The organism is Sphingopyxis selenitireducens, from assembly GCF_051550705.1.
Lineage (GTDB): Bacteria > Pseudomonadota > Alphaproteobacteria > Sphingomonadales > Sphingomonadaceae > Sphingopyxis.
This window is the reverse complement of the sequence record NZ_JBPULG010000004.1, coordinates 507,381-562,386: the sequence shown is the minus strand read 5'-3', so window position 1 is coordinate 562,386 and position 55,006 is coordinate 507,381. Positions and strand designations below refer to the sequence as shown.

The window sequence follows — 55,006 nt, the reverse complement described above, 5'->3', positions numbered from 1 at the left end:
TCCTATGTCGCCGCCTTTTCGGTGCTCGCCGCGATGGGCAAGGCCGAAGCCCGCGACCTCGGCATAGAGGGCGGCGCGCTGTATGATCCCGCTGCAAATTATAATCGTGTGAAGGGCGAGCTTTGGGATTGGGCCGACGATCCGGCGCCGCAGCAACAGGCGACCGACACGCGCGGCATCCCTTCCGCAGACGCCAGCGTAGCCGCCGGCGACCCGCTGCCCCGACAATAAGGCTTGGCAAGCGCCGTCTGCTGCCGGTAGGATATGGTTAATCGCCCTCCTTGCGGGCGAATCCTAAGGGGATCGTAATGGGCGACATGTCGCGAGAGCCGTCGATGGAAGATATTTTGTCGTCGATTCGGCGTGTTATCGCTCGCGATGACGCTCCCGGCGCCGCGCGGGAACTCCGTGCGGCCACCAGCGAAGACATTCTCGACCTCCACGACGCGGAAGCTGAAGCGGCCATGTCCGACGCGGCGGCACCGACTGCGGAAGAGCTGGTCTCGTCCGCCAGCGCCGACGCCGCGCGCCAGTCGCTCGAAGCGTTGACCGCCGCCATTGCGCCGGCCGCGACCGCCGCCGTCGCGCAGGCCGCGCCTGTGCCGGGGCGCTCAATGGAAGATGTGGTGCTGGAAGCACTGCGCCCGATGCTGAAAACATGGCTCGACACCCATTTGCCCAATATGGTCGAGGCGATGGTGGCGAAGGAAATCAGCCGCATTACCGGGCGCCGGATCTAGGAAACCGACACCCCCGTTGCCGGGCAACGGCGGTCTATTTCGCCCAGTCTTCCAGCAGATAGCGCGCGATCGCCATCGGCGGCGGCGCGACAAAAGGCGCGCCCATTTCCCCCGCCAGCGCGGCACGCACTTCGGCGCGGTCGACCCACATCGCGGCTTCGATCTCGGTCGTGTCGAGCGTCAAAGCCGGGTCGTGCGCGACGGCGCGGCAGCCGATCATCAGCGATGAGGGGAAGGGCCAGGGCTGGCTTGCGACATAGGCGACGTTCGAGACGCGAATGCCCGCTTCCTCGAACAATTCGCGCGCGACCGCTTCCTCGAGCGATTCGCCAGGTTCGACAAAGCCCGCGAGCGCCGAGAAGAAGCCCGGCGGGAAACCGCCCTGCCGCCCGACCAGCACCCGGTCATCGTATTCGGCAAGCATGATGACGACCGGATCGACGCGCGGGAAATGTTCGGCGTTACACGTATCGCAGCGCCGTCCCCAGCCGCCACGGAACAGCGCGGTCGGTGCCCCGCACACCGCGCAGAAACGATGCCGCGCATGCCAGTCGACAAGGCTGCGCGCGCCGCCATAAAGTGCCGCCTCTTCGCCCGACAGCAGCGGCAGCAACCGCATCACGGTGCGCGAGCGCGCATCGATGCGCGCGCCTGCGGGCGCCTCGCGCACGAAATGCGGAACGCCCGCATCGTCGAGGCCGAGCAGCATCAGCGCGCGATCGTCGGACCGGTCGAGCGGCTCCCAGCGAAGCCCGCCGCCCTCGCCCGGCACGAAATCGATCCCGTCGAGCGCAAGACAGCGCGCGCGCGGATCGGTTACCACCGCCGCGAACGCATCCGCATTGGTACGCAACTGGTCGGCGCGGTCGAGCCACGCACCGGTAAATCCAAGCGGCAAGGGCATCAGCCGTTCACATCCTTATAGAAAGTCTCGCCGAACTTGGACTGAAAGGGCAGCGAGTCGGGCGGCATATATTGCGCATAGGCGCCGACGCGATAGCCGCGCTTGCGATCGACGAAGCCGATCGTTCCTGCGGCGCCCGCCCAGCCGAAAACGCCTTCCCCCATCGGCGAAGTCGCGAGCGAGACGCGGCCACCGGCGCCAAAGCCTTCGCCGTCGATGAAAGTTCCTTTGCGGTCGACGCTGTCGGCGATCAGGTTCGACATGGCGAGCCGCGCGGTTTCAGGACGCATGATCCGCACCCCGCCAAGCGCGCCTTCGCCAAGCAGCATCGCAAGGAAGCGGTCATAGTCGCGCGCGCTCGACACCAGCCCGCCGCCGCCGAACGGATAGGGCGGCGGGTCGAGGTAGATGGAGCTCTTGGCGGGATCGATCGGGATCAGGGCACCGCCGAAAGGCGCGTAATTGCTGGTGAAGCGCGCGACATCCTTCGCCCCCACCATGAAACCCGTGCTCGTCATGCCGAGCGGGTCGAAGAGGCGCGCTTTCAGAAACGCGTCGAAGGGCTGGCCCGACACGACCTCGATCAACCGCCCGAGCAGGTCGAGGCTGATCGAATAGCTCCATTTGGTGCCGGGTTCATAGACCAGCGGCAGCGTCGCCAGCCGGTCGGCCATGATGGCGAGGCTGGGCGCCGGGGTGACCGGCGGGAAGCCCGGGATCGGCAAGCGGCTCGCCTGCCCGCCGACGATGCCCGCATCGTCATAGGCCTTTTTGATCGGGCCCTTCTGAATGATATTATAGCCAAGCCCCGCCGTGTGGGTCAGCAGGTGGCGCAGCGTAATTTGGGTCTTCGCGGGGCGAACGTCGGTGAGCGACCCGTCTGGGGTCGACTGGACATTCATTTTGGCGAAGGCGGGCAGGAAGTCGGCGATCGGCTGATCGAGCGTGATCTTGCCGTCGTCGACGAGCAGCATCGCGGCGATACCGGTCACGGGCTTGGTCATCGAATAGAGGCGCCAGAGCGTGTCGGGACCGACCGGGGTGGTCGAATCCATCGACACGGTGCCCGCGCCGAAATATTCGGCCGCCGCCTGCCCCTTGCCCACGGCGGCGAGCGTGCCCGCTAGTTCACGGCGATCGACAAAGCCTTTGAGGAACGCATTGGTCGCGGGATAAAGCGATGCACCGTCGGCTTTCCACGCGAGAGCGCCTTGCGGCAGCATCGTGGCGGTGCCGCCGAGCATCAGTCCGCCGAGCAGCGCGCGGCGCGAAACCATCATATTCATCCATCTCTCTCCCGCATCTTGTCGGTCAGCTTGCGATAGAGCGTCGGCAACCCCGCGGCGTCAAGGTCCGAAAGCGGCCACCATTCGCCTTCCGCTGCGGAAAGCGGGGCCTCGCGCCGTACCAATGTCAGCGTCAGGTCGAAATGGGTGAAGCTATGGTCGATGCGGGCGATGCCGGACTCGGCGGGCGGATGATCTTCCCACACTCCGCCGGGCAGCGCGCGCATCCCGCCGAGCATGCCTTTGTCGGGGCGACGAACGAGCCACAGCCGGTCGGCCTCCTCGATCCAGTAAGCGAGGCCGTGGCGATGCGGCTTCGCCTTTTTGGGCGGTTTGACCGGCAGGCTTTCGACGTCGCTCCGGCCGCGCGCCAGACAATCCGCCATCACCGGGCAGATCGCACAGGCCGGGCCGCGCGGGGTGCAGATGGTCGCGCCGAGATCCATCAGCGCCTGCGCGAAATCGCCGGGCCGATCATTCGGGACAAGCGGCGCGAGCGCGGCGCGAATCTCGCGCTTCGCCATCGGCAACGGCGTGGTGATCCATCTGTGACGCGAGATCACGCGCTCTATATTGGCGTCGACGACAACCGATGCGCGGCCAAAGGCGATCGCGGCGACCGATGCGGCGGTATAGTCGCCGATCCCCGGCAGCGTGCGAAGCTTAGTCTCCGTATCGGGAAAAAGCCCGCCATGGTCGCGTACAACGGCGCGCGCGCAGGCGAGCAGGTTGCGGGCGCGGGCATAATAGCCAAGCCCGGCCCACGCGGCCATGACGTCGGCATCGTCGGCGGCGGCGAGATCGGCGACGGTCGGCCAGCGCGTCGTGAAGCGATCGAAATAGCCCGCGACCGCCGCAACGGTCGTCTGCTGGAGCATGATTTCGGCCATCCAGACGCGATAGGGATCGGGCACATCACCGCTGTTCGGCGGGACTCGCCACGGCAGCTTGCGCGCGGCACGGTCGTACCAGCCGAGAATGAGGCCCGCGAAATCTTTGACGCTGTGGGAAGTCTGGACGCTCACCCCCCGCCTATGGCATGGCAGAGGATATGGCGAAAGACACCGGACAGGACGCGCCCGCGAAAAAGGCGAAGGCCAAAGGCGGGACAAAAAGCGGCGCGAAAACCGCCAAGCCCGCCGCGCGTCCCTATGAACGGCCACGCGGCGGCGAAGCGCGTGCGATTTCCGACCTGGTGCCCGAAATCGGCCGCACCGCGTTTCGCAAGTTCGGCTTCATCCAGAGCTCGGTGGTCAGCCGCTGGCGCGAGATCGTCGGCGACCGGCTGGCCGACGTCACCCAGCCCGCAATGATCCGCTTTCCTGCCGGGCAAAAGGCGGGCGGGACGCTGCACCTGACGATCAGCGGCGCGCACGCCCCGATGCTCCAGCACGTCGGCCCCGACATCATCGCCGCGGTCAACCGCTTCTTCGGCTATGCAGCGATCGCGCAGATCCGCATGACCCACGGGCATGTCACACCCGCCGCGCCCGTTCAGCCGCCAGCCATGCTGAAACCCGTACCCGCCGAACTGGGGGATAGTCTGCGCGACATCGGCGACCCGGAGCTGCGAACCGTGCTCGAACGCATGGCAGCAGGACTGGCGTCGGCACCCAAGCTCCCCCGGATCAATTGAAGGAAGCACCGCAGCGCATGTCGAAATTTCGGACCCCGGCCGTCTCGCGCCGGATGATGATCGGAACCCTGTCGGCTGCGGCTTTCACGCTGTTGACCGCCGCAGCGCCCGCCAAGCCCGCCCCGGCGCGTCTGTCGGCCACCGTCGCCGCCAACGAAATCGGCGCCTTTGTCATGGGCAAGCCGACGGCCAAGGTTCGGCTGGTCGAATATTTCAGCTACACCTGTTCGCACTGCGCCGAATTCGAGAAGATTTCGGCGATCCCGCTCAAATCGCTCTATGTCGACAAGGGGTTGGTCGTCGTCGAATATCGCAACCTGATCCGCGATCCGCTCGACATGACCGCCGCCTTGCTGGCGCGATGCGGCGGCCCCGGCGCCTTTGCCGCAAACCACCGCGCAATCATGCTCGCGCAGCCGAAGTGGCTCGGCAAGGTGATCAAGATGACCGACGCGCAGAGGGCGCCTTGGTATCAAGGCAGCCCTACCGAACGCGCTGAACGGATCGCCGCCGGTAGCGGCCTGACCGCGCTGATGCAAACCCGCGGCTATAGCGCAGCGGCAATCAAGGCGTGCCTCGACAGCGAGGTCGCCGCCGCCGAAATAACCGGAATGACCAACATCGGTCAGAATGCCGATCACGTCCGCGCCACGCCGACCTTTTTCGTCAATGGCCGCGTTGTCGAAGGAAGCGACTGGCCGACCGTCAAAAGCCGCCTCGACCTCGCGATCAAGGGCAACTAAGAGTCACGCCAACAACGCCATCTTCGGAGATGAGAATATCATGATCAAAGCCTCGCTGCGCATCGCCCTTCTGTCCTCGTTCGGCGCGCTGGCGCTCGCTGGTTGCGGCGACGCCAAGACCGACGCGACCAAGGAACAGGATGTCATCGCCAAGGTTGCGGCGCCCGCAGGCAAGAGCTGGTCGGCAACGGTCAGCAAGACCGCCGATGGTGGTTATGTGATGGGCAACCCCGATGCGCCGATCAAGGTGATCGAATTCGCTTCGCTCACCTGTTCGCATTGCGCCGACTTTTCCAAGGATGCTTCTGAAGAGCTGAAGCGCGATTTCGTCGACACCGGCCGCGTGAGTCTGGAGCTCCGCAATTTCATCCGCGATCCGCTCGACGCGTCGGCTGCCGCAATCATCCGCTGCGCCCCGACCGAGCGTTATTTCCCGCTGATGGAAAATGCCTTCGCCTCGCAGGCCGATCTGTTCGCGGCCGCACAGGCCAATCCGAAGGGCGGCGAGGCAGCGATGGCACTGCCGCCGGCGCAGCGATTCCCGGCGCTCGCCAAGGCGTGGAAACTTGACGAGTTCTTCCAGTCGCGCGGGGTCACCGCCGACCAGATAAACGCCTGCCTCGGCAATCTCGACAACATCTCGCAGCTTGAAAAGAGCACCAACGGCGCCATCGAGAAGTTTAAAGTCGCCGGCACCCCGACCTTCGTCATCAACGGCCAGGTCGCCGAAGGCATCGCCAGCTGGGCGCCGCTGCGCGACCGCCTGCGCACGATGGGCGTGCGCTGATCGCATTTTACGCAAGGGGGCGGGGGCAGCCCTGCCCTCTTGCGACTCCCCCCGCGGCGCGGCATGACAGTCCGTCAGGGGGAATTGTGACGGCACAATTGCGGCCATTGCGAATCGTCACGTTGCACGGAGCCTATTCGTGCAGATAAAGCGCCTGCGCCTGACCGGTTTCAAAAGCTTCGTCGAACCGACCGAACTTCGTATCGAACCCGGACTGACTGGCGTCGTCGGCCCCAATGGCTGCGGCAAGTCCAACCTGCTCGAAGCCATCCGCTGGGTGATGGGCGAATCCTCCGCCAAGTCGATGCGCGGCGGCGGGATGGAGGATGTGATCTTCGCCGGCACTTCGTCGCGGCCGTCGCGCGATTTTGCCGAGGTCGCACTCCACTGCGATACCGAAGGCGCGCTCGTCGCCGGCCTGTCCGATGGCAGCGACGGTGACGAACTCGAAGTCATCCGCCGCATCGAACGCGGTGCCGGATCGGCCTATCGCGCCAACGGCCGCGATGTGCGTGCCAAGGATGTCGCGCTGATCTTCGCCGACGCCGCCACCGGCGCGCACAGCCCGGCACTGGTCAGCCAGGGCAAGATCGCCAATGTCATAGCCGCCAAGCCGACCGACCGCCGCGCGATGCTGGAGGAGGCGGCGGGGATCGCCGGGCTGCACGTGCGCCGCAAGGATGCCGAGCAAAAGCTGCGCGCGACCGAAACCAACCTGACCCGCCTGTCCGAAATCGTCGCCGACATGGAAGTGCGCGCCAACGCGCTGCGGCGGCAAGCGCGCGCCGCCGAACGCTACAAGAAATTGAGCGAGGAGATTCGCGTTGCCGAAGGACGGCTGATCTACGCGCGCTGGCGCGATGCCGCCGCCGCCGCCGATCAGGCGCGCCGCGATGCCGATGCCGCCGAAGCCGCTGTGAAAGCCGCACAGGAAGGCCTTGAGGAGCTGTCGCGCGCGCAGACGGAGGTCGCAACCCGCGTCGCCGCCGCCCGCATGGATGCCCAGGTGCAGCGCGATGCATTGGCCGACGTGACCGCGACGCAGGTACGCCTGCACGGTGAGGAACGCGCGGCACGCCAGCGCCTCGACGATCTGGCGGCGCAGCAGGCGCGGCTTGCCGACGACCGCGCGCGCGAGGGTGAACTGGCGCGCGACGCCCATGCCGCGCTCACCGCGCTCGATACCGAAACCAAAACGCTGGGCCGCGACATCGCCGCGCACGACGCAGGCAAGGCCGTGCTCGCCGAGGCCCATCAGGCGGCGCAGGCTCGACTGCGCGATGCCGAAGTGGCGCTGGCGCAGGCACGGGCCAAGGCCGCAAGCGAGGCCGCCGACCGGCGCATCGCGGTGTCGGCGCGCGACAATGCCGAAGCGGCGGTGCGGCGCGTCGGACAGGACAAGGCGCGCGTCGATGCAGACATCGCCGCGCTGGGCGACAGCGCCGCGCTCGCCGCAAAGCAGCGCGAAAACGTGGCGGCGGCCGAAGCGGCCGAGGGCGCGATCGCGGGCGCCGAACAAGCGCTGCAAGCCGCGGAGGCCGACCGCGAAGCGACCGCCGCCGAACTCGCGACAATCGATGCAGGGCTCGCCGAAGCGCGCGCCGCTCTCGCCGCGCTGGACGGCGAAGCGGGGACGCTCGAACGCGCCCTTGCCGCCGCGCGCAGCGACGCGAACCGCATCCTCGATCAACTGCGCGTCGAACCGGGTTACGAAGCCGCGCTGGCCGCGGCATTGGGCGACGATCTGGACGCGGGAACCGACATAGCGGCGGCGCGCAGTTGGAGCGGCACCGATCTGGGGAGCGACGATCCCAAGCTGCCCACCGGCACCCGGTCACTCGCAGAATATGTGAAGGCGCCGGCAGCGCTCGCACGGCGGCTGGCGCAGGTGGCGGTGGCCGACCGCGACGACGACCAGCCGCTTGCCACCGGACAGCGGCTGGTGACCACCGACGGCGTGATGCGCCGCTGGGACGGCTTCGTCTCGCGCGGCGACGGCGCGACCGCCAGCGAACGGCTGGTGCGGCAAAACCGCCTCGATGCGCTTGCGGCGCAGCGTCCGCAGGTTGAGTTGGGGGTGATGGGCCTTCGCGACAAGCGCGAGGCCGCTGCAGCACGTGCGACCGCACTCGCCGACAGCGCCGCGACCGCGCGCAAGCAGGTCGCGCAGGCCGACGAAGCGCGCCGTACCGCGCTGCGCGCCGCCGACCAGGCGCAGGCCGCGCTCGATCGCCACCGCGATGCCGCGGCGTTGTTCGACCGGCGGCTCGGCGAAATCGCCGAGGCAGCGAAAGATGCGGCCGATCAGCTCGCGGCGCAGGAGGCCGCGCTCGCGGCGCTTCCCGACGACAGCATCGCCCGCGCCGCGCTGGAGGCCGAGGAGCAGGCCGCCGAGCGCGCCCGCGCCGACGCGAATAATGCGCGTGATGCCCTGACCGCGCACGATCGCACGCTCGCGGCCTTGAGCGAGCGGCAGGCGGTGGTGAGCGCCGAGATCAAGAGTTGGAAGGCGCGCGCGGGCGAGGCGGCCCGGCGCGTCACCGATATGGACAAGCGCGCCGACGCGCTGGCGGCCGAATCGGCAAAGCTCACCAATGTGCCGGAACGGCTAGCCGAACAGCGCATCGCGGCCGAGGCGCAGCAGGCGACGCTGCGCGAAAAAGCCGCCGCGGCCGAGGTGCAGGAACGCGAAGCCGAAGCCGCGCTGCGCGAGGCCGAGGCCGCACTCAATGCGATTCGCGAGCGCGTCGCCGCAGCGCGCGAAACCCGCGCCGGCGCGGTCGCGCGATCGGAAAATGCCGAACTTCGCCGGATCGAAATGGGGCGGCTGTCGGGCGAGCGGTTCGAATGCCCGCCGCCGCTGCTCCCGAAGAAGGCCGGGTTCGACAACGAAGAGGTCCGCGATGCAAACGCCGAATCGGCGCAGCACGACCGCTTGATTGCCGACCGCGAGCGGTTGGGGCCGGTCAATCTCGTCGCCGCCGACGAACTGGCCGAACTCGACATCGAGCGCGAGAAAAGCGCCGCCGAGATCGAGGAGTTGACGCAGGCGGTGCACCGCCTGCGCGGGTCGATCGGCAATTTGAACCGCGAAGGGCGCGTGCGACTGCTCGCGGCGTTCGAGACGGTCAACGGGCATTTCCAGCGGCTCTTCACCACCTTGTTCAACGGCGGTCAGGCGCATCTGGAACTGGTCGATTCGGACGATCCGCTCGAGGCGGGACTGGAGATTATGGCGCAGCCGCCGGGCAAGCGGCTCGGCACGTTGACCCTGCTCTCAGGCGGCGAGCAGGCGCTGACGGCCGTGGCGCTGATCTTTGGCCTGTTTCTGACCAACCCGGCGCCGATCTGCGTCCTCGACGAAGTCGATGCCCCGCTCGACGACGCCAATATCGAACGCTTCTGCGACCTGCTCGACCGGATGTCGCGCGAGACCAACACCCGCTATCTGATCGTCACCCACAATGCGGTAACGATGGCGCGCATGCACCGCCTGTTCGGGGTGACCATGATCGAGAAAGGCGTGTCGCGGCTGGTTTCGGTCGATCTCGGCGGCGCCGAGGAGCTGCTCGCGGCCGAATAAACGGCTAGGGCGCCGTTCCCACCACCAGCATTGCGGCGAAGATCAGCAGGCCCGCGAAGCGATTGCTGCGGAACTTCGCAAGCGCATCGGCGCCATGGACCGGATCGAGCGTCACCACCTGTCCCGTCAGATGCAGCGCCGCCGGGATGAGCGCGACGAGTACCAGCGGGTCGGGGCGCACTGCCCACAACGCGCCGGCCCAACAGGCAAGCGCAGCGGCATAGCAGATGGCAACGCCCCCACGAACATGGCGGCCCATCGCCCGCGCGCTCGACTTTACGCCGATCATCATGTCATCTTCGATATCCTGAAGAGCATAGATGGTGTCGTAACCGATCACCCACGCGATACAGCCGGTATAGAGCAACGGCAGCGCCAGCCCTTCGATGCCATCCACCGCGACCCAGGCGACAAGCGCGCCCCAACTGAACACCAGCCCCAGCCATGCCTGCGGCCACCAGGTGATGCGCTTCATGAACGGATAGGCGGCTACGGGCAGCAGGCTGCCGAGCGCGACGATCTGGGCAGGCCCCGGCAGTTGGATCAGTACCAACAGGCCGAGCAGCGACAGGAATATCATCCACAAGGCGGCGTTACGCACCGAAACCGTGCCGCTCGCTACCGGCCGCGACGCGGTACGCGCGACGCGGGCGTCGAGGTCGCGATCGACGATGTCGTTATAGACGCACCCTGCGCTGCGCATCGCCACAACGCCGAGCATCAGCCACAGGAACAGCGGCCAATGGCTGACCGCCCCGCCCGCCAGCGCAATGCCGAACGCGCAGGGCCAATATTGCAGCCAGATGCCGATCGGCCGATCGAAACGCGCGAGCAACGCATAGGGACGCACCCCGGCGGGGAGCAGGGCGATCAGCCCCTGATGCTGGCTGTCGGGAGGATGGATTGCGGTCATCGGCTGCTGCGCGATAGCAGCCGCCGCGTCCCTGATAAATGATTGATTGGGCAGGACGCCGACAGCGTCAGCAGGTCGACGGCGTCACCGATGGCGAAGGATTATAGACTTGCTGCAGGTCGCGCCCTTCGCGAATATTGAACGATGCCGTTGACCGGATCGTCTGCGGTCCCAGCCAATTGCCATAAGCTAGCGATTTATATCGATAGGTGATCTCGACAAACATCACCGCTGTGCCAGCCGGCGCCGTGACTTCGGCCCCCTCAGGCCCCATTCCGGGAAAATCGGTCCCCGTAATCCCGGTTCCCTCCGGACCATATTCCGAGTCGACATCCATGTCGCCATAGCAACGCTGCCAGTGAATCCATTGCCCGTCATCGGCGTTGCGTTCGAGGCTGGACAGAATGATCCGGCCGTTGGGCTTGAAATCGAGCTCCGCCGCCTGAGCCTCGACTCCCGTGAACACCTCATTGATGTCGATTTCGCGAATCGAGGGCTGCGACAGGCTGCTTCCGAACGCGATGCGCGAGGCATTGTCGGCGGCGCTGAGCCCGATCTGACTAATCTTTGTATAGGTCAGGGTCAGATTGGCGATTTCGACGCCGGCGAATCCGATCAGGACAAAAAGGGGGATCACGAAGGCCATTTCGATGACGAGCGCGGCCCGGCAGTCGCGCCAAAAGCGCGTCATGACCATGCGAATGCGGTTGCAGTAGCGGCGGACAGTCATTTGCATTTCGCCGGGTTTGCGTCGGTGCCGGCACGATAGGGCTGGTTGCGCAGAACCGTCGCCTGCGTCAGCGTCGTCGATTGCGACTGGCCCAGCATCTTCCACACGGGCAAAACGCGTTTGAACTCCATCGACGCCGTATAGAGGACGACATCGTCGGCGCCGCCGTTGCCAGCCTTGCCGCGGTCGGCGTCCCAGCTACCGTTTCCGTTAATATCCTCGAAACATTCGCCGCTGTCATAGCTGTTGTTGCCGTTCTTGTCCTTAAACGGCTCGGGTTTTCCGACCTGGTCAAAGCTGTCATAGACTTTGCGCGTGAAGGTCACTGTGGCTTTCGCGAACACCTTCTGCACCTCTGCCCGAACCTTCGCGTCAAGTGCGCTCTGGCTTCCGGCATTCGATTCCAGCGTCGAATCGCGCGCCGCCTTGGCCACGGCCCCCTGCAGCACCTGCTTGGCATAAAATTGCCAGCTGAAATCAAATGCGCCCATCAACAGAAGCAGGAAGAGCGGAGCGGTCAGCGCGAACTCGACGGCCGCGAGGCCGCGTTGATTCCGACCGAGATCGTGCGCGCGATGAACCGCGCGATGAACAGGGCGGCGGATCATTGCGACAGCCTCAGGCGTGAAATCTGATCGGCGATCGACTGAAATATAGTCTTGAGCTTTTCGGCGCTCCCGGTCTGATAGGCCTTGCCCGGCGTCGCACATTGAGTGAGTTGACTGTTCAGCGTCACGCCAAAGCCGATCACCCAGATGGTGACCTTTGCATCATTGTCGCCGACCTGCATATTCTTTGCCTTCTCGCAAAGCTGCACGAAGCGGTTGTTGTGGCGCGCGACCGCATTGCTGTCGCTTGTCGCGCCGATGCGACCGCTCGACCGCTCTTCACCCTGATGCGAATAATTGTCCATTGGCGCGGTCATTTCGCCGTCGGTCATGAAGATGATGTGGCGGCTGATCGGACGATTGTTCGACGCCACCGCATTTTCGCCCGCGAAAAGCCCCGTGGGTGAGAGGAGGCGCGCGCCCCACGCCATGCCGGTGTCATGATAGGTATAGCCCTGCGGCTTCAGAGAAGCGATCTTGCTGGTGAATTCCGCCTTCCCCGCGTCATTCATCTCGGTCAGCTTCATCGCTGGCACCGGGCATGCAGCAGTATCGTCGCCGTCGTCCGCATTCTCGCCGAAGCTGTTTTTGTCCGACCCGGTCGATGGAGACGAAGAGCTGCGTGTAAAAGCGAAGTCGGGCAGGAACATTTTCCATTTGGTCGCGTCGTCCGACGTCGGCACCATGTCGATGTTCATGTCATAAGCCGCAGCCGGTGCGGTCGTTGTCGCATTGAAAGGCGTCGTAGCCCGCTCTATGATGCAGCCGTCCCAAGTGGCGGATTTATCCACCCCCTTGTCGCCCGTGTTGAATTTCAGCGTTCCGCCGCCTTTGCCTCCAGCAACGGGACGCGAGTCGTTCCTATATGTATAATCCTTGAACTTGTTATTTTTGTCGAAGTTCGGAAAACGCGTAGGCATATCCACCGAATCAGACAGCCACGCCGGGTTCGCCTTGTACAAAATCGCGCCGACATTGACGGTATTGCTGTAGGGCACCACACCGAAGCGCAGCTTGCCGTCACCGATTTCCGCCTTGGTCAGCGTATCGAAGAATACCATCGCCGCGTTGCGCAGCCCCACGATTTTCGAAACCGAATCGCCCGAATTGGTGCGCGACATCGACCCCGTGACGTCGAGCACCAGCATCACGTCGGTGTTGGAAATTTCCAGCTTGGCGGCGCAGGTCGCGCTCAGGTCGAATTTCTCGTTCCCAAAGATGAACATGATCGCGGTCGGCAGACGTGCGCTCGCGACTCCGGTCACGTCGCTCGTGCCGCTCGGTCTCGACGTGAAGCTCGCCGCCTGGCTGCCATAAATGCCATTGGGGAAATTGATGTTGAACATCTTGGTCGCTTCAGCCTTTTGCGGCGTGCCATAATCGCCGCCGGCCATCGCGCGGCGTCCGGCCAGCACGCCGGCATCGCACGCCTGCTGCAGGCGCAACTGTGCCATATAGCCGCGGCCGATATCGACGCTCGATCCCACGATGCCGAGGATCGGAAGAAGCGCAGCCGCCGTAATGATCAAGGCGTTGCCACTCTGGTCGTGCAATAATGTGCTGGCACCCGGCCGCAAGCGGCTGAATATGGTCCCTCGCATGGTCTGAACCCCTCTTGGCCCGTCACGCGGCCCACCCAGATGCATGACGGCTCGTCTCGCACTAGAACGAAACTGCTTACCAAATTGATAATCGCCCCGGCCCTGCCCCTTCGTCCGGAGGCTGCAGCACGACAAGAGGTGCGCGGCGAATCGCCTTCTGCTATCGCGGCGTCATGCCCGCGACCCCAGCCTGGCCACCCGCCAGCACACCCCGCCTGTTCATCGACCAGCCGCTTGCGGAAGGTTCAGCGCCCGCGATCGACGGACCAGCTGCGCATTATCTGCTCAACGTCATGCGACTGAAGGTCGGCGACCCGATCCTGCTGTTCGACAACCGCAGCGGCGAATGGCTGGCCGTCATCGCCGATGCCGGCAAGCGATCGCTGACGGCAACCCTTGAACGACAGATGCGCCCGCTGGAGCAGGTTCCCGACCTGTGGCTCTGCTTCGCCCCGGTCAAAAAGGCGCGGCTCGACTGGATCATCGAGAAAGCGACCGAACTCGGCATCGCGCGGCTGCAACCGGTCATTACCGAACGCACGATCGTCGAGCGGGTGAAGCGCGAGCGGCTGGAGGCGCAGATCATCGAAGCGTGCGAACAATGCGGGCGCACAGCGGTTCCCGATCTCGCCGAGCCGGTCAAGCTGCCCCAATTGCTGCGTGACTGGCCCATGGAGCGCGCGCTGCTGTTTGCCGACGAGGCCGGTGGCACGCCGATGGCGGCCCTCGATGTCCCTGCCCCCGCCGCGATCCTGACCGGCCCCGAAGGCGGCTTTACCGACCGCGAGCGCGCCTTGCTGCTCGATTGCCCCGCAACGCGGCGCATGACGCTGGGTCCGCGCATATTGCGCGCCGAAACCGCCGCCATCGCCGCCACCGGCCTGTGGATGGCGCAGCATGGTGATTGGGCGAGCCAAAGCTAAGTCACCGGCTAATAGGTCACCGGCTAAACTGTCCCGGTGTCGGACAGAAGCACCCTGGCTTTAACCGCCTGTTAGCCATGCCCGGTCCATAAGGACGCCATGCAGCGGCAGGACCAGCGCCGATACTGCTGTGGTGTGGGGACCAGTTTATGCAGTGCATGCGCGCGTTGATGATGCTCGCCTCGCTGGCGATGGCGCTTGTCGCCGCGCCAGCCGGCGCACAGACGACCACGACTTACAGCAACACGACGACGGGCGCGATCAACGCATCGACGCCCTGCACTGCGCCGCTCGTGCGCAATTTCAACGTCGCGGCGGGCTACATCGTCGGCGATGTCGATCTGGCGATGCTGGCGACGCACAGCTGGCGCGGCGACCTTCGCATCACGCTGCAATCGCCCGCAGGCACGCGCGTCCAGCTCGTGAACGGCGATACCGGAAGCGTGTCGGGCGACAATTACAACGTCCGGCTCGACGATGACGCGGCGCAGACGGTCAATACCGACGGCAACACCGCCAATCATTCGACCAGTGCGCCGCCATATCAAAACAGCTTTCGCCCCGATTCGCCGCTGTCGGCGTTCGATGGAGAGAATAGCGCGGGAACCTGGCGGCTGGAGATTTGCGACCAGTTTCCGTCGTCGGACAATGGCAGTTTCACGCGCGCCGATCTCTATCTCACCAGCCGCCCGGCCGCCTATGCAGACCTGTCGCTGAGCAAGAACGTCAGCAATGCGGCGCCCGCGCCGGGCGCGAGCATCAGCTATAGCCTGAGCGTCACCAATGCCAGCGCCTCGCCAAGCACCGCGACGGGCGTGACCGTGCTCGACGCGCTGCCCGCAGGGTTCAGCTTCGCCAGCGCATCGGGGTTTGGCTCCTACAACAGCGGCACCGGCGTGTGGACGGTGGGAAGCATTCCGCCGGGAACGACGCGGACACTGACGATCAGCGGCACCGTCGCCGCCTCATCGGGAGTGACGATCGTCAATGTCGCCGAAATCACGGCATCGTCGGTCGTCGATCTCGATTCGACGCCGGGCAATGGCGCTACGGGCGAGGATGATTATGCATCGGCCAGCTTCACCGTATCGGGAACGCGCGCCGCGGGAACGCCGCCCACGCTCATCTGCCCGGTTGGCATGACAGTGCACGACTGGGACAGTGTAAGCTGGACGGCGGGGACGACGAACGCAAGCTATTCGCTGACCGCGATCGGAACGATGAATATCGGCATCGCGATCAGCGGCGGATCCTTCCTCAGCAACGCGACCTATGGCGGCCAGTCGCCGACGCGGCAGAATGCCGTCACCGGCGGCTTCTCCCCCGCGCAATATTCGATTTTCGAGCTGGTCGATTTCACCAGCCAGACGGGGACCGTCACCTCGACGATCACGCTGCCGACGGCGGTTCCGGGTGCCCAGTTTCGCCTGTTCGATCTCGACTATTCCGCGGGCCAGTTCGCCGATCGCGTGACGGTCACCGGCAGCTATAATGGGGCGATCGTCACGCCGGTGCTAACCAATGGCGTTTCCAACTATGTCATCGGCAACAGCGCCTTTGGCGACGCTCTATCGGCCGACGGCAGCGCCGACGGCACCGTCGTCGTGACCTTTGCCGTGCCGATCGACAGCATTACCATCACCTATGGTAGCCACAGCCTTGCGCCGGCCAATCCCGGCCAGCAGGGCATGGCGATACACGACATCAGCTTTTGCCGCCCCGTCGCCAATCTGGCGGTCGCCAAGACGAGCAGCATTGTCAGCGATCCGGTGAATGGCACGACTAACCCCAAGGCGATTCCCGGTGCGACGATGCTTTACTGCATCCTCGTCACCAACAATGGCAGCGCGACAGCAACCGCGATCAACATCACCGATGCGCTGCCCGGGACGACGAGCTTCCTCCCCGGATCGCTGCGCAGCGGCACGAGTTGCGCGGGGGCGACGACGGTCGAGGATGACAATGCGAGCGGCGCCGATGAAAGCGATCCGTTCGGCGCATCGATCACCGGCACCACCCTGTCGGCAACGACGGCGACGCTGGCCCCGACGGGAACGATGGCGATCAGCTTCAACGCAACGATCAACTAGATGTATGGATTTCGGCGCCACGAATTGCAGGTAACGACGGCCCCGATTGCATTCTGTACCGAACCGTATAATGGCGCAATATGAGCACGCGCACCGCCTCGGACAGCAACGATCCCATCGTAGAAAGCCGCGACCATCTCGCGGCCCCCATGATCAAGGGCGAAAAGCCCAAGGACCGATGGCGCATCGGCACCGAGCACGAGAAATTCGTGTATCGCACCGCCGACCATCGCGCGCCCAGCTATGACGACCCCGGCGGCATTCACGATCTGTTGATGGCGCTCACGCGCTTCGGCTGGGAACCGGTGATCGAGGGCGGCAAGGTGATCGCACTCGCGGGCAGCGACGGCACCGTCAGCCTCGAACCCGCGGGCCAGCTCGAACTGTCGGGCGCGCCGGTTGAAAATCTCCATCAGACCTGCGCCGAAACCGGTCGCCATCTGAAACAGGTCAAGGAAGTCGGCGCCGAACTCGGGCTCGGTTTCCTGGGGCTCGGCATGTGGCCCGACAAGACGCGCGCCGAGCTGCCGATCATGCCCAAGGGCCGTTACAAGATCATGCTCGATCATATGCCGCGCGTCGGCACGATGGGGCTCGACATGATGCTGCGCACCTGCACGATCCAGACCAACCTCGATTATTCGAGCGAGGCCGATATGGTGCAGAAATTCCGCGTTTCGCTGGCGCTGCAACCGCTCGCGACCGCGCTCTTCGCTTCATCGCCGTTCACCGAGGGCAAGCCCAACGGCTTCATGTCGTACCGCAGCCACATCTGGACCGACACCGACCCCGCGCGCACCGGCATGCTGCCCTTCGTGTTCGAGGACGGCTTCGGATATGATCGTTATGTCGACTATATGCTCGACGTCCCCATGTATTTCGTCTTCCGCGACGGAAAATATATCGATGCGGCGGGACAGAGCTTCCGCGATTTCCTGAAGGGCGAACTGCCTGCCCTGCCGGGCGAAAAGCCCTATTTGTCCGACTGGAACGACCATCTCTCGACCGCCTTTCCCGAGGTCCGGCTGAAAAGCTTCCTCGAGATGCGCGGCGCCGACGGGGGCCCGTGGAACCGCATCTGCGCGCTGCCCGCCTTGTGGGTCGGCCTGCTTTACGATCAGGGCTCGCTCGACGCGGCATGGGATCTGGTCAAGAACTGGAGCATCGAGGAACAGCAGGCGCTCCGCGACGCGGTCCCCAGCGAAGGGCTTGACGCCCCCGCCCCCGGCGGCGGCACCGTCGGCGAACTCGCGCATCGCGTGCTCGATATCGCAGCAGCAGGCCTTGCCGCGCGCGCCGAGGTCAATTCGATGGGCGACAATGAGGTTGGTTTCCTCGAACCGCTGCGCCAGATCGTCAAGCGCGGGCGCTCACCCGCACATGATCTGCTCGACCGCTATGAAGGCGCGTGGGGCGGCGATCTTTCGAAAATCTACGACGAGCTCAGCTTCTAGGCGACCGGCCCGACCCGCTCGTCGGGTTCGAGCCGGATCAGCGGGCGCGCGCGTCCCGTCAGCCGGGCAAACAGGCGCGGGACGAAGGCATGATGCTGCGCCCAGTTCCAATAGGCCTGATAAGCGGGATCGGCGAGGAGGTGCTTCTCCTCGGTCTTCGCGCGCCAGTAATAGACTCCGCTGACCAGCGCGAGCAGCGCGCTGTTGCGCAGCCCCTCGACCCAGCCGCCAGAGGTGACGAGAAAGGGCATCGCCCCGACCCACCAGCTGAGATTTTTCGACACATAGGCCGGGTGCCGCGTGAAGGCATAGGGCCCGTGGGTGATGATGCCGCGGTGCGTCAGGTTCGAAAAGCGGATGCCGAACGCCATCGTCGCCCATGCATAGACCGCGATCAGCCCGACGAGAAGGATGGCCCAGAGGGTCATCAGCCCGTCATGCCCCTGCAGCCAATATCCCCAGTCAGCGCCGCCCACCTGATAGTCGAGCGGCCCGCCGCTCATCAGGATGAAGGGCGGATAGCAGATCAGCGCCGCGACCCATGCCATGCCATAAGGATTGGCGGTACGGATATGTGCGTCGAGCGGCTTCAGGGTCAGAATATAGCCGACGGTCGCGATATGGACGTCGATCAGATAGAGGAAATTGATCGCCCAGATCCCGGTCTTGTAGGGATTGGCGAGAATTTCGCTCATTGGCACGCTGACCAGCGCGGCAAAATTGCCGGGCACGATCGACAGCATGAAGGCGGTGAAAAACCCCTTCACCGCCCAGGCGCGAAAATGATGGGCCATCGCGCGGCTGTCGACCGGCTGGCCGGGCGCAATCAGCCAGCGGCCGAATTGATAGCATCCATCGCGCGGTTCGATCATCCGGCGGTCGAGCCACAGCATATAGGGCACCGACACGAGCAGCAGCCACGGCGCGACGGTTTCGAGCAGATTCATCGAAAAGGCATATTGGCCGAACCAGTAGAATCGCATCGTCGCATAGGCGAGCGCGATCAGGCCCCAGGTCGCCCACAGCCCGGCGAGCTTGGTCAGGCTAATATCGAGCGTCTCGCGCCACGGGCGGCGCTGCGCCCAGTCGATCCCGGTCGAGGGGTTGCGATGAACCTTGTCGACGAAAACCGACCACAGCACCATTGGAATCCCGCAGGCGAGAACGCTCGCGATCGCCGAATTCGGCCCGTTCATCGGTCCGCGGTCGCCCCAGTCGATGCCCAGCCAGCCCGCGATCTCGGGGGCATAGCGCGCGATCAGCAAATAGGCGGTCAGCCCCGCCAACCCGACAAGGCCCACCCCGGCACTGACCGCCGAACGCGGCCGCGCACGGTTGGCCGGCGGCGAATCGATGGCCGCTTCACCGGCTGGAGATTCTGCGATTTTGGTCATGCTTTCCACCCGCTTAGCCCTACCCAAAAAGGGTAAGCAAGCCGTCAATGATTTCGACCGATTCGCGCCGAAAATCCTGCAAAAATGGCAGTATTCTCATACTCTGCCACCGTTCACCGCGCGATGGTTTCGATTCGGCGCGAGTCGGGGGTCAGAGATTCGCGCCGCCGGGATGCCGCTGTTAAGGCGCCACCCAAGTCGGGGCGGAGGGCTCCATTAAAACATAAGACTGGGTCGTAACTTGTCTTCAAAAACCACGGGTCTGCGCCATTGGCGCGAGCGCTTTACGGCGCTGTTTCAGGACCATGAAATTTTTGTTCGCACGCACGGGCATGTCCGGTTTCTGCGTGTCAGCGCCGTCTGGCAAAAGCGCGTCGCGCTGATCGCCGGTCTGGTGCTGCTCGCCTGGGCGGGCACGATGCTGACTGTATTGGTCAATCAGCTCCTTCACGCCGACGAACGCGCCGAAGTCGCACAAAAGCAGGCCGCCGCCGCCGCCGCCGAACAGCGGATCGCCCAATATCGCGACCGCGTCGGCGAAGTCGCCGCCGATCTCGAGCAGCGTCAGGAACAGCTTGAGGAATGGTCGAAGATCCATTTCGGAGTCGAACCCGCAGCGGTGACCAACGAAGCCGGCGTGGCGCCTGCCGCCGGAGCCGAGGCGAAAGCCGCGAGCGCACCGCTCAAAACGAGCGCGCTGATCGACCCCAACCTGCCGCCTGAGGCGCAGATTTTGGCGCGGCTGGAAGCACAGCAGGAAAGCTTTGCCACCCGCTTGCTGACCGCCGTCAACGCCCGCGCCGCCAACGCCGAAGGCGCGGTCGCCAAGCTGGGCATGGACCCCACCGCACTCGTCCGCAATGCCGCGGCCGGCCGCGGTGGTCCCTTCATTCCCTATCGCGGCAAGATGGGCCATGCGCGCACGCTCGGCAAATCCTTCGCCGCGCTTGAAAGCGCCTTGTTCCGTATGGAAGTGCTCGAACGCACCCTCGTCGCGCTGCCTTCGGGCAAGCCCGCCGATGTACTGATGCTGTCGTCGAGCTATGGCTATCGCAGCGATCCCTTCACCGGTGCCGGCGCGATGCACGCGGGCCTCGACTTTCCGGGACCGATCGGCACCCCGATCCTCGCGGCCGCTCCGGGCAAGGTCGTTTATGTCGGCCAGAAGTCGGGTTATGGCAATGTAGTCGAGGTCGACCATGGTCAGGGGATAATGACCCGCTACGCCCATTTGTCGGGCTTTACCTCGCGGGTCGGCGCACAGGTCACCGCGGGCGAGCAGATCGCCAAAATGGGCTCGACCGGTCGCTCGACCGGCAGCCACCTGCATTTCGAAGTCCGTTTGAACGGCGTCGCGGTCAACCCGCGCCGCTTCCTGGAGGCCAAAGCCGATGTTCTCGAAGTCAAAGCCGACGCAAGACAGCGCGTCGGTTCCGTCGCCGCCGTCCGCGGTGCCCGCTAAGATGGCGACCGGCGCACGCCACACGACCTTTTCGATCCTGGGATCGGATGTCGTCGTCACCGGTCATGTCTCGGCCAGCGTCGACCTCCACGTCGACGGCAAGATCGAGGGCGACCTGAAATGCGCAAATCTGGTGCAGGGCGAAGCGAGCGAGATCAAGGGCGCGGTCGTCGCCGAAACCGCCAAGATCGCGGGACTCGTCGACGGGTCGATCGACGCCAAGACGCTGATCGTCCACGCGACCGCGCGGATCACGGGTGACGTTGCTTACGAAAATATCACGATCGAAAATGGCGGCAAGGTCGACGGCAAGCTCAGCCACCGCCGCCACGGCGCCGCAGTCGCCAAGGCCCCGCCGCCGCTGGAAGTCGTCGCGAACTAAGCGCGCCGCCGGACAGGAATGGAGAGCGGGCCAGCCGCTCTCCACTGGCAACCTCAACCCCTGACCGCATCCCGCCAATGGCGGTGCAGCCCCTCCACGTCGCCGCTGGTCAGCAGCGGCATCGCCGATTGCAGCTGCGCGTCAGTCCAGTCCCACCATTGCATCTCCAGCAACATCGCGATTCGTGCGTCGTCGAAACGCTTGCGGATGGGCCTGGCCGGATTGCCGCCAACGATGGCGTAGGGTTCGACATCGCGCGCGACGAGCGCCCGCGTCCCGATTACCGCACCGTGCCCGATGCGGACACCGGGCATGATCACCGCTTCCGAGCCGATCCAGACGTCGTTGCCGATCACCGTGTCGCCCGCCGCCTGAAATCCGTTGCGGGCCCCTTCGAACGCGGGAACATCGGGCATCCAGAAGAACGGGAAGGTGCTGACCCAGTCGTTCCGGTGCCCCTGATTGCCCGCCATGATGAAGGCCGCACCCGATCCGATCGAACAGAAGCTGCCGATGACAAGCTTGTCGGCGTCGGCGTCCGGGAGGATGAAGCGCGCACAATCGTCGAAACTATGGCCGTGATAATAGCCCGAATAATAGCTGTAGCGTCCGACATATATGTTGGGCTGGGTGACTTGCTTGTCGAGCGTGATGCCCTTGAACGGGCTTTCGAAATAATTGGTCATGATGAAGTTTCCGTACCGCCGGCCCGCACGGGGCCGGACAGGATCCAGGCATAATGGGGCTGAAAAGCGCGGAGGGTTTGCCGCGCTTTCTATGTTCCTCGCGTCAGAGGCGCGGGAACCCGATGCAGATGGTACATGGGGCAGACTTCATGGGCAGGTTCATGCCCCGGCGCTTGCCCAAAGGCAATATCCACGCGCGCGACGAAGCGGAAGCCGGCGTCAGCCGGTTCGCGGCCCGATCCACATCATCACGCTGATATGGTCGCCCAGCCCGACGCCTTCGGCTCTTTGAACCGCGACCTTGACTGGCAGCAAATAGGTGCCGTCGCGCGGAAAGAGCGAAGTCGTGAATTCGCTTTCTCCAACCTTCGCGACGACCGGGACCACGCCCCAGCCATAGCTCGCCGACAGCGCGGCATAGCGGATCTCGCCGACATGATCGTCGGGGATGCGGGCAAAGAGAAAGGGCGCGGGGCCGCGCCATTCGATGATTTCGGCGACAAAGGCGATGCGCGTCGTCAACTGCGCGGCGCCTGCCGCCGATAGCTCAGCGCTTCGGCGACATGGATGCGCCCGACCGCTTCGGCGCCCGCAAGATCGGCAATCGTCCGTGCCACCCGCAAGATACGCGTATAGCCGCGCGCCGAGAGCCGCATCGCTTCGGCCGCCTGCGCGAGCAGCTTGCGGCCCGGCTCGTCAGGGGCCGCGACCGCCTCCATCAGCTCGCCGTCGATCTCGGCGTTGGTGCGCGCCTTGTGATCGGCGTAGCGCGCGGTCTGGAGATCGCGGGCGGCAGCGACGCGCGCCGCGACCTCGGCGCTCCCTTCGGCGGGCGGCGGCAGGACGAGGTCGGCGGCGCTGACCGCCTGCACCTCGACGTGCAGGTCGATGCGATCGAGCAGCGGGCCCGACAGCTTCGCCTGATAATCGGCGGCACAGCGCGGTGCACGGCTGCACGCGAGCGCGGCGTCGCCAAGATGACCGCAGCGGCACGGGTTCATCGCCGCGATCAGTTGAACGCGCGCGGGGAAAGTGACATGGGCATTGGCCCGCGCGACGCTGACCTCGCCCGTTTCGAGCGGCTGGCGCAGCGAATCGAGCACGCCGCGCTGAAACTCCGGAAGCTCGTCGAGGAAGAGTACGCCCAGATGCGCGAGGCTGACCTCGCCGGGGCGGACGCGCAGCCCGCCGCCGACGAGCGCAGGCATCGACGCCGAATGATGCGGGTTGCGGAACGGCCGTGCGCGGACAAGCCGCCCGCCCTCGAGCTTCCCCGCAACCGAGGCGATCATCGAGACCTCCAGCGCCTCAGATGGCGTGAGGTCGGGCAAAATGCCGGGAAGGCACGCCGCCATCAGCGATTTGCCCGCACCGGGTGGTCCGGCCATCAGCAGATTATGCCCGCCGGCAGCGGCGATTTCGAGCGCGCGCTTGGCCGTCTCCTGCCCCTTCACTTGCGCCAGGTCGACGCTGCGCGGCGGCACTTCGACCACGCCCGGCACCGGCGGCGCGAGCAAGGCGGTGCCCTTGAAATGATTGAGCAGTGAGAGAAGGTCGGGCGCGGCAAGCACCTCGACATTGCCCGCCCACGCGGCCTCGGGTCCCTGCGCGACGGGGCAGACGAGCCCGCGATCCTGACTGCCCGCGTGGATCGCGGCGAGCAGAACCCCCGGCGACGAGGCGACGCGGCCGTCGAGGCCGAGTTCGCCGACGACCACATAGGAGCCCAGCGTTTCGGGATCGACGACGCCCATCGCGCCGAGCAACGCGAGCGCAATCGGCAGGTCGTAATGCGAACCCTCCTTGGGAAGGTCGGCGGGCGAGAGGTTGACGGTGATGATCTTGGGCGGAAGCGACAGGCCGATCGCGGCGATTGCGGCGCGGACGCGCTCGCGGCTTTCGCCGACCGCCTTGTCGGGCAGGCCGACGATGACGAAGCGCGGCAGGCCCGGCGTGACCTGACACTGCACCTCGACCCCGCGGGCTTCGAGCCCGAGATAGGCGACGGTGGAAACGATCGCGACCATGACATCCCCCGAGCGGCACGCGATGTGCCCGCTTTGTTCCCCGTGCCTTTTTAGGCGAAGCGACGGGAAGGTCGAGTCTTTTCGCAACTTGCCGTCCTTCGCCTGCGCCGTGGTTAGCCAGGGTGATTTGACAACATACCAACTGGTCGGTATGTAGATGGACATGAACCCGAATCAGTCCTCCACCGGCGCCACGCCCTCCGCCGCCAGCGCGCCGCCTTCGGGCCGCGCGGCGCGGGGAAGTGCGCGGGCAGCGCTGATCGCGGCGGCGCATCAGACGGTGCGCAAACAGGGCTATGCCGCAACGACGGTCGACCAGATTTGCGCGGCGGCGGGGGTCACCAAGGGCGCCTTCTTCCATCATTTCGCGTCGAAAGAGGCGCTGGCGATCGCAGCGGCCGAGGCGTGGACCGAGCGCGCGCGGCCGATGTTCGCAATGCCGCCACACACGAAGCTCGACGATCCGCTCGACCGGTTGCTCGGCCATATCGATTTCCGCTTTGCGATGCTCGACGGACCGGTCGAGGAATTCACCTGCTTCGTCGGCACGATGGTGCAGGAAGCCTTTGCGACGAGCGAGGCGATCCGGCTGGCGTGCGAGGCGAGCATCAGCGCCTATTGCGACGCGCTGACCCCCGATATCGAGGCGGCCATGGCGCGCCACGGTTCGCCCGAGGACGTCTCTGCGCTGGGCCTTGCGCAACATATCCAGTCGGTTTTGCAGGGAAGCTTCATTCTGGCGAAAACGACGAACGATCCGGCGATTGCGCGGGAAAGCGTCACCCATTTGAAGCGTTATGTGCGGATGCTGTTCGGCAGGCGAGACGCCGCATGACACGCCCCGCCCCCAACCCGGATGTCCGTAGCGATACGGACAAAACCACCCCGGCGGATCGAACCCGCCACGACTAAGCCGGAGCGCCGCGACACGACGCCCGGACAATTTTGAGGAGAGAAAAAATGCCCCAGATGATTTTCATCAACCTGCCCGTCACCGACCTGGACAAGTCGAAGGCCTTTTACGAAGCGGTCGGCGCGGTGAACAACCCGGCCTTCACCGACGAAACCGCCGCCTGCATGGTGGTCGCCGAAGGGTCGATCCACGTCATGCTGCTGACCCACGAAAAATGGGCGACCTTTACGTCGAAAGCGATTCCCGACGCGCACACCACGGCGCAGGTCCTGCTTTGCGTATCGGCCGACAGCCGCGACGCGGTCGACGGACAGGTCGACAAGGCGGTCACGGCCGGCGGCAAGGCCGACCCGACCCCGACGCAGGACTTCGGCTTCATGTATGGCCGCAGCTTCGAGGATCCCGATGGCCATATCTGGGAAGTGATGTGGATGGACCCCGCCGCCATCCCCGCTGGCGAACCCGCCGAAGCGGCGGCCTGACCCAAGCATAAGGGAGGAGGAAGACATGACCGACGCAGTGCCCGCCAAGGGTCAGGTGATCGCAGGCTATGTTTTGAGCGGCCTTGTGATCCTCTTCCTCCTCTTCGATGCCGGGCTCAAGCTCGTCGCGCCCGAGGTCGCGATCAAATATACGCCGCCCGGCCTTGGATGGCCGCTGGACGTGCCGACGATGACGATGCTCGCGGTCCTGCTGTTGATCCCGACTTTGCTGTATATCTGGCCCCGCACGAGCATCCTCGGCGCGATCCTGATCACCGGCTATCTCGGCGGCGCAATCGCGACCCATGTCCGCATCGGCAGCCCGCTGTTCAGCCACTGTCTGTTCGGCGTCTACCTGGGCCTGATGCTTTGGGGCGGGCTGTGGCTACGCGACCCCCGGGTCCGCGCGCTGATCCCGCTTCGGACAGGAGCAAGCGCATGAGCTTTCAGGCCTATATCGACAATGTCGAGGCGAAGACCGGCAAATCGGCGGAGGCGCTGAGGGCCATCGCAATCGACAAGGGCTTCGCCGACGAAGCCGGCCTGGCACCCGGCATAAAGGCCGGGGCGATCATCGACTGGCTGAAGGCCGATTACGACCTCGGCCACGGCCACGCGATGTCGATCGTCGCGTGGATCAAAGGGAAGAGGAACTGATCATGTTCGCCCGAACGAAAGCCGAGCCCGAAATTACCGCCTACCGATCGGTGCCGGATTTCGCTTGCGGCCGCATCAAGGACATCCGCGTCCGCTGGGCGCTCGACGAAATCGGCCAGCCCTATCTCACACGGCTGATCGGCGGCATTTTCGAGGACAAGGCACAGGCCTATCTTGCCGATCAGCCGTTCGGGCAGGTTCCGGTCTATAAGGAGGGTGATCTGACCCTGTTCGAAACGGGGTCGATCCTGATCCACGTCGGCGAAGCCGACGAGCGCCTGTTGCCGCGTGATCCGAAAGGCCGCGGGCGCGCGATCAGCTGGATGATCGCCGCGCTCAACAGCGTCGAACCGATGATCCAGACGCTGGTCGTGCTGACCGTGAAGGGACAGGGCACCGACTGGCTCGCCGGTGCCATCGACGCGGCGAGACCCTTTGCCGAGCAGCGATTGGCGCGACTGTCGCAGGCGCTCGGCGACCGCGACTGGCTGGAAGAGCATTTTTCGATCGGCGACATCGTGATGGTCGATGTGCTCCGCAACGCAAATCCGGAGTTGCTGGCGCCACATCCCAATCTGACCGCCTATGTCGCGCGCGGCAAAGCCCGCCCGGCCTTTCAGAGCGCCATGACGGCGCACCTGGCCGACTGCGCTGTCGGCGAACCGCTGCCTGCCTGAACCGCCAACCGAGGAGACACCGCCATGCCCGTGAACCCCGACAGCAAACTCGAAGTCACCGCTTTCGACTGGGTGCCCGATTTCGCGCGCGGCCATGTCCGCGACCTCCGCCCGCGCTGGGCGTGCGAGGAAATCGGCCTCGATTATTCCGAGCATCTGATCAGCGCGATCAATCGCCCCGCCGACCATTTCCTGTTCCAGCCATGGGGACAGGTTCCCGTGCTCAACGACGATGGCGTCCGCCTGTTCGAAAGCGGCGCGATCCTGCTCCATCTCGCCGAAAAGGATGCGCGGTTGATGCCGCGCGATGCGCAGGGCCGCGCGAGTGTGCTGGCGTGGATCTTTGCCGCCTATAACAGCGTCGAGCCGATGCTGTTCGAACTGAACAATGTCGATATTTTCGCCCGGGACGAGGAATGGGCGAAATTGCGCCGCCCCAGCCTGATCGAATTCATTGAGGGCCGGCTGGGCCGGCTTAACGATGCGATGGGCGACAAAGATTATCTGGTCGGCGACTTCAGCGCCGCCGACATTGCGATGGCGTCGGTGCTGCGCGAAGCCGTCGACGCCGGGTTGATCGCCGGGCAGCCGCGATTGCAGGCCTATCTGGACCGCTGCCTTGCACGTCCGGCGTTCCAGAAAGCGTTGGCGGCCCAGCTGGCCGCCTTCAGCGAAGAAGCGGGTCCACCCGCCGCATAAGTGGGGGTTTGGGGCGGGCCCGCGCATCTGGCGCGGAATTTGCCCACCCCGCTGCGACTAGGGAGCAAGCTCCCAAGTCTCACTGCCCCTCCCGCTTGCGGGAGGGGGTAAGGATGAGGAGAGAGACGATGACCTATGTAGAAGGATTTGTGGTCGCGGTGCCGACCGCCAACAAGGAAGCCTATCGCAAGCATGCCGCCGACGCCGCGCATCTGTTCAAGGAATTCGGCGTGGCGCGCATGGTCGAATGCTGGGGCGACGACGTCCCCGACGGCAAGGTCAATGATTTCAAGGGCGCGGTGCAGGCGAAGGACGACGAAACCGTCGTGTTCAGCTGGTTCGAATATCCCGACAGGGCGACCCGCGACGCCGCGAACGCAAAAATGATGAGCGACCCGCGCATGGCTGAGATGGGCGGAGATATGCCCTTCGACGGCAAGCGGATGATCATCGGCGGTTTCGATTCGATCATCGACGATCGGGCGGCGGGTTCGACCGGCTATGTCGACGGTTATGTCGTGCCCGTCCCCGAGGGCAATAAGGAAGCTTATCGCGCGCTCTCGCAAAAGGCGTCCGAGGTGTTCCGCGACTATGGCGCGACCCGCGTCGTCGAGGCGTGGGCCGACGATGTCCCCGACGGCAAGGTCACCGACTATAGCCGCGCCGCGCACAAGAAGGATGGCGAGGCCATCGTCTACAGCTGGGTCGAGTGGCCGGACAAGGACGCGCGCACCAAGGGTTGGGAAAAGATGATGACCGACGAGCGGATGAAGCATGATCCCGACGACACGCCGTTCGACGGCACGCGGATGATCTATGGCGGCTTCGCCCCAATCGTCGAAGCCTGATCGCGGAGTTCGTTCGATGGCGGACATGCATCGGACCGAAAGGCGCACCGCGTCGTGCCAATGCGGCGCGGTGACGCTGGAGCTGGCGGGAAAGCCGATCGCCGCCGCGACCTGTTACTGCCACAGTTGCCAGCAGGCCGGAGCAGCGTTCCACGCGCTGCCCGGCGCCCCGGGCGTGCTCGATGCTGACGGCGGGACCGCCTATATCCTCGTCCGCAAGGATCGCATCCGCTGGCTGTCGGGATCGGACCGGCTGGCCGAACAGCGGCTGACCCCCGATGCGCCGACGCGGCGTTTCCTGTCGCGCTGTTGCAACTCGCCCATGGGTCTGGAGTTTAACAAGGGACATTGGCTGAGCGTCTATTCGGGGCGCATCGCCGCCGAAGACCGCCCGCCGGTCGAGATGCGGACGATGGTCAGGGACCGGCGCGAAGGCGCCCCGTTGCCCGATGATGTGCCCAATTATCAGCGGCATTCGGGCAAGTTCATGTGGCGGTTGCTGACGGCATGGGCCGCGATGGGTTTTCGCGCGCCGCCGGTCGAAGCGACGAAGGGATATCAGCGATGAGCAAGACCATCCCCAAGACAGACGAGCGCGTCGAAATGCACAATGTGATGAGCCCCGGCCATGTCGTGCGCGTCGACAAGGCCAAATATGACGCGATGAAAGATGCGATGCTGGCGGTCATGCCCGCGGCCGAACCCGGGATGACGGTCGCCGAAGTCAAGGCGGGCGTGCTGCCCTTGCTGCCCGACGGCCTTTTCCCCGGCGGCGCCAAGGCGGGATGGTGGCTGAAGGGCGTCCAGCTCGACCTGGAGGCAAAGGGCGTGATCGCCCGCGAGAATAGCAAGCCGTTGCGGCTGCACCGGCTATAACCACGCCGCCCGATGCGGCGAAGGAGACGGAATATGGAACATCTGTCCTTCCCCAATGAAAGCGCCGCCTATCGCGCGGCGCGGATCGAATTGCTGAACGACGAGATTGCGCTGCGCCGCCAGATCGAGGCGGTCGCGGCGAAGCGCCGCGCGCTGCCGCCGGGCGGCGAAGTGACCGAAGATTATACGTTCGAGCGCATCGGGGCGCATCAGCGGCGCGAGCCGGTGAAGCTGTCCGAATTGTTCGGCGATCGCCCCAGCATCATCCTCTACAGCTTTATGTTCGGGGCCGACCGCGACACGCCCTGCACCGGCTGCACCCATCTGCTCGACGCGATCGACGGCAGCGCGCGGCACGTCGGCCAGCGCGCGCCGCTCTATATCGTCGCCAAATCGCCGATCGCGCGGCTGGAGGCGTGGGCACGCGAACGGCGCTGGCCGCACCTGACGTTTCTGTCCGACGGCGAGGGCCGCTATTCCGCCGATTATTATGGCGACACGCGCCGCCTGACCGACGCCAAACGCGCCGAGCGCGGGATGAAGCCGGGCGAGAATTGGGACGAGACGATCTTCAACGTCTTTCACCGGCCGGACGGCCGCGTGCGCCATGTCTGGGCCAGCGAGATGGCCTATGGCCCCGAGGACCCCGGCCAGCACCACCGCGCCGGCGACCTCGTCGATCCCCTGTGGGGGCTGCTCGATATGACGCCCGAGGGACGCGGCGACTGGTTTCCCAGCCTGACCTACTAAACCAGACCATCGAGGAGAGAGACGATGACCAAGCCAGCCAATTTCATCTGGTACGAACTGATGACCAGCGACCCCGCGGGCGCCGCGGCCTTTTACGGCGCCGTCACCGGCTGGACGATATCGAGCCAGCCCGACCCGCAGGCCGGCGACATGGATTACCGCATGATCGGACGCAGCGACGGCGGCAATGCCGGCGGGGTGCTGGCGCTGAACGCCGATATGCTCGCGGGCGGGGCGCGGCCCGGGTGGCTCGGCTATCTCGAGGTCGCCGATGTCGACGCGAGCATCGCGGCGATCGAGGCCGACGGCGGCGCCCTGCACATGCCCGCGGCCGACCTGCCCGTCGGGCGGATCGCCATGGTTTCCGATCCGCAGGGCGCGCCTTTCTATATCATGGACCCCATCCCGCCTGCGGGCATGGAAAAGAGCGAAAGCGACGTTTTTTCGGTGACCGAGGCGCAGCGCGTGCGCTGGAACGAACTGGCGACCAGCGACACCGATGCGGCGATCGCCTTCTATAAAAAGCATTTCGGCTGGGGGCAGGAAGGCGAAATGGATATGGGCGAAATGGGCGCCTATCGCTTTATCCAGCGTGGCGAAGTCGGGCTCGGCGCAGTGATGCCGCTGATGGAAGGCTATCCGGTGCCGACGTGGAATTTCTATATCGGCGTCGACGATATCGACCGCGCGCACGCCGCGATCACCGCCAATGGCGGCACGGTCACCAACGAACCGATGGAAATTCCGGGCGGCGAATTTGCGATGAACGCGATCGATCCGCAGGGCGCGCATTTCGGCCTCGTCGGACCGCGCAAAGGCTGAAGCGAAAACGAAGGAGAAGGATGATGACCAAAGCAACCCTCTGCCTCTGGTATGACAACGACGCCGAGGGAGCGGCGAACTTCTATGCCGCGACCTTTCCCGACAGCCATGTCGGCGACTCGCACCGCGCGCCCGCCGACAATCCCAGCAGCCCCGAAGGCGCCGTGTTGACGGTCGATTTCACCGTGCTGGGCTTTCCGTGCATCGGGCTCAACGGCGGAACGGCTTTCCAGCACAGCGAGGCTTTTTCGTTCCAGATCGACACCCGCGATCAGGAAGAAACCGACCGTTACTGGAACGCGATCGTCGGCAATGGCGGGCAGGAAAGCATGTGCGGCTGGTGCAAGGATAAATGGGGGATTTCGTGGCAGATCACCCCGCGCGCGCTGACCGACGTGATGACAAGCGGTGACAAGGCCGCCGCCAAGCGCGCGTTCGAGGCGATGATGACGATGAAAAAGATCGACGTCGCCGTCATCGAGGCCGCGATCCGGGGCGACGAAGTTGGCGCGGCATAGGCCTGCGCTCGGCTGGATGTTCCAACGCAAGGAAACGCATTAATGTTGATTTATTATGGCCACCCTTTTTCGTCCTACAGCTGGAAGGGGCAGATCGCGCTTTATGAAAAGGGGCTCGATTTTGAATATCGCAACGTCGACCCCGAATTTCCGGCGCATGCGCAGCAATTGCAGGCGCTGTGGCCGGTGGCCAAATTTCCGCTGCTCGTCGACGGCGACCGGACATGGTTCGAGACCTCGATCATCGTCGAATATCTCGACCGCGTGCAGCCCGAACCGCGGATGATCCCCGAGGACGCCGATGCCGCGCTGAAAGTGCGGCAGATGGACCGCGTCTTCGACCTTCATGTGATGGCAGTGATGCAGGAAATTGTGAACGACCGCATCCGCGGCCCCGAAGGCCATGCGCCGATGATCGTCGAGAAGGCAAAGGCCGGGCTCGACACGATTTACGCGTGGCTGGACAAGGAGCTGGCCGGCGACGGCTGGGCGACCCCTGCGGGCTTTACGCTGGCCGATTGCGCGGCGGCGCCGTCGCTTTTCTACGCCGACTGGGTGCACGAGATTCCGGCGCATTTCGAGAATCTGCGCGCCTATCGCGCCCGCCTGCTCGCGCGGCCGTCGGTCGCGCGCGCGGTCGATGGCGGGCGGCGCTATCGCAGCTATTTCCCCGGCGGCGCCCCCGACCGAGATTGATCGGGAAAGGCCCCCGCCCAACAGAGTTAATATCCCGCTGACCGTGCCGCTTGACCTGTTGGTAGGCGCGCACGCGCAAGGACAGGGGCATGATCGCACCGGTCGCCCTTGTCCGCACCTTGCTCGTCGCGCTTTGCGCGGCGGCACTGGTGTTCGCGCCGGCGCATGCGCAGCAGATGGTGGTCGTCACCACAACCGTCAGCTGGACCTATGAAGACACCGACGGCGACACGGGCGCCGACGACGATCACGCGATCGACGAAGATGCCGCGCTGCTCGATGACGAAACGCTGGCGGATGCGGCGCTGACGGACGAAACACCCGGTACGACGCGCCGCTATGCGCCCCACGCCGCGCTCGCCACCCTCGGCCATGCTCAGGCCCGTTACGGCCCCTTTTCGGTGGTCAACGGCCAGACCGCGCGCATGGCGGGCGATGTCGACGGCCGGACGCCGCGTCAGTTTGCTGCGATGCTCGCCGCCCATCCCGGGATCAAGCGGCTGGAAATGCTCGATTGCCCCGGCAGCCTCGATGAAGCGGCAAATCTGATCCTCGCCCGCGCGATTCGCCGGGCGGGCATGGAAACCGTCGTGCCAAGCGGCGGGTCGGTGCGATCGGGCGCGGTCGAATTGTGGCTCGCCGGGGTCCGGCGCAGCGCTGCCCCCGATGCCGAATTCGGCGTCCATAGCTGGGCCGACGAAACCGGCCGTGAGGCGAACGACTATCCGGCGAGCGACCCGGTCCATGCCGAATATCTGAGCTATTATCGCGAAATGGGGATGCCCGACGCCAAGGCGCACGCCTTTTATGCGCTGACCAACAGCACCCCGTTCGATCAGGTGCGCTATCTGACGCGCGAGGATATGGCGCGGTTTGTCACGCTGAACTGACCCCGCGGCTTGCGGTTGCAACCGCCGCCCCCGCTCCCCACATCGACCCCTATGGCGAAGCTCGGCCTCTACCAGCGTTTGCGGTCGACCGCGCAGGTCCGCCTGGCGCTGTTCATCCTTGGCGTGGCGCTGATGATACTGGCGCCGATTGTCGGCATATTGCCCGGTCCGGGCTTCATCATCCTGTTTCCGATCGGACTGATGCTGTGCCTGCAGAACAGCGCATGGGCGAAGCGCATCTATGTGCGTTTCAAATGGCGCCATCCGCGCTATGCTGACTGGACCGACCGCGTGATGCAACGGGCCAGCGCGGCCCGGCGGCGGGCGAAGGCCAAATTGACGAAGCCGGAACCCCGCGATGACGATTGATCGCCGGATGCGATCGGGGGCGATTGACTTTGCGCCGACTCTCGCTTATCCGCGCCTTCATCAGTGGCCGCCCACGTTTGGCGGCCCTTTTCTGTTACAGCCTTTGACGAGATTTAGGGATAACCGCGATGAAGCGCACCTTTCAACCGAGCAACCTCGTACGCGCCCGTCGCCACGGTTTCCGCGCCCGCAAAGCCACCGTTGGCGGCCGCAAGGTTCTGGCCAACCGCCGCGCCCAGGGCCGCAAGAAGCTGTCGGCCTGACACTTCTGCGTGCGCAAGCGATGTCGCTGCGCACCCTTAGCAAACGTAGCGAGTTTCTGGCCGCGAATCGCGGCCTTCGCTTTCCCATGCCCGGCTTCGTCCTGCTCGTCCGCCCACGCGGCGACAGCGATGAAACGCTGGGCGTCGGCTATACCGTCAGCAAAAAAGTCGGCAATGCGGTCACCCGCAACCGGATGAAGCGCCGGTTTCGCGAACTCGCGCGCGCGGCCATGCCCGGTTCGGGCATTTCAGGCGCCGACCTGGTGCTGATCGGCCGCCCCGGGGGCAATGACATGCTTTTTGCCGACCTGAGCGAGCATCTCGATTCGGCGCTGAAACGCGCTGCAAAGAAACTCACGAAACCGTCATGATCGCCTCTCCGCAACGATTCTCGAGTGAAGTTGCGCAGTTTTCCGCCGTTTCCCGTTTTCGTCACACCGGATTTGATCAGGGGTCGTTTGCTGCAACGGCGCTGTGGACCCCGGATCAAGTCCGGGGTGACGATGATATGAAACACAGAGAAAAAACATCGATCGCGAGTGAAGTTCGGCGGTTTTCCGGGCTTTCCCGGTGATTGCGAAACTGATGATCCTGATCGCGCGCGGCTGGCAAATCGGCCCCTCGCGCATTCTTCCGCCCAGCTGCCGCTATTCCCCCTCGTGCAGCGCCTATGCGATCACCGCCCTCCAGCGCTACGGCGCGATCAAGGGTGGCTGGATCGCGACAAAGCGGCTATTGCGCTGCCATCCTTGGGGCGGCCACGGCCATGACCCGGTGCCTTAGGGTCTGTTGACCCCACCGGCATCACCCCCGACATCAAGACGAAGAGAGACCGAAGAGCGTGGACGACAAACGTAATCTGATCGCGGCAATCCTGTTGTCGGTAGCCATCCTCCTCGGCTGGAACTTCGTCGCCGAGAAATTTTTTCCGACCCCCGACAAACCCGATGTGACCACCACGGTCGCAGGGTCGGACGGCGCGGCAACCGCCGCCGCCAATCCGGCGCTGCCCGGCGCCCTGCCGGCGCCCGGAACCCCCGGCGCGCCCGCATCGCAGGTGATCCGCCCGGTCGAAGCCGTGCTTGCGGCGGGCCAGCGCATCGCGATCGAAACCCCCAAGCTCGAAGGATCGATCAACCTTGTCGGCGCGCGCGTCGACGACGTCACGCTGACCAAATATCGCCAGACGATCGAGAAGGATTCGCCGCCGGTCCGCCTCTTCTCGCCCGCAGGCACGAAGGGCGCCTATTTCGCGACCCTCGGCTGGTCGGCGCAGGGCTTTGCCGTTCCCGATGCCAGCACCGTCTGGACCGCGACCGGCACGAAGCTGACCCCGACGACCCCGGTGACGCTGAGCTGGGCCAACACCACCGGCCAGAGCTTTCGCATCGAATATAGCATCGACAGTGATTATCTGATCACTGCGAAGCAGACGATCGCCAACCGGGGCGCGGCCCCGGTCGCGGTCCGCAGCGGCACCTATATCGACCGCACCGGCAAGCCGACCGATCCGCACGAGCAGGATAGCTGGACGATCCACGTCGGCCCGACGGGCTATCTCGACGGCAAATCCAATTTCACCAATTATGACGAGCTCGTCGAAGCGCCGAACAAAACGGTGTCCTATGGCGCGGCCGGCTGGCTGGGCTTTACCGACAAATATTGGCTCGCCGCGGTCGTTCCGGCCAAGGGCGAAAAAGTGTCGGCGGCGTTCAACGCGCTTCCCGGCGACAGCTATCGCGCCGCCTTTGCGCGCGATCTGGCCGAAGTCGCCCCGGGCAAGCAGCTGACGACGACCAGCCGCATCTTTGCCGGTGCCAAGGAAGTCAGCACCCTGTCGCATTATCAGGACGATCAGGGCATCACCCGCCTGTCGAACGCGATCGACTGGGGCTGGTTCGAATTTTTCGAAGTGCCGATCTTCAAACTGCTCGACTGGCTGTTCAAGCAGGTCGGCAACTTCGGCTTTGCGATCATGGCGCTGACCCTGATCATCCGCCTCCTCATGTTCCCGATCGCCCAGCGCCAGTTCCATTCGATGGCGCAGATGCGCGTCGTCCAGCCCAAGATGAAGGTGCTGCAGGACCGGTACAAGGACGACAAGCCGAAGATGCAGCAGGAGCTGATGAAGCTCTATAAGGATGAAAAGATCAATCCGCTGGCGGGCTGTCTGCCGATCGTGATCCAGATTCCGATCTTCTATGCGCTGTACAAGGTGCTGATGCTGACGATCGAAATGCGGCACCAGCCGTTCATCCTGTGGATCAGGGATCTGTCGGCGCAGGATCCGGCGATGATCCTGAACCTCTTCGGCCTGCTGCCCTTCACCCCGCCGTCGCTGCTGAGCATCGGCATCCTCGCGGTGATTCTGGGCGTGACCATGTATCTGCAGTTCCGCCTGAACCCCGCCCCGGCCGATCCGGTGCAGGCGCAGGTGTTCAAGATCATGCCGTGGATCTTCATGTTCGTGATGGCACCGTTCGCCGCCGGCCTGCTGCTCTACTGGATCACCAACAATATCCTGTCGATCGGCCAGCAGCAGTGGATGTACCGCAAGTTCCCGGCGTTGAAGGCGGCGCCCGCGAAATGAGCGAAGAAACCATCGAACCTGGCGCCGATCCCGAACGGGCGGAGCGGGCGCGCAAGCTGTTTTCAGGACCGATTACGTTCCTGAAATCGGCGCCGGCGCTGGAGCATCTTCCGGCGCCGAGCATGCCCGAGATCGCCTTTGCCGGGCGCTCGAACGTCGGCAAGTCGTCGCTTCTCAACGCGCTGACCAACCGCAACAGCCTCGCGCGCACCTCGGTAACGCCGGGGCGGACGCAGGAACTCAACTATTTCGACGTCGGCGAACCGCTGGTTTTCCGCCTCGTCGACATGCCCGGCTATGGCTTTGCCAAGGCGCCCAAGGATGTCGTCAAGAAATGGCGCTATCTGATCAACGACTATTTGCGCGGGCGCGCGGTGCTCAAACGCACCCTTGTGCTGATCGATAGCCGTCACGGGATGAAGGATGTCGATCGCGAATTTCTGGAAATGCTCGATGTTGCGGCGGTGAGCTATCGCATCGTCCTGACCAAGGCCGACAAGATCAAGGCGAGCGAACTCGCCGCCATTCAGGCCGCGACCGAAGCCGAAGCCCGCAAGCACCCCGCCGCGCACCCGCAGGTGATCGCGACGAGCAGCGAAAAGGGCCTCGGGATCGCCGAACTGCGCACTGCAGTGCTGGAGGCGGTGGAAATCTAAAGAGCCCTTCACTTGACTCATTGACCGTTCGTGTCGAGCGTAGTCGAGACACCCATCGGCGCAGCGCAAGGTCGAAAGGCATCTCGACTTCGCTCGATGCGAACGGATTTCAGGAGCTTAGGTCCGGCATGAAACTCTTCCTCGGCAACAAGGCCTATTCCAGCTGGAGCCTGCGCGGCTGGCTCGCCGCGAAACAGAGCGGCCTTCCCTTCGAGGAAATCACCGTCCCGCTCTATGACGAGGACTGGTCGAACCGGCGCGAAGGCGACGAGTTCGCGCCCTCGGGCGGCAAGGTGCCGATCCTGTGGGACGGCGAGGATATCGTCGTCTGGGACAGTCTGGCGATCATCGACTATCTCAACGAAAAGACCGAAGGCACGCGGGGATATTGGCCCGAGGGGCTGGCGGCGCGCGCGATGGCGCGGTCGATGGCGGCCGAAATGCATTCGAGCTTTGCGGCGCTGCGCCGCAACCACAGCATGAACATCCGGCGCATCTATCCGCCCGCCGACCTGCTCCCCGAAGTGCAGGCCGATGTGGTCCGCGTGCTGCAAATCTGGGCCGAGGCGCGCGCGCGTTTCGGCGGCGAAGGCGATTTTCTGTTCGGCGACTGGTCGGCGGCCGACATGATGTTCGCCCCCGTCGTCACGCGCTTCATCACCTATTCGATCCCGCTGCCGCGCTTTGCCCTGCCCTATTGTCAGGCGGTGATCAGCCACCCGCATATGCAGGAATGGATCGGCGGCGCGCAGGCCGAGGATTGGGTGATCGAGAAATTCGAAGGCCCGGTCGAGGGGTGAGCTTTTAAATCTTCCCTGCGGCGCAGCCGTGAGGAGCGGGACCGTCCACGTACGGATCCGCTGGCCCTGCTTTTAATCGAAGCCCGCCCTCCCAATCATCGTCACCCCGGACTCGATCCGGGGTCCATCAAACCAACCTCGCGCTATGGATCCCGGATCAAGTCCGGGATGACGAAAGAAGAGTGGTTTCAAGCTATCCGCTTCGTCGGATAGGGCGCGCCATCCTTGTGGAAATAGCCGTCGGGCGTGAACATCATGTCGATATCCGAGTAGCCGCCGCCGGTATCATATTGCTTGCCGCCGCCCAGCGCGACAAAGACGCAGTCGGCGTCCGATTCATTGACCAGATGATGGCCGTTGATGCTGCCCTTCGGCCACACCGCAATGTCGCCGGGGCGCATCGGCCAGCGCCCGTCATCCTCGATCAGCACCGCCTCGCCCGAAATCATCACCAGCATCTCGTCCTCGCCGTCGTGCCAGTGGCGCTGCGACGACCAGGCGCCGGGTTTGAGGGTCACATGGCTGGCGGCGAAATCCGCCAGGCCCGTCGCGGGCGCGAGGCGGCGATACCAGCGGCCCTGCACCGGCGCGTCATAGGGGGCAGGATAACCCGTGGCGTTGGTTTGCGGGATCGTGTCGAGGTCGAGCTTGGGCATGATACACCTCCTGCCCCTTCTTACCCGTTCGCATCGAGCTAAGTCGAGATGCCCATCGACCTTGCGCATGGACGATTGGTGTCTCGACTTCGCTCGACACGAACGGGTAAAGGGCGGCGATGAGCATTGATCCCGTCACCCTCGCCCAAGCGCTGATCGCCGCGCCCAGCATCACCCCCGCGACCGGTGCGGTGTTCGATGTGCTGGAGGCCGCCCTCGCCCCGCTGGGCTTCACCGTCGAGCGCTTTATCGACGGGATCGAGCCCGACGGGCCGGTCGAGAATCTGCTCGCGGTGCGCAAGGGCGCGGGGCCGAAGCATTTCGGCTTTGCCGGGCACCTCGATGTCGTGCCGCCGGGCGTCGGCTGGACCGGCGATGCCTTCGCGCCCGAGATTCGCGGCGACCTGCTCTTTGGTCGCGGCGCCGTGGATATGAAGGGTTCGATCGCCGCCTTTGTCGCTGCCGTCGCTGAAATCCCCGCCGAGGCCGGGACGATCAGCCTGATCATCACCGGCGATGAGGAAGGTCCGGCGATCTTCGGCACCCGCGCGCTGATGGAACATATGGATGCGCGCGGCATCCGCCCCGACATGATCGTCGTCGGCGAGCCGACGTCAGTCAACCGGCTCGGCGACATGGTCAAAATCGGGCGGCGCGGGTCGGTCAATATCTGGATCGACGTGCCGGGGACGCAGGGGCATGTCGCTTACCCGCACCTTGCCGACAATCCGATCCCGAAGCTGGTCAAGATTTTGGCGGCGATCGACGCGGTGGTGCTCGACGAGGGAAATGACTGGTTTCAGCCGTCGAACATCGAATTCACCGATATCGAGGTGGGCAATGGCGCGACCAATGTCATCCCGGCCTCGGCGCGCGCGCGGCTGTCGATCCGTTTCAACGACACGCACAAGGGGGCCGATCTGGTCGCGATGATCGAGCGTATCGCGCATGACGTCGATCCCGCTGCCAAGGTGCTGGGCAAGATTTCGGGTGAGGCCTTCCTGACGCCGCCCGGCGACTTGTCCGGGCTGGTCGCCGAAGCGATTCGTGCCGAAACCGATATCACCCCCGACATGTCGACGACCGGCGGAACGTCAGACGCGCGCTTCCTGCATGCGCTGTGCCCGGTCGTCGAATTCGGGCTGACCAATGCGACGATGCACAAGCTCGACGAGGCGGTCGCGGTCGAGGATTTGCGGACGCTTACCGCCATCTATCGCGGAATATTAGTGCGCGCTTTCACTTAATCGTCGCGGCTACGCCGCAAGATGACATAGACCGCCCCCGCGCCGCCGTGGCTGACATGCGCGGCGCGCAGCGCGACGATCTGATCGGCATAAGGCGAGAAAGCGAGCCAGTCGGGGAGCGAGGCGCGAATCGCACCGCGCGGGCGCGGATCGCCGTGCATCAGCGGCAGACGGTCGGCGCCGGGACGCAGCCTGCCTGCCACCACCAGCAGCACGCGTGCACCGCGCAGCAGCGCGCGGCCGATGCTGTCGTCGAGCAGCGCCTGCGCCGAGGCGAGGCTGTGGCCGTGAAGGTCGATGCTCATATCGGGCCGGACGAGGCCCTTTCTGAGCCGCCGGTCCCAATGGCCGTCGAGCGTCGCGGCCTGATGGGTGCGGCGCGGCGGCGGCAATTTGATCGGCGGAAGCGGCGCGGCGGCGGGCTTGGCGATGCTGCGCGGTACGGGTCTGGTCGGCGCGACCGTCGGCGGGGCTATCGGCGCCAGCGGTGACGCGGGCTTGCGCAGCGGCTTGACCGTCGCCGCGACCTTTTTCCAGAGCGCGCTTTCCTGCGGATCGAGACGGCGCGGCATGGCGCGTCAGGGCGCCGGGAGCAGCCGCGCGATACTGGCGCGCGGCAACAGGAGCAGCGCCGAACCGCGCCCCGCCATGCCGCCGGCAATCGCGCGCGCGTCATTGCCCGCGCCCCAGAAGCTGTCGAAGCGGTTGGCACCCTTGATCGCGCCACCGGTGTCCTGTGCAACCCACAGGCCATTGGGTTCGGCGCGGTCGAGCGAGAGGAAGACCGGAGCGCCGAGCGGCACATATTTGGGATCGGCGGCAACGCTGACGCGGCCCGTCACCGGGACGCCGAGCGCACCCAAGGGGCCGGGGCCGGTGAGTTCGCGAAAGAAGACCCAGCTGGGATTCTCGTTCATCACCGCCGCGCCGCGCACCGGATCGGCGCGCAGATAATCGAGGATGCCTTGCATCGACGCCTGCCCCGGCTTGAGCTCGCCGCGGTCGAGCAGCAGCTTGCCGATACCGACATAGCCGCGGCCGTTCTGCGTATCATAGCCGATCCGCATGATCTGGCCGTCGGGCAGGCGGAGGCGGCCCGACCCTTGAATCTGCAGGAAGAAAAATTCGGCGGCGTCGGCGGCATAAGCGATTTCGAGCCCGCGTCCGTCGAGGATACCGCTTTCGATCGCGGTACGATCATAATAGCGGACGAAATTGCTGCCATCGACGCGGCCACGAATCTTGCGGCCCTTCAGATCGTCGGAAAATTGGCCGAGATCGACGTCGATCAGATCGGCGGGACGGCGATAGACGGGGACATCATAGCCAGCGCTCTTCGTCCGCGATCCCGCGATTTCGGGCTCATAATAGCCGGTGACAAAAGCACTGCCCGCGCCAATCTGTACCGTGCCAAAATGGCGGGCAAAAAAGGCGGCGGCATCGCTGTCAGCCCAGTTTTTGGCGGCATCGCAGCTTTCGGTCCAATCGGCGTTCTGCGTCAGCCCGCTGGTGTCGGCGCGGCGCTGTACCGAAGGGCAGCTGAGACGAAAGGCGGCAAGGGAAACGGCCGCCCGATCGGCGGCTATGCCAAGCGACGCGACATCGGGGCCGGCAAGAACCCCCGCAGCCACGGCCGTGGCCGCGTCGGCCGGAACCGGCGGCGCGGCAAGCGGTGGATTGGGGGTCGCCGGAATCGGGGTCGCGGCGATCGCGCCGGTTTCGGAGGGACGCGGATGATAGGGGCGCGGGGTGCCGGTCGGCGTGGCGGCCGGTCCGGTTGCAACGGGCGGCGTTCCCGGAGACGCGCCCGGCCCCGTTCCCGAGGCGGCCGATGCACAACCCGCAAGCAGTGGCAGGGCGGCAAGAAGGGCGAACCCGAGCGCACGCGGCGCGCGGGCCGTCATCGTCGCCGGCATGAAGGTCAGGCTGCTTCGGCTTCGTCGAGCAGCCAGTTGGGATCGTTGCTGCCGATCGTGCGGCGGAAGGTCCACATATCGTCGGTCTGCGCCGCGTCGCTCATCGATCCGGCGATCATCTTGCCGTCGGCATCGCGCGTCACCGCGCTGATGTCGGCACGATAATGGACGGTGATTCGCGCCTCGCTGCGGCCCACTTCGACCGCAGTGATTTTTGCCAGATCGACGCCCATCAGGCGGTTTTCCAGTCGCTCGCCCCGCGCTTCGCGGGCTTCGATGGCCGCGACAAAGGCTTCATAGCTGTCGTCGTCGCACAGGTCGCGCAGCACATCGCGGTCGCCCGCCCAAAATGCCTCGAGAATCATGCGATATGCCGCCTCGGCACCTTCCATGAAGCGTCCGGCATCGAAATTGCGGTCGGTTGCAAGCAACTGGCGCAGCCCGGCTTCGGCAGAGGGTTCATAGACGAGGCCCGACGGTTCAGGGGCCGTTCCCGGCGCCTGTCCGTCGCTATCGTCGAGGCGGACCGGGACCGGCGCGCCGCGTTCGTCGCGGCGCGGCAGCACGGGTTCCTGCTCATGCCCGGTCCGTTTCCCGAGGACCGAATAGAGCCGCATGCCGAGAAACGCGGCAATCATGGCGAGCAAGACGATCGAAAAAGCGGTCACAGGCAAAAGTCCAATGCAGACATGGGGAAAAGTCTTGATCTCTACATAGGCGATCCGCCGCCATGTTTCAAATCTCCCTTGGCCGGAGCATGGCGGCAGGTCAACGTTTCACCGCGCCGACGGAGCATCGCCGCCCCCATTGTGCTGGCCGCGTCGCGCTGCTAACGCCGCCGCAACCGCCCACCGCAGGCCTTGAACGGCCTGTGGAGCGGATTCTTTTTCATGCCAACGAAAGCGCGACATCATGGCCGACGAGACCAGCACCGACATCAACCCGGCCCCGCAGGCAAATGGCGAGGACACAAGCCCGGCAATCGGCCTGATCTCGCAATATGTGAAGGATTTGTCGTTCGAAAATCCGAGCGCGCCCGCCTCCTATCAGTGGCAGTCGGCGCCGCAGCTCGACGTCCAGTTCAATATCGCCGCCGAAGGCGTGGGCGAGGGCCTGTTCGAAGTAACGCTGAAGATCGACGTGACGTCGAAGGCCGACGAAGGCACCGCATTCGTGATCGAACTGCAATATGCCGGCCTGTTCGGCGTCCGCAACGTCCCCGACGATCAGCTTCAGCCTTTCTTCCTGGCCGAAGCGCCGCGCATCCTCTTCCCCTTCGCACGCCGCGTCGTCGCCGATGCCGTGCGCGATGGCGGCTTCCCGCCGCTGCTGCTCGAGCCGATCGATTTCCACGGCCTGTTCATGCAGCAGGTTCAGGCGCAGGCCGAGGGCCAGGCCGAGATGGCGAACCCGGTCGGCGAAGCCTGATTTTGGCTGAGCTGGCGGGGCGCGTGCGATGAGCAGCCTTGTCAAAAATGTCGGAACGATCGGCGGACTGACGCTGATCAGCCGCATTTTCGGCTTTGCCCGCGACATGCTGCTCGCGCGCGTGCTTGGCGCCGGGCTTGCCGCCGACGCCTTCCAGCTCGCCTTCACCCTGCCCAACACGTTTCGGCGGCTGTTCGCCGAGGGCGCCTTTTCGGTCGCCTTCGTGCCGATGTACAGCCGCGCGCTGCACGGATCGGAAGCCGAAGGCGGCGGCGAGGCGGCGGCGGCGAAATTCGCCGACGATGTGCTCGCGGTCTTCCTGTGGGTGCTGCTGGTCTTTTCCGCGATCGCGATGATCGCGATGCCCGGCATCGTGTGGATACTCGCGCGCGATTTTCAGGCCGTGCCCGGCAAGTTCGAGCTGGCGGTGTTTCTGAGCCGCATGACCTTCCCCTATCTGGCGCTGATCAGCCTCGTCGCCATGCTGTCGGGCCTGCTGAACGCGCGCTCGCGCTTTGCCCCCGGGGCGCTTGCCCCGGTGCTGCTCAATATCGTGCTGATCGGCGGAATCACCGCCGGCTGGTGGCTGCGCGGCGATAGCGGCGACGACCGTATCGTCGCGATCGCGCTTGCCATTTCGGTCAGCCTCGCCGGGGTCGCCCAGCTTGCCTATCTCTGGTGGTCGGTGCGCCGTGCCGGGCTGAAACTCCACTGGCGGCTGCCCAAATTCACCCCCGAGGTGAAGAAGCTGGGCATGCTGATCCTGCCGGCGACCTTTGGCGCCGGAATTTACCAGATCAGCCAGTTCGTCGACACCTTCTTTGCGACCTCGCTGCCGCAGGGGTCGCTAACGCTGCTCAAGCTTGCCGACCGGCTGAACCAGATGCCGCTGGGCATCGTCGGTATCGCGCTCGGCACCGCGATACTCCCGATGCTGTCGCGCCATATCCACAGCGGCGATGCCGCCGAAGCCCAGCGCCTGCAAACCAATGCGTTCGAGATGGCGACGTTGTTGACGCTGCCCGCCGCCGCCGCGCTCGCCATCTGCGCGCCCGCCTTTGTCACCGCCTTTTTCGTCGGGGGGAAGTTCACCCTCGCCGACGGCGCGATCATGGCGCATATCGTCGTCGCGCTGGTCGCGGGGCTGCCCGCCTATGTCATCGTCAAGATATTGAACCCGGGCTTTTTCGCGCGCGAAGATATGCGCACCCCCGTCTGGACCGCGCTCGCGGCACTGATCATCAATATTTCGATCAACCTTTATGTCGTCGAGCGTTACGGTATCGTCGGGCTGGCTGGAGCGACCGCGGTGTCGGCGAGCATCAACTGCCTGTTGCTCTATATCGTGCTCCACCGGCGCGGCTGGTTCCATTTCACCGCGAAGCTGGCGGGCAAGATCGCGCGCCAGATCGTCGCGGTCGCGGCGATGTCGGCGCTGCTGTGGTGGATGATGCCGTTGATGGAGCCCTATTATGGCGGCGGCGTGATCGACCGCATCTGGTCGCTGGCGGCGCTGGTCGTGGCGGGGGGCGCGGCATTTTTCGCCGTCGCTTTCCTTGTCGGCGCGCTTGACAAGGATCTGATCGCCATGCTCACGCGGCGACGCGGTAAAAAGGCCGCGCCAGCAGAATAGGATAATATCATGCGGATCGTATCGGGCATTCAGCCCACCGGACATTTGCACCTTGGCAATTATCTGGGCGCGATCCGCAACTGGGTGCGGATGCAGGACGATGCCGAAAAGGCGGGCGGCGATTGCCTGTTCTTCCTCGCCGACCTCCATGCGCTGTCCATGCCGCACGTTCCCGCCGAGCTGTCCGCCAACACGCGCGCGATGACCGCGGCGCTGGTCGCCTGCGGGATCGATCCCGACCGTTCGACCCTGTTCAATCAGGCGCGGGTGCCCGCGCATGCCGAACTGCAATGGCTGCTCAACGGCACCGCGCGGATCGGCTGGCTCAATCGGATGACCCAGTTCAAGGACAAGTCGGGCAAGAATCGCGAAGGCGCCTCGGCCGCGCTCTATACCTATCCGGTGCTGCAGGCGGCCGACGTGCTGCTCTATCAGGCGACGCATGTCCCGGTGGGTGAGGATCAGAAACAGCATCTCGAACTCGCGCGCGACGTCGCGCAAAAGTTCAACAATGATTATGCCACGCCCGACGCGCCGGTCTTTACCCTGCCCGACCCGATCATCCCGTCGAGCGCCGCGCGGATCATGAGCCTGCGCGACGGCGGATCGAAAATGTCGAAATCGGACCCGTCGGACATGAGCCGGATCAATCTGACCGACGATGCCGATACGATGATGCAAAAGGTCAAAAAGGCGAAGACCGACGCCGAACCGCTGCCCTCCGAACCCGCGGGGCTGGAGGGGCGCGCCGAAGCTCGCAATCTTGTCGGCATTTATGCGACCCTGGCCGATGTATCCGCCGCCGACGTGCTGCGCGACCATGGTGGACAGGGCTTTGGCGCCTTCAAGCCCGCGCTCGGCGAACTGCTGATCGAAAAGCTCGGGCCGATCAATGCGCGCTTCGTCGCGCTGAAGGATGATCGTGCGGCGCTCGATGCGATTCTCGACAAGGGTGCAGCAAAGGCGCGGACCCTTGCAAAACCGACGCTCGATGCCACTTATGATGTTCTGGGCCTATGTCGTTGAAACTGCGGCAACGGCCCTGAACGGGCCGGAACAAAGTTGCGATGAAGCGGGTTCAACCAAGGTTAAGTCGCATCGGCATAGTCATGGTATAAAGCGGTACTGATGCACGCACCGAGAAACGGAGCAAGATGATGAGCAAGATGAACCTTCGGCGGCTGGGCCTGGCTGCCCTGACAGGCGCCGCGCTGGCGCTCGCCGGCTGCGCCACTCCCTTCCGCGCCGATGTCGCGCGCTTTCAGACCCAGCTCCCGGCGCCGCAGGGCCAGACGTTCACTGTCGAAGCTGGCGACCCCAGCCTCGATGGCGGGATCGAATTTGGCCAATATGCCAATCTGGTCGCTGGCGAACTGACCCGCTTTGGCTATCGCCCCGCAGCACCCGGCGAAAAGCCCGAGCTGCTGGTGCGCATGAACTATGGCGTCGACAAGGGCCGCGAACGCGTTCGCAGCACCGGTTTCAGCGATCCCTGGTATGGCGGCGGCTTCTATGGCCCCGGCTATCGCCCGGTCGTCGTGCGCGGCCCCAACGGCCGCCGCTATATCTATGGCTGGCGTGACCCCTTCATGTGGGGCGGTTTCGGTCCGGGCTATGGCTATAACGACATCGAAAGCTACACCGTCTACACCAGCGGGCTCGAACTATCGATCACCCGCGCAGCGGACGGCATGCGCCTGTTCGAAGGCCGCGCCGAGGCGCAGTCGCGCGATAACAACCTGACCCAGATCATCCCCAATCTGATCGAGGCGATGTTCACCGACTTCCCCGGCAACTCGGGCGAGAAGGTGCAGATCACCGTAGCGCCGCCGCCGAAATAAGCGCGGTCGTCAGGACCCGATAAAAAGGCCCGCCTTCTTCACGGAGGCGGGCCTTTTTTATGCGTCGGGTTCGCGAGGAATCAGCCGTTGAGGCTGCGCCGGATCGCGGCGATCTCTGCATCCAGTTCGCCGTCGTTGACGCGCAGCGCCTCGACCGTGCGGACGGCATGGATCACCGTGCTATGATCGCGACCGCCAAAGCGCCGCCCGATTTCGGGGTAGGAGCGCGGGGTGAGTTCCTTTGCGAGATACATGGCGACCTGACGCGGCCGGGCGATCGCACGGACGCGGCGCTTCGATGCCATCTCCGACTTGTCGAGGCGGTAGTGGGCGCAAACCGCGCGCTGAATCTCGTCGATCGTGATTCGCGGGCGCGCACTGCGGACATTTTCAGCGAGCCGGTCTTCGGCGAGCGCGAGGTCGATCGTTGCCCCGGTGAGCGCGGCATAGGCGAGCAGCTTGTTGAGCGCGCCTTCAAGCTCGCGAATGTTGCGGGTGAAATGCTTGACCAGATAGGCGACGACCGTGTCCGGAACATCGAGCATCGGCATCGCGGCGAGCCGCTGGCGGATGATGCGTTCGCGCAGATCATCCTCGGGTGCCTCGATATCGGCGACAAGCCCGCCCGACAGGCGCGACAACAGCCGCGCCTCGACCCCGTCGAGCATCGCCGGCGGGCGATCGGCGGTCACGACGAGGCGCTTGCCCGCCGTCATCAGATCATCGATCGTATGGAGCAATTCTTCCTGCGTCGCATTCTTGCCGATCACGAATTGCAGATCGTCGAGCAGCAGCAGGTCGGCGGCGCGCAGCCGCGCCTTGAACGCCATCATGTCGCCGCCGCGCATCGCGCCGACGAATTCCAGCATGAATTTTTCGGCCGACATCAGAATGATGGTCGCGCCCGGATGCGCTGCGGCATAATCCTGCGCGATCGCGTGGAGCAGGTGCGTCTTGCCCTGCCCGGTGCCCGAGCAGAGATAGAGCGGGTTGAACTGCGGCGCCTCTGCCATCGCCATGCGCCGTGCGGCGTTGGCGGCGAGGATGTTGCTGCGTGCAACGATGAAGCGGTCGAAGCTGAGGCGGGCGTCGAAGGGCGACGGCACCATGATCGCCGGCGCGGGCGGCGTGTCGAACATAGGCAGCTCGGGCGGCGCCAGCGCCGCAGCGCGATCGCTCGCCGCCGCGCCGCCGCGCACCATCACGCTGCGCACCGTGGGCAGATGCTGGCGCCAGGCGAGTTCGAGGCGGTCGCCGAAGCGTTCATTGACCCAGTTGGCCGAGAAGCGGCTGGCGGTCTCGAGCGTCACCACGCCCGACATGGCGCAATAATCGGCAAAGCGCACCGGCTTCAGCCAGTGATCGAAGGTGCGCGCGCCGAGGTCGCGGCGCAGCCCTTCGGCAACCCGCAGCCAGAGCGTGGCGGTATCCCCGCTCATCGCTCGATCCTGCGCGTCAGTGCCATGGCTATTGCTGCTCCGTATCACTCACCGCCCCTTGATTGCCCCTTTGCCAACGCTTCGCCGGGCCAACCACGCGCTGATTCGTCGCTTGCGGCAGGCGCAAGCATATCGTCTCGCGCCGAAGCCCGATAAATTGCGAATCATGTCATTGTGGCGGCCCCCGGCGAAGGCCGGCGACACCTCTGTCTAGTCAGGGTTGAGAGAGTCGATCAAGGGCGCGCGCGGTAAAAAATCTGAAATATAATTCTTGACTCGTCGGACCCCTCGGAAAACCCCCAAGTCACTTTTTTATCGTTATATTTCAGATAGTTATTTGTACAAATGGGATGGCGGCAATTTGCAGCCAAAACGAATCGCAATAAATCCGTCACTTACCGCGGCGCAACAAATCTGCCTTGCCAGAGTCACAAAAAAGACCCGCCGGAAGTACCGGCGGGTCTTTTGGTTTTGCTTGTCGGCGAAAAGCCGAATCAGGCGATCGCGTTGACGCTTTTCGTCAGGCGCGAATATTTGCGGGCCACAGTGTTCTTGTGCAGAACGCCCTTGGCAACGCCGCGTGCCATTTCGGGCTGCGCAGCCTTCAGCGCGGTCGCAGCGGCATCCTTGTCACCGGCGGCGACGGCGTTCTCGACCTTCTTCACCAGCGTGCGGATGCGCGAAACGCGATTCTTGTTGACGACGGTGCGCGCCTGGTTGCGGCGGATGCGCTTTTTTGCCTGCGGCGTATTGGCCATAAATTCCTCGGTTTCCAAACGGTCTAAGTCAGTCGGAGCGCAGCATCACCGGAGCAGCCGAATCGCGCAATATGGCGAATCAATGTCCGGATACAGCCGGGACCGGAAGACCGAACCCTGCTCGAAGGGTGCGCGCATAGCCAGAGTGGCCCGATTGGTCAATGCTTATTGCGCCATATGGCCAGCATTACCGCTGGCATTTGGGGCAAAAGAAGGTCGATCGCCCGCTCTGAACGATGCGCACGATCGGGCCGCCGCATTCGCAAGCCTCCCCCTCTCGCCCATAGACGCGCCAGTCCTTGGCGAAATAGCCAAGCTCGCCGTCGGGCTGTTTATAGTCGCGCAGGGTCGAGCCCCCCGCCGCAATCGCCGCCGCGAGCACATCCTTGATCGCAGGCACCAGCAGCGCAAGTTTCGCTTTCGACACATCCGCCGCCGCCCGAGTCGGAGCGATGCGCGCCATGTTCAGCGCCTCGCACACATAGATATTGCCGAGCCCCGCGACGATCGTCTGGTCGAGCAGCATCGCCTTGATCGGCGCGCGGCGGCCCGCGAGCGCCCGCGCCAGATAGGGTGCGTCGAAACTGTCCGACAAAGGTTCGGGGCCGAGCGACACAAAGGCCGGAAAGCCGGTCAGCGGATCGCCAGCAACCAGATCGACCGAACCGAAGCGGCGCGGATCGTGCAGCATCAGCCGCTGCCCCGCCGCCGTGTCGATGAGCAGATGGTCGTGCTTGCCGGGCTCGCCCGGCCCGATCCGCCAGCTGCCCGACATGCCGAGGTGAAAGATCATATGATCGTCGCGATCGGTGGTGATGATACCATATTTGGCGCGTCGCGAGAGGCCCGTGACGGTCGCGCCGGTCAGCCGCTGCGCGAGATCGACGGGAAAGGGCCGGCGCAGATCGGGGCGCATCGTCGAGACGCGGATCAGGCGCTGGCCGGTGAGGTGCGGCGCAAGGCCGCGGACGGTGGTTTCGACTTCGGGAAGTTCGGGCATCGTGGTCCGGCGGTAACTGGCATTTGCTTGGCGAACAAGCCTTGGCTAAAGGCCGGGGCGCACGTCCCGCACTCCCCGCAAAGGCGCATATCCATGTCGACCCCAGAAACCGTCAGCTTTGGCTATGAACAGGTCGCCGCGACCGAGAAGACCGCCAAGGTGGGCGAGGTGTTCAGCCGCGTCGCCAAAAAATACGACATTATGAACGATGCCATGTCGGGCGGGATGCACCGGCTGTGGAAGGACCGCTTCGTGCGCCGCGTCAAGCCGCGCGAAGGCGAGACGATACTCGACATGGCGGGCGGCACCGGCGACATCGCGTTCCGCATGGAACGGAGCGGCGCCAGCATCACCGTCGCCGACATCAACCCCGACATGCTGGGTGTCGGGGTCGAGCGCGCCGCCGAACGCGGCATCGACACGTTGGTGTGGAGCGAGCAGAACGCCGAGACGCTGAGCTTTCCCGGCCAGTTTTTCGACGCCTATACGATTGCCTTCGGCATCCGCAACGTCACCGACATCCCGGCCGCGCTCAGGGAAGCGCACCGCGTGCTGCGCTATGGCGGGCGCTTCTTCTGCCTGGAGTTTTCGACCAATGAATGGCCGGGCTTCGCGCAGGCCTATGACGCCTATTCGCACCATCTGGTCCCCAAGCTCGGCAAGCTGATCGCGCAGGATGAGGACAGCTATCGCTACCTCATCGAATCGATCCGCCGCTTCCCGCCGATGCCCGAATTCGCAGCGATGATCCGCGAAGCCGGCTTCTCTTCGGTGAAGGTCGAACCGATCATGGGCGGACTCGTCGCGATTCACAGCGGGTGGAAAGCTTGACCCGTCCCGTCACCCACCTTCTCCGTCTGCTGAAATGGGGCCGCACCCTCGGGCGCCATGGCGCGCTGCGCGGGATCGAAGCTGCACCGACGACGCCGACGAGCGTCAAACGGCTCTGCCGCATCGCGCGTCTCGGAACGACCCAGCCCAAGACCCCCGACTATGCCGCCGCCTTCCAGGCGATCGGCCCCGCAGCAGTCAAGCTCGGCCAGACCCTCGCGACGCGCCCCGACCTTGTCGGCGAAGACGCCGCGCGCAATCTTCTGATGCTGCAGGACGCGCTCGCGCCGGTTGGCTTCGAACGTATCCGGCAGGAAATCGAGGCCGCTTTCGAAGCGCCGCTCGAATCCATCTATGCCGAATTCGATCCCGAACCCGTCGGGTCGGCGTCGATCGCGCAGGTTCACCGCGCGGTCACAAGCGACGGCCGGCAGGTCGCGGTGAAAGTCCGCCGTCCCGGCATCGACAAACAGTTCGCACGCGACATCGAAACCTATGAATGGGCGGCGGCGCATGTCGAGGCCTTTGGCGGCGAATTGGCACGGCTGCGCCCGCGCGAGGTCATCGCCAATTTCCGCCGCTGGACCTTGCGCGAACTCGACCTGCGGCGTGAGGCCGCCTCGGCGTCCGAACTCGCCGACGCGATGGTCGCAGTGCCGACTTTTCAGGTTCCCGCAATCGACTGGGACCGCACGACCAGCCGGGTGATGACGCTCGACTGGATCGACGGCATCAAAATTTCGCACCGCGAAGCGCTGGTTGCCGCCGGGCATGATATGGAAGCGCTGGCGTCGAACCTCGTCCACGCCTTCCTCCGTCAGGCGATCGCCGAGGGCTATTTTCACGCCGACATGCACCAGGGCAATTTGTTCGTGAAGGCCGACGGCACGATCGCAGCCGTCGACTTTGGCATTATGGGCCGGATCAACCGGCAGGCGCGCTATTGGCTCGCCGAAATCCTCTATGGGTTGACCACCGGCAATTATCGCCGCGTCGCTGAAATCCATTTCGAGGCGCAATATGTGCCCGATTATCACAGCGTCGAAGAGTTCGCGACGGCACTGCGCGCGGTCGGCGAGCCTATGCGCGGCAAGCCGGTGAGCGAACTCAGCGTCGGGCAAATGCTCGACGGGCTGTTCGCGATCACCCGCGATTTCGACATGCAGACCCAGCCGCATTTGTTGCTGCTGCAAAAGACGATGGTGATGGTCGAAGGCGTCGCGACGATGCTCAATCCCAAAATCAATATGTGGGACGTGTCGGGGCCGTTCGTCAGCGAATGGATTCGCGACGAACTGGGCCCCGAAGCCGCGCTTGCCGACGGGATTCGCGAGCAAGGCAAGACGCTGGCGCTGATCCCCGACATCATCCGCCGTCTCGACGCGCAATTGCCGCGCAAGGGCGGCGCCCCGCCGGCGCCGCCGCTGCCCGAAATCGCGTTGATATTGGGCAAGGGCAAGAAGCGGAGTTGGTGGCGTTATGCACTGACCGCGATCGCCGGCGCCGCCGCAGGGGTTGCGGCGCTGAACTGGCTGGGTTGACCAGCTTTATGGGCGCGCTTGGTTACCGAACATTTACCCTAATTCCTTAAAGGCTGACCTCGACCCACCCCGGATGACCGATCCGGCAAAGCCGAGGTTTCATGCGCCACGACACCATCAGCACCGACCGCGTCCTGCCGGTCGATACGCTCCCGCTCGAAGTGGCGGTGGTCGTTCCGACGCTCAACGAAGCCGGCAATGTCGAAAGGTTGATCGAAAAACTTTCGGTGGTGCTGGCCGGGCGCGGCTGGGAAGTGATATTCGTCGACGATAATTCGGCCGATGGCACGAGCGACCTTGTCCGCCGTATCGGCCGGACATCGCGCCATGTCCGTATCGTCCAGCGCGTCGGACGGCGCGGGCTGTCGTCAGCGGTGATCGAAGGCATGCTCGCCACCGCCGCGCCGGTCATCGCGGTGATGGACGGCGATCTCCAGCACAGCGAGGACGCCCTGCCCCGACTGATCGACGCGATCGAGATGGGCGAGGCCGAAATCGCGGTCGGCACCCGCTATGCCGAAGGCGGCTGCACCGGCGACTGGGACGCAGGAAGGGTGCGGATGAGCCGGTTCGCCACGCGCGCGGGACAGATCGCTCTCGGCACCGATGTCAGCGACCCGATGAGCGGTTTTTTCGCGGTGCGCCGCGACGCTTTTGAACGCGCGCTGCCGCGCCTGTCGGCGATCGGCTTTAAGATATTACTCGACATATTGGCGTCGAGCCCGACGGCGCTCAAGGTCGCAGAAATCCCCTATCAGTTCCGGACCCGCGAAACGGGCGAAAGCAAGATCGGCATGCGCGTCGTCGCCGAATATGCCGAACTGATCGCCGACAAGACGATCGGCCGGCTCGTGCCGGTGCGGCTGCTGAAATTTCTGATGGTCGGCGGATTCGGGGTCTTCGTCCACCTTGCGGTGCTGAGTATGATGCTGGGCACCGGCAACGCCTTTGTCGTCGCACAAACAGCGGCGGTAATGACCGCGATCGCGTTCAATTTCTTCCTCAACAACAGCTTCACCTATGCCGACCGCAAGCTCAAGGGGTGGCGGATATTGGGCGGACTCGCGACCTTCTATGCCATTTCGGCGCTGGGTGCGGTCGCCAATATCGGTATCGGCACCTGGATGGCCGGGCAGGATGAACGCTGGTGGGTCGCCGGGGTCGCCGGGGTTCTCGTCGGCGCGATCTGGAACTTCGCCATGTCGTCGGCACTGACGTGGCGCAAATGACCGGCAGCGCGCCGGTCATGGCGGGCTGGAACCGCTTTTCCGGCGTATCGCGGCCGGCAGCGGCAGCCGTGCTCGCGCTGCTCGCAGCGCTGATGCTGTTCGGACTGACCAGCGGCACCAGCGGCGATCAGGTCACTCCTGCGGGGCCTGATGCGATGCGCGCCGCCGGAATGGTCGGCGACCATGCGCTTTACGCACGCATTGTCCACCGGGTCGAAGCCGGTGAGCCCTATTATGCCGCGGTGGCGGCCGAGCATCGCGCCAATCATTATCCGCTCAAACCTTTTGTAACGGTTCGTCTCCCGACATTGGCCACGATTTTTTCCGCTATCGGCTTGCAAGGTGGGACGTTGCTGGTGACGGCAACCGGCATTGCGGCGATCCTCACCTGGCGGCGGCGGCTGATGACCGAGCCGGACCTACCCGGCTATGCCCGCTTTGCCGCGCTTCTGATCGCCTTCAACCTGTCTCAGATCGTTGTTCGCGAGTGGGTGCTGATCCATGAGGTGCTGGCCGGGGTGCTGATCACGCTTGCCCTCGCGCTTTATCGGCCCGCCCGTCCGTGGGCCGCAATGGCCGTTCTCGCGATCGCCGTCGCGATTCGCGAAACCGTGCTGCCGGTGGCAATGTTACTCGGATGCTTCGCGCTGCTGGACCGGAATTGGCGGGCGGTTGGCGCATGGCTGGCGTTCGGCTTGTCCTTCCTTGTGATTTTGGCGCTGCACATGTCCGCAGTCGCCGCCGTGACCACCCCGGCCGACCTCGCCAGTCCCGGCTGGAACGGCTTTGGCGGCTGGGCATCTTATCTCTCCTTCGTCCATTTCACGTCGGGATTTCGCTTTCTGCCCGCGTGGGTCGCCGCGCTGCTGGTGCCGCTCGCGTTGCTCGGCTGGGCCGCATGGCGATCGCGGCTGGCGATCGCGGTGCTGAGCATCCAGCTCGCCTTCGCTCTGCTGCTCATGTTGTTCGCAAGGTCGAATAATTTCTATTGGGCGATGCTGGTGGTGCCGACATTGTTCGTCGGCCTGGCTTTCGCGCCCGCTGCGCTCACCGCGCTGCTGCGCGCCCTCAAACCATCCGGGCTTCCGTTTCCGCGACAGCCGTCTAAGGCAGGGCGCCCGCCGCCTTGAACTGATGCGGCGAAGCGCATAACTGGAAGGCGAAGGAGATGGCGATGAATCAATCCCTGTCGAGCGCCGCCCGCAGACCGGCCCTCATGGCACCCTGTGGCAAAATTTGACGCGATGGCCGCTCCCCGCATCCTGCTGATCATCGGCGGCGGTATCGCCGCCTATAAATCGATCGAGCTTGTCCGCCTGCTCCGCAAATCGGGCTATGTCGTGCGCTGTGTCCTCACCCGCGCGGGGGAGCAATTTGTAACGCCGCTGACCCTCGCCGCCCTGAGCGAGAATAAGGTGTATACCAGCCTGTTCGACCTGAAGGATGAGGTCGAGATGGGGCATATCCAGCTGAGCCGTGAGGCCGATCTGGTCGTCGTCGCGCCCGCGACCGCCGATTTGCTGGCGAAGATGGCGGGCGGGCATGCCGACGACCTCGCGACCACATTGCTGCTCGCGACCGACAAGCCCGTTCTCGCCGCGCCCGCGATGAACGTCCGCATGTGGCTCCACCCCGCAACGCAGCGCAATGTCGTAACGCTGCGCGGCGACGGCGTAACCGTGATGGAGCCCGACGAGGGTGAGATGGCGTGCGGCGAATATGGACCCGGGCGCCTGCCCGCGCCCGAAGCGATCAAGGCCGCGATCGACGCCGCGCTGGCCGCGCCCGCGGCGCTGGAAAGCCAGCCCGACTTCGCCCCGGCCAGCCATCGCCCGCTGTTCGGCCGCCGCATATTGATCACCGCCGGACCGACCCACGAGCCGATCGACCCGGTGCGCTATATCGCCAACCGGTCGAGCGGACGTCAGGGCTTCGCGATCGCCGCCGCCGCCGCCGAAGCCGGCGCCGAGGTCTTGCTGATCGCCGGGCCCGTCGAACTGCCGACGCCGCCCGGAGTGGTCCGCGTCGATGT

60 protein-coding genes (2 of these 60 only partly in view) are annotated in these 55,006 nt (G+C 64.9%); 42 read left to right on the top strand and 18 right to left on the bottom strand.

The genetic code is table 11. The features are described 5' to 3' along the window. Together ACSYDV_RS15980 and ACSYDV_RS15975 are read left to right on the top strand one after the other, a co-directional pair. Window positions 1–231 carry the final stretch of a TolC family outer membrane protein gene (locus tag ACSYDV_RS15980; RefSeq protein WP_438324791.1) on the top strand. 1,245 nt of this gene lie to the left of the window's left edge, so the window shows 231 of its 1,476 coding nt (coding positions 1,246–1,476); the start codon falls outside the window, past its left edge; the stop codon is at window positions 229–231. A gap of 77 nt (window positions 232–308) precedes the next feature. Then, window positions 309–740 (top strand): DUF2497 domain-containing protein, encoded by a 432-nt coding sequence (locus ACSYDV_RS15975; protein WP_438324790.1) that lies wholly within the window; start codon window positions 309–311, stop codon window positions 738–740. 34 nt (window positions 741–774) lie between these two features. On the opposite strand, the gene nudC is transcribed toward ACSYDV_RS15975, so the two are convergent. From nudC to ACSYDV_RS15960, 3 genes are read right to left on the bottom strand one after another with little or no spacing between them, the layout of a single operon-like run. Next, complete coding sequence (gene nudC, locus ACSYDV_RS15970; RefSeq protein WP_438324789.1) at window positions 775–1,644, bottom strand: NAD(+) diphosphatase; 870 nt, start codon at window positions 1,642–1,644, stop codon at window positions 775–777. After that, window positions 1,644–2,930, bottom strand: a complete 1,287-nt coding sequence (locus ACSYDV_RS15965; RefSeq protein ID WP_438324788.1) for a serine hydrolase domain-containing protein — start codon at window positions 2,928–2,930, stop codon at window positions 1,644–1,646. Before ACSYDV_RS15965 ends, nudC begins: the two co-directional genes overlap by 1 nt. Beyond that, the gene (locus tag ACSYDV_RS15960; protein WP_438324787.1) at window positions 2,927–3,955 is read right to left on the bottom strand and encodes an A/G-specific adenine glycosylase; all 1,029 of its coding nucleotides are present in this window, start codon (window positions 3,953–3,955) and stop codon (window positions 2,927–2,929) included. Before ACSYDV_RS15960 ends, ACSYDV_RS15965 begins: the two co-directional genes overlap by 4 nt. A 26-nt stretch (window positions 3,956–3,981) precedes the next feature. Between ACSYDV_RS15960 and ACSYDV_RS15955 the strand changes: the two genes are divergently transcribed. The 4 genes from ACSYDV_RS15955 (at window position 3,982) to smc (ending at window position 9,679) form a co-directional block, all read left to right on the top strand. Further along, the gene (locus tag ACSYDV_RS15955) at window positions 3,982–4,566 is read left to right on the top strand and encodes a DUF721 domain-containing protein (RefSeq protein ID WP_438324786.1); all 585 of its coding nucleotides are present in this window, start codon (window positions 3,982–3,984) and stop codon (window positions 4,564–4,566) included. A 17-nt stretch (window positions 4,567–4,583) separates the two neighbouring features. Further along, on the top strand, window positions 4,584–5,309 hold the full coding sequence (locus tag ACSYDV_RS15950; RefSeq protein ID WP_438324785.1) for a DsbA family protein: 726 nt from the start codon (window positions 4,584–4,586) through the stop codon (window positions 5,307–5,309). 40 nt (window positions 5,310–5,349) lie between these two features. Beyond that, on the top strand, window positions 5,350–6,096 hold the full coding sequence (locus ACSYDV_RS15945; protein ID WP_438324784.1) for a thioredoxin domain-containing protein: 747 nt from the start codon (window positions 5,350–5,352) through the stop codon (window positions 6,094–6,096). Between the two features lie 139 nt (window positions 6,097–6,235). Then, window positions 6,236–9,679 carry a chromosome segregation protein SMC gene (gene smc / locus ACSYDV_RS15940; RefSeq protein WP_438324783.1) on the top strand — a complete coding sequence of 1,148 codons (3,444 nt, stop codon included), beginning with the start codon at window positions 6,236–6,238 and terminating at the stop codon, window positions 9,677–9,679. Between the two features lie 4 nt (window positions 9,680–9,683). On the opposite strand, the gene ubiA is transcribed toward smc, so the two are convergent. The 4 genes from ubiA to ACSYDV_RS15920 form a co-directional block, all read right to left on the bottom strand. Then, window positions 9,684–10,592 carry a 4-hydroxybenzoate octaprenyltransferase gene (gene ubiA / locus ACSYDV_RS15935; protein ID WP_438324782.1) on the bottom strand — a complete coding sequence of 303 codons (909 nt, stop codon included), beginning with the start codon at window positions 10,590–10,592 and terminating at the stop codon, window positions 9,684–9,686. 67 nt (window positions 10,593–10,659) lie between these two features. Beyond that, entirely contained in the window at window positions 10,660–11,322 is a 663-nt protein-coding gene (locus ACSYDV_RS15930) for a TadE/TadG family type IV pilus assembly protein (RefSeq protein ID WP_438324781.1), read from the bottom strand. Then, window positions 11,319–11,930, bottom strand: coding sequence for a TadE/TadG family type IV pilus assembly protein (locus ACSYDV_RS15925; RefSeq protein WP_438324780.1), 612 nt, complete (start codon window positions 11,928–11,930; stop codon window positions 11,319–11,321). The genes ACSYDV_RS15930 and ACSYDV_RS15925 overlap by 4 nt, the downstream gene beginning before the upstream one ends. After that, the gene (locus ACSYDV_RS15920; RefSeq protein WP_438324779.1) at window positions 11,927–13,531 is read right to left on the bottom strand and encodes a TadE/TadG family type IV pilus assembly protein; all 1,605 of its coding nucleotides are present in this window, start codon (window positions 13,529–13,531) and stop codon (window positions 11,927–11,929) included. Before ACSYDV_RS15920 ends, ACSYDV_RS15925 begins: the two co-directional genes overlap by 4 nt. 173 nt (window positions 13,532–13,704) lie before the next feature. Here ACSYDV_RS15920 and ACSYDV_RS15915 point away from each other — a divergent pair, with 173 nt between their 5' ends. The 3 genes from ACSYDV_RS15915 (at window position 13,705) to ACSYDV_RS15905 (ending at window position 17,998) form a co-directional block, all read left to right on the top strand. Beyond that, a complete protein-coding gene (locus ACSYDV_RS15915) occupies window positions 13,705–14,454 on the top strand; it encodes a 16S rRNA (uracil(1498)-N(3))-methyltransferase (protein WP_438324778.1) in 750 nt (249 codons plus the stop codon). Between the two features lie 149 nt (window positions 14,455–14,603). Further along, a complete protein-coding gene (locus tag ACSYDV_RS15910) occupies window positions 14,604–16,544 on the top strand; it encodes a proprotein convertase P-domain-containing protein (RefSeq protein WP_438324777.1) in 1,941 nt (646 codons plus the stop codon). 80 nt (window positions 16,545–16,624) lie between these two features. Then, window positions 16,625–17,998 (top strand): glutamate--cysteine ligase, encoded by a 1,374-nt coding sequence (locus ACSYDV_RS15905; RefSeq protein ID WP_438324776.1) that lies wholly within the window; start codon window positions 16,625–16,627, stop codon window positions 17,996–17,998. On the opposite strand, the gene ACSYDV_RS15900 is transcribed toward ACSYDV_RS15905, so the two are convergent. Then, entirely contained in the window at window positions 17,995–19,392 is a 1,398-nt protein-coding gene (locus ACSYDV_RS15900; RefSeq protein WP_438324775.1) for a methyltransferase family protein, read from the bottom strand. The genes ACSYDV_RS15905 and ACSYDV_RS15900 overlap by 4 nt on opposite strands. Before the next feature lie 241 nt (window positions 19,393–19,633). Here ACSYDV_RS15900 and ACSYDV_RS15895 point away from each other — a divergent pair, with 241 nt between their 5' ends. Together ACSYDV_RS15895 and ACSYDV_RS15890 are read left to right on the top strand one after the other, a co-directional pair. Then, window positions 19,634–20,854 (top strand): M23 family metallopeptidase, encoded by a 1,221-nt coding sequence (locus tag ACSYDV_RS15895; protein ID WP_438324774.1) that lies wholly within the window; start codon window positions 19,634–19,636, stop codon window positions 20,852–20,854. Between the two features lies 1 nt (window position 20,855). Further along, on the top strand, window positions 20,856–21,236 hold the full coding sequence (locus tag ACSYDV_RS15890; RefSeq protein WP_438324773.1) for a bactofilin family protein: 381 nt from the start codon (window positions 20,856–20,858) through the stop codon (window positions 21,234–21,236). Window positions 21,237–21,289: 53 nt separating this feature from the next. Here the strand turns inward: ACSYDV_RS15890 and catB are convergent, their stop codons facing one another. The 3 genes from catB to ACSYDV_RS15875 form a co-directional block, all read right to left on the bottom strand. Beyond that, the gene (gene catB, locus ACSYDV_RS15885) at window positions 21,290–21,922 is read right to left on the bottom strand and encodes a type B chloramphenicol O-acetyltransferase (protein ID WP_438324772.1); all 633 of its coding nucleotides are present in this window, start codon (window positions 21,920–21,922) and stop codon (window positions 21,290–21,292) included. A gap of 219 nt (window positions 21,923–22,141) precedes the next feature. After that, a complete protein-coding gene (locus ACSYDV_RS15880; RefSeq protein ID WP_438324771.1) occupies window positions 22,142–22,444 on the bottom strand; it encodes a DUF1905 domain-containing protein in 303 nt (100 codons plus the stop codon). Next, window positions 22,441–23,949, bottom strand: coding sequence for a YifB family Mg chelatase-like AAA ATPase (locus tag ACSYDV_RS15875; RefSeq protein ID WP_438324770.1), 1,509 nt, complete (start codon window positions 23,947–23,949; stop codon window positions 22,441–22,443). Before ACSYDV_RS15875 ends, ACSYDV_RS15880 begins: the two co-directional genes overlap by 4 nt. Before the next feature lie 163 nt (window positions 23,950–24,112). Here ACSYDV_RS15875 and ACSYDV_RS15870 point away from each other — a divergent pair, with 163 nt between their 5' ends. The 21 genes from ACSYDV_RS15870 (at window position 24,113) to ACSYDV_RS15770 (ending at window position 37,455) form a co-directional block, all read left to right on the top strand. After that, window positions 24,113–24,784, top strand: a complete 672-nt coding sequence (locus tag ACSYDV_RS15870; protein ID WP_438324769.1) for a TetR/AcrR family transcriptional regulator — start codon at window positions 24,113–24,115, stop codon at window positions 24,782–24,784. Between the two features lie 125 nt (window positions 24,785–24,909). Then, entirely contained in the window at window positions 24,910–25,344 is a 435-nt protein-coding gene (locus tag ACSYDV_RS15865) for a VOC family protein (RefSeq protein WP_438324768.1), read from the top strand. A gap of 25 nt (window positions 25,345–25,369) precedes the next feature. Continuing rightward, entirely contained in the window at window positions 25,370–25,786 is a 417-nt protein-coding gene (locus ACSYDV_RS15860; protein WP_438324767.1) for a DoxX family protein, read from the top strand. Continuing rightward, a complete protein-coding gene (locus ACSYDV_RS15855; RefSeq protein WP_438324766.1) occupies window positions 25,783–26,001 on the top strand; it encodes a DUF4287 domain-containing protein in 219 nt (72 codons plus the stop codon). The genes ACSYDV_RS15860 and ACSYDV_RS15855 overlap by 4 nt, the downstream gene beginning before the upstream one ends. A gap of 2 nt (window positions 26,002–26,003) precedes the next feature. Continuing rightward, window positions 26,004–26,678 carry a glutathione S-transferase family protein gene (locus ACSYDV_RS15850; protein ID WP_438324765.1) on the top strand — a complete coding sequence of 225 codons (675 nt, stop codon included), beginning with the start codon at window positions 26,004–26,006 and terminating at the stop codon, window positions 26,676–26,678. Between the two features lie 24 nt (window positions 26,679–26,702). Continuing rightward, window positions 26,703–27,377, top strand: coding sequence for a glutathione S-transferase family protein (locus ACSYDV_RS15845; RefSeq protein WP_438324764.1), 675 nt, complete (start codon window positions 26,703–26,705; stop codon window positions 27,375–27,377). Window positions 27,378–27,505: 128 nt separating this feature from the next. Continuing rightward, entirely contained in the window at window positions 27,506–28,225 is a 720-nt protein-coding gene (locus ACSYDV_RS15840; RefSeq protein WP_438324763.1) for a DUF1428 domain-containing protein, read from the top strand. A gap of 16 nt (window positions 28,226–28,241) precedes the next feature. Continuing rightward, window positions 28,242–28,793, top strand: a complete 552-nt coding sequence (locus tag ACSYDV_RS15835) for a GFA family protein (RefSeq protein ID WP_438324762.1) — start codon at window positions 28,242–28,244, stop codon at window positions 28,791–28,793. Then, a complete protein-coding gene (locus tag ACSYDV_RS15830; protein ID WP_438324761.1) occupies window positions 28,790–29,101 on the top strand; it encodes a DUF6958 family protein in 312 nt (103 codons plus the stop codon). Before ACSYDV_RS15835 ends, ACSYDV_RS15830 begins: the two co-directional genes overlap by 4 nt. 33 nt (window positions 29,102–29,134) lie before the next feature. Continuing rightward, window positions 29,135–29,851, top strand: a complete 717-nt coding sequence (locus tag ACSYDV_RS15825) for a DUF899 family protein (protein WP_438324760.1) — start codon at window positions 29,135–29,137, stop codon at window positions 29,849–29,851. 24 nt (window positions 29,852–29,875) lie between these two features. After that, complete coding sequence (locus ACSYDV_RS15820) at window positions 29,876–30,673, top strand: VOC family protein (protein WP_438324759.1); 798 nt, start codon at window positions 29,876–29,878, stop codon at window positions 30,671–30,673. Window positions 30,674–30,693: 20 nt separating this feature from the next. Then, a complete protein-coding gene (locus ACSYDV_RS15815) occupies window positions 30,694–31,191 on the top strand; it encodes a VOC family protein (RefSeq protein ID WP_438324758.1) in 498 nt (165 codons plus the stop codon). Window positions 31,192–31,233: 42 nt separating this feature from the next. Then, the gene (locus ACSYDV_RS15810; protein ID WP_438324757.1) at window positions 31,234–31,887 is read left to right on the top strand and encodes a glutathione S-transferase family protein; all 654 of its coding nucleotides are present in this window, start codon (window positions 31,234–31,236) and stop codon (window positions 31,885–31,887) included. An 89-nt stretch (window positions 31,888–31,976) separates the two neighbouring features. Beyond that, a complete protein-coding gene (locus tag ACSYDV_RS15805) occupies window positions 31,977–32,777 on the top strand; it encodes an alpha/beta hydrolase (RefSeq protein ID WP_438324756.1) in 801 nt (266 codons plus the stop codon). A gap of 51 nt (window positions 32,778–32,828) precedes the next feature. Continuing rightward, window positions 32,829–33,146, top strand: coding sequence for a hypothetical protein (locus ACSYDV_RS15800; RefSeq protein WP_438324755.1), 318 nt, complete (start codon window positions 32,829–32,831; stop codon window positions 33,144–33,146). Window positions 33,147–33,274: 128 nt separating this feature from the next. Continuing rightward, window positions 33,275–33,409 carry a 50S ribosomal protein L34 gene (gene rpmH / locus ACSYDV_RS15795; protein ID WP_037517054.1) on the top strand — a complete coding sequence of 45 codons (135 nt, stop codon included), beginning with the start codon at window positions 33,275–33,277 and terminating at the stop codon, window positions 33,407–33,409. Window positions 33,410–33,429: 20 nt separating this feature from the next. Then, window positions 33,430–33,780, top strand: coding sequence for a ribonuclease P protein component (rnpA, locus tag ACSYDV_RS15790; RefSeq protein ID WP_438324754.1), 351 nt, complete (start codon window positions 33,430–33,432; stop codon window positions 33,778–33,780). A gap of 199 nt (window positions 33,781–33,979) precedes the next feature. After that, on the top strand, window positions 33,980–34,192 hold the full coding sequence (yidD, locus tag ACSYDV_RS15785) for a membrane protein insertion efficiency factor YidD (RefSeq protein ID WP_438324753.1): 213 nt from the start codon (window positions 33,980–33,982) through the stop codon (window positions 34,190–34,192). Between the two features lie 58 nt (window positions 34,193–34,250). Further along, window positions 34,251–35,999: a membrane protein insertase YidC gene (gene yidC / locus ACSYDV_RS15780; RefSeq protein ID WP_438324752.1), complete on the top strand. Its 1,749-nt coding sequence runs from the start codon at window positions 34,251–34,253 to the stop codon at window positions 35,997–35,999. Further along, window positions 35,996–36,655: a ribosome biogenesis GTP-binding protein YihA/YsxC gene (gene yihA / locus ACSYDV_RS15775; RefSeq protein ID WP_438324751.1), complete on the top strand. Its 660-nt coding sequence runs from the start codon at window positions 35,996–35,998 to the stop codon at window positions 36,653–36,655. The genes yidC and yihA overlap by 4 nt, the downstream gene beginning before the upstream one ends. A gap of 128 nt (window positions 36,656–36,783) precedes the next feature. Beyond that, window positions 36,784–37,455 carry a glutathione S-transferase family protein gene (locus ACSYDV_RS15770; RefSeq protein ID WP_438324750.1) on the top strand — a complete coding sequence of 224 codons (672 nt, stop codon included), beginning with the start codon at window positions 36,784–36,786 and terminating at the stop codon, window positions 37,453–37,455. Window positions 37,456–37,643: 188 nt separating this feature from the next. On the opposite strand, the gene ACSYDV_RS15765 is transcribed toward ACSYDV_RS15770, so the two are convergent. After that, window positions 37,644–38,111: a cupin domain-containing protein gene (locus ACSYDV_RS15765; protein ID WP_438324749.1), complete on the bottom strand. Its 468-nt coding sequence runs from the start codon at window positions 38,109–38,111 to the stop codon at window positions 37,644–37,646. Window positions 38,112–38,230: 119 nt separating this feature from the next. On the opposite strand from ACSYDV_RS15765, the gene dapE reads away from it, so the two are divergent. After that, window positions 38,231–39,358: a succinyl-diaminopimelate desuccinylase gene (gene dapE, locus ACSYDV_RS15760; protein ID WP_438324748.1), complete on the top strand. Its 1,128-nt coding sequence runs from the start codon at window positions 38,231–38,233 to the stop codon at window positions 39,356–39,358. Here the strand turns inward: dapE and ACSYDV_RS15755 are convergent. From ACSYDV_RS15755 to ACSYDV_RS15745, 3 genes are read right to left on the bottom strand one after another with little or no spacing between them, the layout of a single operon-like run. Beyond that, window positions 39,355–39,930, bottom strand: a complete 576-nt coding sequence (locus ACSYDV_RS15755; protein ID WP_438324747.1) for a Smr/MutS family protein — start codon at window positions 39,928–39,930, stop codon at window positions 39,355–39,357. The genes dapE and ACSYDV_RS15755 overlap by 4 nt on opposite strands. A 6-nt stretch (window positions 39,931–39,936) precedes the next feature. Continuing rightward, on the bottom strand, window positions 39,937–41,274 hold the full coding sequence (gene mltA, locus ACSYDV_RS15750) for a murein transglycosylase A (protein WP_438324746.1): 1,338 nt from the start codon (window positions 41,272–41,274) through the stop codon (window positions 39,937–39,939). Window positions 41,275–41,279: 5 nt separating this feature from the next. Further along, the gene (locus tag ACSYDV_RS15745) at window positions 41,280–41,942 is read right to left on the bottom strand and encodes a Tim44/TimA family putative adaptor protein (RefSeq protein WP_438324745.1); all 663 of its coding nucleotides are present in this window, start codon (window positions 41,940–41,942) and stop codon (window positions 41,280–41,282) included. Between the two features lie 244 nt (window positions 41,943–42,186). Here ACSYDV_RS15745 and secB point away from each other — a divergent pair, with 244 nt between their 5' ends. From secB to ACSYDV_RS15725, 4 genes are all read left to right on the top strand, one after another. Then, window positions 42,187–42,702 carry a protein-export chaperone SecB gene (secB, locus tag ACSYDV_RS15740; protein WP_438324744.1) on the top strand — a complete coding sequence of 172 codons (516 nt, stop codon included), beginning with the start codon at window positions 42,187–42,189 and terminating at the stop codon, window positions 42,700–42,702. Between the two features lie 28 nt (window positions 42,703–42,730). Beyond that, window positions 42,731–44,335, top strand: coding sequence for a murein biosynthesis integral membrane protein MurJ (murJ, locus tag ACSYDV_RS15735; protein ID WP_438324743.1), 1,605 nt, complete (start codon window positions 42,731–42,733; stop codon window positions 44,333–44,335). Window positions 44,336–44,344: 9 nt separating this feature from the next. After that, window positions 44,345–45,361 (top strand): tryptophan--tRNA ligase, encoded by a 1,017-nt coding sequence (gene trpS, locus ACSYDV_RS15730; protein WP_438324742.1) that lies wholly within the window; start codon window positions 44,345–44,347, stop codon window positions 45,359–45,361. A 131-nt stretch (window positions 45,362–45,492) separates the two neighbouring features. Then, entirely contained in the window at window positions 45,493–46,176 is a 684-nt protein-coding gene (locus ACSYDV_RS15725; protein WP_438324741.1) for a DUF4136 domain-containing protein, read from the top strand. 80 nt (window positions 46,177–46,256) lie between these two features. Here the strand turns inward: ACSYDV_RS15725 and dnaA are convergent, their stop codons facing one another. The 3 genes from dnaA to mutM all read right to left on the bottom strand — a co-directional run bounded on the left by dnaA (window position 46,257) and on the right by mutM (window position 49,373). Further along, window positions 46,257–47,615 carry a chromosomal replication initiator protein DnaA gene (gene dnaA / locus ACSYDV_RS15720; RefSeq protein WP_438324740.1) on the bottom strand — a complete coding sequence of 453 codons (1,359 nt, stop codon included), beginning with the start codon at window positions 47,613–47,615 and terminating at the stop codon, window positions 46,257–46,259. 494 nt (window positions 47,616–48,109) lie between these two features. Beyond that, window positions 48,110–48,373, bottom strand: coding sequence for a 30S ribosomal protein S20 (gene rpsT / locus ACSYDV_RS15715; protein ID WP_332817203.1), 264 nt, complete (start codon window positions 48,371–48,373; stop codon window positions 48,110–48,112). Between the two features lie 187 nt (window positions 48,374–48,560). Continuing rightward, window positions 48,561–49,373: a bifunctional DNA-formamidopyrimidine glycosylase/DNA-(apurinic or apyrimidinic site) lyase gene (mutM, locus tag ACSYDV_RS15710; protein ID WP_438324739.1), complete on the bottom strand. Its 813-nt coding sequence runs from the start codon at window positions 49,371–49,373 to the stop codon at window positions 48,561–48,563. Window positions 49,374–49,466: 93 nt separating this feature from the next. Here mutM and ACSYDV_RS15705 point away from each other — a divergent pair, with 93 nt between their 5' ends. The 5 genes from ACSYDV_RS15705 to coaBC all read left to right on the top strand — a co-directional run. After that, window positions 49,467–50,204: a class I SAM-dependent methyltransferase gene (locus ACSYDV_RS15705; protein ID WP_438324738.1), complete on the top strand. Its 738-nt coding sequence runs from the start codon at window positions 49,467–49,469 to the stop codon at window positions 50,202–50,204. Further along, window positions 50,201–51,745: a 2-polyprenylphenol 6-hydroxylase gene (gene ubiB, locus ACSYDV_RS15700; protein ID WP_438324737.1), complete on the top strand. Its 1,545-nt coding sequence runs from the start codon at window positions 50,201–50,203 to the stop codon at window positions 51,743–51,745. Before ACSYDV_RS15705 ends, ubiB begins: the two co-directional genes overlap by 4 nt. Window positions 51,746–51,846: 101 nt before the next feature. Next, on the top strand, window positions 51,847–52,974 hold the full coding sequence (locus tag ACSYDV_RS15695; protein WP_438324736.1) for a glycosyltransferase: 1,128 nt from the start codon (window positions 51,847–51,849) through the stop codon (window positions 52,972–52,974). Continuing rightward, on the top strand, window positions 52,962–54,104 hold the full coding sequence (locus tag ACSYDV_RS15690; protein WP_438324735.1) for a hypothetical protein: 1,143 nt from the start codon (window positions 52,962–52,964) through the stop codon (window positions 54,102–54,104). The genes ACSYDV_RS15695 and ACSYDV_RS15690 overlap by 13 nt, the downstream gene beginning before the upstream one ends. Before the next feature lie 114 nt (window positions 54,105–54,218). Further along, window positions 54,219–55,006, top strand: the 5' portion of a protein-coding gene (gene coaBC / locus ACSYDV_RS15685) for a bifunctional phosphopantothenoylcysteine decarboxylase/phosphopantothenate--cysteine ligase CoaBC (RefSeq protein ID WP_438324821.1). It continues 466 nt past the right edge of the window; 788 of the gene's 1,254 nt are visible here — the first part of the coding sequence; it begins with the start codon at window positions 54,219–54,221; the stop codon falls past the right edge of the window.

Coding starts and splice junctions, on each gene's coding strand:
- ACSYDV_RS15975 (WP_438324790.1), top strand. CDS start 309: ATGGGCGACATGTCGCGAGAGCCGTCGATGGAAGATATTTTGTCGTCG.
- nudC (WP_438324789.1), bottom strand. CDS start 1,644: ATGCCCTTGCCGCTTGGATTTACCGGTGCGTGGCTCGACCGCGCCGAC.
- ACSYDV_RS15965 (WP_438324788.1), bottom strand. CDS start 2,930: ATGAATATGATGGTTTCGCGCCGCGCGCTGCTCGGCGGACTGATGCTC.
- ACSYDV_RS15955 (WP_438324786.1), top strand. CDS start 3,982: ATGGCGAAAGACACCGGACAGGACGCGCCCGCGAAAAAGGCGAAGGCC.
- ACSYDV_RS15950 (WP_438324785.1), top strand. CDS start 4,584: ATGTCGAAATTTCGGACCCCGGCCGTCTCGCGCCGGATGATGATCGGA.
- ACSYDV_RS15945 (WP_438324784.1), top strand. CDS start 5,350: ATGATCAAAGCCTCGCTGCGCATCGCCCTTCTGTCCTCGTTCGGCGCG.
- ubiA (WP_438324782.1), bottom strand. CDS start 10,592: ATGACCGCAATCCATCCTCCCGACAGCCAGCATCAGGGGCTGATCGCC.
- ACSYDV_RS15930 (WP_438324781.1), bottom strand. CDS start 11,322: ATGACTGTCCGCCGCTACTGCAACCGCATTCGCATGGTCATGACGCGC.
- ACSYDV_RS15925 (WP_438324780.1), bottom strand. CDS start 11,930: ATGATCCGCCGCCCTGTTCATCGCGCGGTTCATCGCGCGCACGATCTC.
- ACSYDV_RS15920 (WP_438324779.1), bottom strand. CDS start 13,531: ATGCGAGGGACCATATTCAGCCGCTTGCGGCCGGGTGCCAGCACATTA.
- ACSYDV_RS15915 (WP_438324778.1), top strand. CDS start 13,705: ATGCCCGCGACCCCAGCCTGGCCACCCGCCAGCACACCCCGCCTGTTC.
- ACSYDV_RS15910 (WP_438324777.1), top strand. CDS start 14,604: ATGCAGTGCATGCGCGCGTTGATGATGCTCGCCTCGCTGGCGATGGCG.
- ACSYDV_RS15905 (WP_438324776.1), top strand. CDS start 16,625: ATGAGCACGCGCACCGCCTCGGACAGCAACGATCCCATCGTAGAAAGC.
- ACSYDV_RS15900 (WP_438324775.1), bottom strand. CDS start 19,392: ATGACCAAAATCGCAGAATCTCCAGCCGGTGAAGCGGCCATCGATTCG.
- ACSYDV_RS15890 (WP_438324773.1), top strand. CDS start 20,856: ATGGCGACCGGCGCACGCCACACGACCTTTTCGATCCTGGGATCGGAT.
- catB (WP_438324772.1), bottom strand. CDS start 21,922: ATGACCAATTATTTCGAAAGCCCGTTCAAGGGCATCACGCTCGACAAG.
- ACSYDV_RS15875 (WP_438324770.1), bottom strand. CDS start 23,949: ATGGTCGCGATCGTTTCCACCGTCGCCTATCTCGGGCTCGAAGCCCGC.
- ACSYDV_RS15870 (WP_438324769.1), top strand. CDS start 24,113: ATGAACCCGAATCAGTCCTCCACCGGCGCCACGCCCTCCGCCGCCAGC.
- ACSYDV_RS15865 (WP_438324768.1), top strand. CDS start 24,910: ATGCCCCAGATGATTTTCATCAACCTGCCCGTCACCGACCTGGACAAG.
- ACSYDV_RS15860 (WP_438324767.1), top strand. CDS start 25,370: ATGACCGACGCAGTGCCCGCCAAGGGTCAGGTGATCGCAGGCTATGTT.
- ACSYDV_RS15855 (WP_438324766.1), top strand. CDS start 25,783: ATGAGCTTTCAGGCCTATATCGACAATGTCGAGGCGAAGACCGGCAAA.
- ACSYDV_RS15850 (WP_438324765.1), top strand. CDS start 26,004: ATGTTCGCCCGAACGAAAGCCGAGCCCGAAATTACCGCCTACCGATCG.
- ACSYDV_RS15845 (WP_438324764.1), top strand. CDS start 26,703: ATGCCCGTGAACCCCGACAGCAAACTCGAAGTCACCGCTTTCGACTGG.
- ACSYDV_RS15840 (WP_438324763.1), top strand. CDS start 27,506: ATGACCTATGTAGAAGGATTTGTGGTCGCGGTGCCGACCGCCAACAAG.
- ACSYDV_RS15835 (WP_438324762.1), top strand. CDS start 28,242: ATGGCGGACATGCATCGGACCGAAAGGCGCACCGCGTCGTGCCAATGC.
- ACSYDV_RS15830 (WP_438324761.1), top strand. CDS start 28,790: ATGAGCAAGACCATCCCCAAGACAGACGAGCGCGTCGAAATGCACAAT.
- ACSYDV_RS15825 (WP_438324760.1), top strand. CDS start 29,135: ATGGAACATCTGTCCTTCCCCAATGAAAGCGCCGCCTATCGCGCGGCG.
- ACSYDV_RS15820 (WP_438324759.1), top strand. CDS start 29,876: ATGACCAAGCCAGCCAATTTCATCTGGTACGAACTGATGACCAGCGAC.
- ACSYDV_RS15815 (WP_438324758.1), top strand. CDS start 30,694: ATGATGACCAAAGCAACCCTCTGCCTCTGGTATGACAACGACGCCGAG.
- ACSYDV_RS15810 (WP_438324757.1), top strand. CDS start 31,234: ATGTTGATTTATTATGGCCACCCTTTTTCGTCCTACAGCTGGAAGGGG.
- ACSYDV_RS15805 (WP_438324756.1), top strand. CDS start 31,977: ATGATCGCACCGGTCGCCCTTGTCCGCACCTTGCTCGTCGCGCTTTGC.
- ACSYDV_RS15800 (WP_438324755.1), top strand. CDS start 32,829: ATGGCGAAGCTCGGCCTCTACCAGCGTTTGCGGTCGACCGCGCAGGTC.
- rpmH (WP_037517054.1), top strand. CDS start 33,275: ATGAAGCGCACCTTTCAACCGAGCAACCTCGTACGCGCCCGTCGCCAC.
- rnpA (WP_438324754.1), top strand. CDS start 33,430: ATGTCGCTGCGCACCCTTAGCAAACGTAGCGAGTTTCTGGCCGCGAAT.
- yihA (WP_438324751.1), top strand. CDS start 35,996: ATGAGCGAAGAAACCATCGAACCTGGCGCCGATCCCGAACGGGCGGAG.
- ACSYDV_RS15770 (WP_438324750.1), top strand. CDS start 36,784: ATGAAACTCTTCCTCGGCAACAAGGCCTATTCCAGCTGGAGCCTGCGC.
- ACSYDV_RS15765 (WP_438324749.1), bottom strand. CDS start 38,111: ATGCCCAAGCTCGACCTCGACACGATCCCGCAAACCAACGCCACGGGT.
- dapE (WP_438324748.1), top strand. CDS start 38,231: ATGAGCATTGATCCCGTCACCCTCGCCCAAGCGCTGATCGCCGCGCCC.
- ACSYDV_RS15755 (WP_438324747.1), bottom strand. CDS start 39,930: ATGCCGCGCCGTCTCGATCCGCAGGAAAGCGCGCTCTGGAAAAAGGTC.
- mltA (WP_438324746.1), bottom strand. CDS start 41,274: ATGCCGGCGACGATGACGGCCCGCGCGCCGCGTGCGCTCGGGTTCGCC.
- secB (WP_438324744.1), top strand. CDS start 42,187: ATGGCCGACGAGACCAGCACCGACATCAACCCGGCCCCGCAGGCAAAT.
- murJ (WP_438324743.1), top strand. CDS start 42,731: ATGAGCAGCCTTGTCAAAAATGTCGGAACGATCGGCGGACTGACGCTG.
- trpS (WP_438324742.1), top strand. CDS start 44,345: ATGCGGATCGTATCGGGCATTCAGCCCACCGGACATTTGCACCTTGGC.
- ACSYDV_RS15725 (WP_438324741.1), top strand. CDS start 45,493: ATGAGCAAGATGAACCTTCGGCGGCTGGGCCTGGCTGCCCTGACAGGC.
- dnaA (WP_438324740.1), bottom strand. CDS start 47,615: ATGAGCGGGGATACCGCCACGCTCTGGCTGCGGGTTGCCGAAGGGCTG.
- rpsT (WP_332817203.1), bottom strand. CDS start 48,373: ATGGCCAATACGCCGCAGGCAAAAAAGCGCATCCGCCGCAACCAGGCG.
- mutM (WP_438324739.1), bottom strand. CDS start 49,373: ATGCCCGAACTTCCCGAAGTCGAAACCACCGTCCGCGGCCTTGCGCCG.
- ACSYDV_RS15705 (WP_438324738.1), top strand. CDS start 49,467: ATGTCGACCCCAGAAACCGTCAGCTTTGGCTATGAACAGGTCGCCGCG.
- ACSYDV_RS15695 (WP_438324736.1), top strand. CDS start 51,847: ATGCGCCACGACACCATCAGCACCGACCGCGTCCTGCCGGTCGATACG.